Origin of the sequence: Flavobacterium luteolum (assembly GCF_027111275.1) — a bacterium.
GTDB lineage: Bacteria > Bacteroidota > Bacteroidia > Flavobacteriales > Flavobacteriaceae > Flavobacterium > Flavobacterium luteolum.
The window spans coordinates 3,387,843-3,445,513 of the sequence record NZ_CP114286.1; the positions used below are offsets into that span (position 1 = coordinate 3,387,843).

The 57,671-nt window shown below is 39.5% G+C and carries 50 protein-coding genes (2 of these 50 cut by a window edge); 25 read left to right on the forward strand and 25 right to left on the reverse strand.

All coding sequences use genetic code 11. The features are described from left to right. Positions 1 to 317, reverse strand: the 5' end (the start) of a protein-coding gene (gene mgrA / locus OZP10_RS14435; protein ID WP_281631491.1) for an L-glyceraldehyde 3-phosphate reductase. 679 nt of this gene lie to the left of the window's left edge; the window shows 317 of its 996 coding nt (coding positions 1-317); the start codon lies at positions 315 to 317; its stop codon lies beyond the left edge, outside the window. Between the two features lie 19 nt (positions 318 to 336). Continuing rightward, positions 337 to 777 (reverse strand): GlcG/HbpS family heme-binding protein, encoded by a 441-nt coding sequence (locus tag OZP10_RS14440; protein ID WP_281631492.1) that lies wholly within the window; start codon positions 775 to 777, stop codon positions 337 to 339. Between the two features lie 154 nt (positions 778 to 931). On the opposite strand from OZP10_RS14440, the gene OZP10_RS14445 reads away from it, so the two are divergent. From OZP10_RS14445 to OZP10_RS14460, 4 genes are all read left to right on the forward strand, one after another. After that, complete coding sequence (locus tag OZP10_RS14445; RefSeq protein ID WP_281631493.1) at positions 932 to 1,555, forward strand: Crp/Fnr family transcriptional regulator; 624 nt, start codon at positions 932 to 934, stop codon at positions 1,553 to 1,555. 39 nt (positions 1,556 to 1,594) lie between these two features. Then, positions 1,595 to 2,077 carry a VOC family protein gene (locus OZP10_RS14450; protein ID WP_281631494.1) on the forward strand — a complete coding sequence of 161 codons (483 nt, stop codon included), beginning with the start codon at positions 1,595 to 1,597 and terminating at the stop codon, positions 2,075 to 2,077. A gap of 113 nt (positions 2,078 to 2,190) precedes the next feature. After that, positions 2,191 to 2,601, forward strand: a complete 411-nt coding sequence (locus OZP10_RS14455) for a helix-turn-helix domain-containing protein (protein WP_281631495.1) — start codon at positions 2,191 to 2,193, stop codon at positions 2,599 to 2,601. 18 nt (positions 2,602 to 2,619) lie between these two features. Next, positions 2,620 to 3,795 (forward strand): glycoside hydrolase family 88 protein, encoded by a 1,176-nt coding sequence (locus OZP10_RS14460; protein ID WP_281631496.1) that lies wholly within the window; start codon positions 2,620 to 2,622, stop codon positions 3,793 to 3,795. A gap of 373 nt (positions 3,796 to 4,168) precedes the next feature. On the opposite strand, the gene OZP10_RS14465 is transcribed toward OZP10_RS14460, so the two are convergent. The 5 genes from OZP10_RS14465 to OZP10_RS14485 form a co-directional block, all read right to left on the reverse strand. After that, positions 4,169 to 7,579, reverse strand: coding sequence for a PIN domain-containing protein (locus OZP10_RS14465; protein WP_281631497.1), 3,411 nt, complete (start codon positions 7,577 to 7,579; stop codon positions 4,169 to 4,171). After that, entirely contained in the window at positions 7,569 to 7,952 is a 384-nt protein-coding gene (locus OZP10_RS14470; protein ID WP_281631498.1) for a hypothetical protein, read from the reverse strand. Before OZP10_RS14470 ends, OZP10_RS14465 begins: the two co-directional genes overlap by 11 nt. 651 nt (positions 7,953 to 8,603) lie before the next feature. Beyond that, positions 8,604 to 9,179, reverse strand: coding sequence for a hypothetical protein (locus tag OZP10_RS14475; protein ID WP_281631499.1), 576 nt, complete (start codon positions 9,177 to 9,179; stop codon positions 8,604 to 8,606). A gap of 5 nt (positions 9,180 to 9,184) precedes the next feature. Beyond that, on the reverse strand, positions 9,185 to 11,902 hold the full coding sequence (locus OZP10_RS14480) for a hypothetical protein (protein ID WP_281631500.1): 2,718 nt from the start codon (positions 11,900 to 11,902) through the stop codon (positions 9,185 to 9,187). A 272-nt stretch (positions 11,903 to 12,174) separates the two neighbouring features. Beyond that, a complete protein-coding gene (locus OZP10_RS14485) occupies positions 12,175 to 15,147 on the reverse strand; it encodes a KAP family P-loop NTPase fold protein (protein ID WP_281631501.1) in 2,973 nt (990 codons plus the stop codon). Between the two features lie 233 nt (positions 15,148 to 15,380). On the opposite strand from OZP10_RS14485, the gene OZP10_RS14490 reads away from it, so the two are divergent. Continuing rightward, entirely contained in the window at positions 15,381 to 16,436 is a 1,056-nt protein-coding gene (locus tag OZP10_RS14490) for a DNA/RNA non-specific endonuclease (RefSeq protein WP_281631502.1), read from the forward strand. 118 nt (positions 16,437 to 16,554) lie between these two features. On the opposite strand, the gene OZP10_RS14495 is transcribed toward OZP10_RS14490, so the two are convergent. The 5 genes from OZP10_RS14495 to OZP10_RS14515 all read right to left on the reverse strand — a co-directional run bounded on the left by OZP10_RS14495 (position 16,555) and on the right by OZP10_RS14515 (position 19,807). After that, positions 16,555 to 17,028 carry a JAB domain-containing protein gene (locus tag OZP10_RS14495; protein WP_281631503.1) on the reverse strand — a complete coding sequence of 158 codons (474 nt, stop codon included), beginning with the start codon at positions 17,026 to 17,028 and terminating at the stop codon, positions 16,555 to 16,557. Between the two features lie 252 nt (positions 17,029 to 17,280). Further along, positions 17,281 to 18,585, reverse strand: coding sequence for a PcfJ domain-containing protein (locus OZP10_RS14500; protein ID WP_281631504.1), 1,305 nt, complete (start codon positions 18,583 to 18,585; stop codon positions 17,281 to 17,283). Then, positions 18,582 to 18,989 (reverse strand): Cas9 inhibitor AcrIIA9 family protein, encoded by a 408-nt coding sequence (locus OZP10_RS14505; protein ID WP_281631505.1) that lies wholly within the window; start codon positions 18,987 to 18,989, stop codon positions 18,582 to 18,584. Before OZP10_RS14505 ends, OZP10_RS14500 begins: the two co-directional genes overlap by 4 nt. Before the next feature lie 25 nt (positions 18,990 to 19,014). After that, positions 19,015 to 19,377, reverse strand: a complete 363-nt coding sequence (locus OZP10_RS14510) for a DUF7222 domain-containing protein (RefSeq protein ID WP_281631506.1) — start codon at positions 19,375 to 19,377, stop codon at positions 19,015 to 19,017. A 40-nt stretch (positions 19,378 to 19,417) separates the two neighbouring features. Beyond that, positions 19,418 to 19,807 (reverse strand): single-stranded DNA-binding protein, encoded by a 390-nt coding sequence (locus OZP10_RS14515; RefSeq protein ID WP_281631507.1) that lies wholly within the window; start codon positions 19,805 to 19,807, stop codon positions 19,418 to 19,420. A 381-nt stretch (positions 19,808 to 20,188) separates the two neighbouring features. On the opposite strand from OZP10_RS14515, the gene OZP10_RS14520 reads away from it, so the two are divergent. The 4 genes from OZP10_RS14520 (at position 20,189) to OZP10_RS14535 (ending at position 22,166) form a co-directional block, all read left to right on the forward strand. After that, positions 20,189 to 20,437 (forward strand): hypothetical protein, encoded by a 249-nt coding sequence (locus tag OZP10_RS14520; RefSeq protein WP_281631508.1) that lies wholly within the window; start codon positions 20,189 to 20,191, stop codon positions 20,435 to 20,437. A gap of 184 nt (positions 20,438 to 20,621) precedes the next feature. After that, the gene (locus OZP10_RS14525; protein ID WP_281631509.1) at positions 20,622 to 21,086 is read left to right on the forward strand and encodes a hypothetical protein; all 465 of its coding nucleotides are present in this window, start codon (positions 20,622 to 20,624) and stop codon (positions 21,084 to 21,086) included. A 70-nt stretch (positions 21,087 to 21,156) separates the two neighbouring features. Further along, positions 21,157 to 21,549, forward strand: a complete 393-nt coding sequence (locus tag OZP10_RS14530) for a hypothetical protein (RefSeq protein ID WP_281631510.1) — start codon at positions 21,157 to 21,159, stop codon at positions 21,547 to 21,549. A 182-nt stretch (positions 21,550 to 21,731) separates the two neighbouring features. After that, a complete protein-coding gene (locus tag OZP10_RS14535) occupies positions 21,732 to 22,166 on the forward strand; it encodes a DUF1810 domain-containing protein (protein ID WP_281631511.1) in 435 nt (144 codons plus the stop codon). An 84-nt stretch (positions 22,167 to 22,250) separates the two neighbouring features. Here OZP10_RS14535 and OZP10_RS14540 read toward each other — a convergent pair whose 3' ends face one another. The 9 genes from OZP10_RS14540 to OZP10_RS14575 form a co-directional block, all read right to left on the reverse strand. Further along, on the reverse strand, positions 22,251 to 22,697 hold the full coding sequence (locus OZP10_RS14540; protein WP_281631512.1) for a hypothetical protein: 447 nt from the start codon (positions 22,695 to 22,697) through the stop codon (positions 22,251 to 22,253). A gap of 10 nt (positions 22,698 to 22,707) precedes the next feature. Next, positions 22,708 to 23,331 (reverse strand): SOS response-associated peptidase, encoded by a 624-nt coding sequence (locus OZP10_RS14545; RefSeq protein WP_281631513.1) that lies wholly within the window; start codon positions 23,329 to 23,331, stop codon positions 22,708 to 22,710. 290 nt (positions 23,332 to 23,621) lie between these two features. Further along, positions 23,622 to 26,675 (reverse strand): DNA polymerase III subunit alpha, encoded by a 3,054-nt coding sequence (locus tag OZP10_RS14550; RefSeq protein ID WP_281631514.1) that lies wholly within the window; start codon positions 26,673 to 26,675, stop codon positions 23,622 to 23,624. A gap of 3 nt (positions 26,676 to 26,678) precedes the next feature. After that, positions 26,679 to 27,860: a DNA polymerase IV gene (gene dinB / locus OZP10_RS14555; protein ID WP_281634765.1), complete on the reverse strand. Its 1,182-nt coding sequence runs from the start codon at positions 27,858 to 27,860 to the stop codon at positions 26,679 to 26,681. 150 nt (positions 27,861 to 28,010) lie between these two features. Then, positions 28,011 to 28,310, reverse strand: a complete 300-nt coding sequence (locus tag OZP10_RS14560) for a hypothetical protein (protein ID WP_281631515.1) — start codon at positions 28,308 to 28,310, stop codon at positions 28,011 to 28,013. Beyond that, positions 28,261 to 28,497 (reverse strand): DUF6965 family protein, encoded by a 237-nt coding sequence (locus OZP10_RS22690; protein ID WP_432419401.1) that lies wholly within the window; start codon positions 28,495 to 28,497, stop codon positions 28,261 to 28,263. Before OZP10_RS22690 ends, OZP10_RS14560 begins: the two co-directional genes overlap by 50 nt. Positions 28,498 to 28,718: 221 nt before the next feature. After that, positions 28,719 to 30,698, reverse strand: a complete 1,980-nt coding sequence (mobC, locus tag OZP10_RS14565) for a conjugal transfer protein MobC (protein WP_281631516.1) — start codon at positions 30,696 to 30,698, stop codon at positions 28,719 to 28,721. Between the two features lie 22 nt (positions 30,699 to 30,720). Continuing rightward, positions 30,721 to 32,004, reverse strand: a complete 1,284-nt coding sequence (locus OZP10_RS14570) for a relaxase/mobilization nuclease domain-containing protein (protein WP_281631517.1) — start codon at positions 32,002 to 32,004, stop codon at positions 30,721 to 30,723. Beyond that, complete coding sequence (locus OZP10_RS14575; protein ID WP_281631518.1) at positions 31,992 to 32,381, reverse strand: plasmid mobilization protein; 390 nt, start codon at positions 32,379 to 32,381, stop codon at positions 31,992 to 31,994. Before OZP10_RS14575 ends, OZP10_RS14570 begins: the two co-directional genes overlap by 13 nt. A 361-nt stretch (positions 32,382 to 32,742) precedes the next feature. Here OZP10_RS14575 and OZP10_RS14580 point away from each other — a divergent pair, with 361 nt between their 5' ends. From OZP10_RS14580 to OZP10_RS14590, 3 genes are all read left to right on the forward strand, one after another. Further along, positions 32,743 to 33,033 carry a hypothetical protein gene (locus tag OZP10_RS14580; RefSeq protein ID WP_281631519.1) on the forward strand — a complete coding sequence of 97 codons (291 nt, stop codon included), beginning with the start codon at positions 32,743 to 32,745 and terminating at the stop codon, positions 33,031 to 33,033. A gap of 217 nt (positions 33,034 to 33,250) precedes the next feature. Beyond that, positions 33,251 to 34,786, forward strand: a complete 1,536-nt coding sequence (locus tag OZP10_RS14585) for a MauE/DoxX family redox-associated membrane protein (protein WP_281631520.1) — start codon at positions 33,251 to 33,253, stop codon at positions 34,784 to 34,786. A 58-nt stretch (positions 34,787 to 34,844) separates the two neighbouring features. After that, positions 34,845 to 35,150 (forward strand): hypothetical protein, encoded by a 306-nt coding sequence (locus OZP10_RS14590; protein WP_281631521.1) that lies wholly within the window; start codon positions 34,845 to 34,847, stop codon positions 35,148 to 35,150. 66 nt (positions 35,151 to 35,216) lie between these two features. Here OZP10_RS14590 and OZP10_RS14595 read toward each other — a convergent pair whose 3' ends face one another. From OZP10_RS14595 to OZP10_RS14605, 3 genes are read right to left on the reverse strand one after another with little or no spacing between them, the layout of a single operon-like run. Beyond that, entirely contained in the window at positions 35,217 to 37,883 is a 2,667-nt protein-coding gene (locus tag OZP10_RS14595; RefSeq protein WP_281631522.1) for a S9 family peptidase, read from the reverse strand. A gap of 10 nt (positions 37,884 to 37,893) precedes the next feature. Continuing rightward, complete coding sequence (locus OZP10_RS14600) at positions 37,894 to 39,276, reverse strand: RagB/SusD family nutrient uptake outer membrane protein (protein ID WP_281631523.1); 1,383 nt, start codon at positions 39,274 to 39,276, stop codon at positions 37,894 to 37,896. A gap of 10 nt (positions 39,277 to 39,286) precedes the next feature. Beyond that, positions 39,287 to 42,310 carry a SusC/RagA family TonB-linked outer membrane protein gene (locus tag OZP10_RS14605; RefSeq protein WP_281631524.1) on the reverse strand — a complete coding sequence of 1,008 codons (3,024 nt, stop codon included), beginning with the start codon at positions 42,308 to 42,310 and terminating at the stop codon, positions 39,287 to 39,289. 518 nt (positions 42,311 to 42,828) lie between these two features. Here OZP10_RS14605 and OZP10_RS14610 point away from each other — a divergent pair. From OZP10_RS14610 to OZP10_RS14635, 6 genes are all read left to right on the forward strand, one after another. Beyond that, positions 42,829 to 43,080: a helix-turn-helix domain-containing protein gene (locus tag OZP10_RS14610; RefSeq protein WP_281631525.1), complete on the forward strand. Its 252-nt coding sequence runs from the start codon at positions 42,829 to 42,831 to the stop codon at positions 43,078 to 43,080. Positions 43,081 to 43,382: 302 nt separating this feature from the next. Then, positions 43,383 to 44,195, forward strand: coding sequence for a hypothetical protein (locus tag OZP10_RS14615; RefSeq protein WP_281631526.1), 813 nt, complete (start codon positions 43,383 to 43,385; stop codon positions 44,193 to 44,195). A gap of 188 nt (positions 44,196 to 44,383) precedes the next feature. Then, positions 44,384 to 45,724 carry a hypothetical protein gene (locus OZP10_RS14620; RefSeq protein WP_281631527.1) on the forward strand — a complete coding sequence of 447 codons (1,341 nt, stop codon included), beginning with the start codon at positions 44,384 to 44,386 and terminating at the stop codon, positions 45,722 to 45,724. Between the two features lie 65 nt (positions 45,725 to 45,789). Next, complete coding sequence (locus OZP10_RS14625; RefSeq protein WP_281631528.1) at positions 45,790 to 47,526, forward strand: DUF262 domain-containing protein; 1,737 nt, start codon at positions 45,790 to 45,792, stop codon at positions 47,524 to 47,526. A gap of 85 nt (positions 47,527 to 47,611) precedes the next feature. Beyond that, positions 47,612 to 48,595 (forward strand): hypothetical protein, encoded by a 984-nt coding sequence (locus OZP10_RS14630; protein ID WP_281631529.1) that lies wholly within the window; start codon positions 47,612 to 47,614, stop codon positions 48,593 to 48,595. Between the two features lie 110 nt (positions 48,596 to 48,705). Beyond that, positions 48,706 to 50,433 carry a hypothetical protein gene (locus OZP10_RS14635; RefSeq protein WP_281631530.1) on the forward strand — a complete coding sequence of 576 codons (1,728 nt, stop codon included), beginning with the start codon at positions 48,706 to 48,708 and terminating at the stop codon, positions 50,431 to 50,433. Between the two features lie 299 nt (positions 50,434 to 50,732). Here the strand turns inward: OZP10_RS14635 and OZP10_RS14640 are convergent, their stop codons facing one another. Beyond that, positions 50,733 to 52,295: an AraC family transcriptional regulator gene (locus OZP10_RS14640; protein ID WP_281631531.1), complete on the reverse strand. Its 1,563-nt coding sequence runs from the start codon at positions 52,293 to 52,295 to the stop codon at positions 50,733 to 50,735. A gap of 446 nt (positions 52,296 to 52,741) precedes the next feature. Here OZP10_RS14640 and OZP10_RS14645 point away from each other — a divergent pair, with 446 nt between their 5' ends. From OZP10_RS14645 to OZP10_RS14675, 7 genes are all read left to right on the forward strand, one after another. After that, positions 52,742 to 53,347 (forward strand): hypothetical protein, encoded by a 606-nt coding sequence (locus OZP10_RS14645; protein ID WP_281631532.1) that lies wholly within the window; start codon positions 52,742 to 52,744, stop codon positions 53,345 to 53,347. 342 nt (positions 53,348 to 53,689) lie between these two features. Beyond that, a complete protein-coding gene (locus OZP10_RS14650) occupies positions 53,690 to 54,568 on the forward strand; it encodes a helix-turn-helix domain-containing protein (RefSeq protein WP_281631533.1) in 879 nt (292 codons plus the stop codon). A 45-nt stretch (positions 54,569 to 54,613) separates the two neighbouring features. Beyond that, positions 54,614 to 55,825 carry a hypothetical protein gene (locus OZP10_RS14655; RefSeq protein WP_281631534.1) on the forward strand — a complete coding sequence of 404 codons (1,212 nt, stop codon included), beginning with the start codon at positions 54,614 to 54,616 and terminating at the stop codon, positions 55,823 to 55,825. Positions 55,826 to 55,983: 158 nt separating this feature from the next. Next, a complete protein-coding gene (locus OZP10_RS14660) occupies positions 55,984 to 56,502 on the forward strand; it encodes a hypothetical protein (protein WP_281631535.1) in 519 nt (172 codons plus the stop codon). A gap of 197 nt (positions 56,503 to 56,699) precedes the next feature. After that, complete coding sequence (locus tag OZP10_RS14665; protein WP_281634766.1) at positions 56,700 to 56,969, forward strand: DUF4134 domain-containing protein; 270 nt, start codon at positions 56,700 to 56,702, stop codon at positions 56,967 to 56,969. Next, entirely contained in the window at positions 56,969 to 57,277 is a 309-nt protein-coding gene (locus tag OZP10_RS14670) for a DUF4133 domain-containing protein (protein WP_349293734.1), read from the forward strand. Before OZP10_RS14665 ends, OZP10_RS14670 begins: the two co-directional genes overlap by 1 nt. A 34-nt stretch (positions 57,278 to 57,311) precedes the next feature. Next, positions 57,312 to 57,671, forward strand: partial view of a DNA cytosine methyltransferase gene (locus OZP10_RS14675; RefSeq protein WP_281631536.1) — the 5' portion only. Its footprint extends 291 nt past the window's final position; the window shows 360 of its 651 coding nt (coding positions 1-360); the start codon lies at positions 57,312 to 57,314; the stop codon falls past the right edge of the window.

A 57,671-nucleotide genomic window follows, 5' to 3' on the forward strand; every position in this document is an offset into this window, starting at 1 on the left:
GGACCATCCCACATCGGCCATCCAGCTTTGCTTGAAATAATAAGTTCATCCCTAAAGGGTTTGAAATCCTCCCTGAATAGCTTGCCAAAGGTACTTTCGGCTGAACCTGGAGGGGGACCATAATTATTTGCAAGATCAAAATGGCAAATGCCGTTATCAAAAGCTGTATGTAAAATGTTTCGGGCATTCTCGATGCTGTCAATAGCACCGAAGTTATGCCACAGTCCTAAAGAAAGAGCAGGAAGTACTAGTCCGCTTTTCCCGCAACGGCGATATTCCATTTTCTGGTATCGGCTGGAATCTGGTTGGTAATTCATGTTTTTGGTTATAATTGGTTTAAATGTTTTTAAATGCGAGTGATACAATCTCAAGGTCGCTTTCCCCCGTAAATCCGCTGAAACCTACGGAAAGCTTTGTGCCGTCTGAAAGCGTTATGGGCTGTCCGCCTTTCCATCCTATAAGATCCGGCGCTTCAATTCCATTTGCATTTTCCTCTACTATATTGTTGAAAACCATTTTTTCATAATCGCCCGTTTTGACTCCAGTCAGCCAGACCTGGCTTGCTTTTGTCCACGCTACCTTAAAGGAGTTTCTCATACGGCTCTTATCCTTTCCAAACATGCGTCCATAAACGACACCTGTGTTGTCAATAATGCATACCGCCACATTACCATTTGCGATTTTTTTGTCTTCAGGAATCTCCAAATAATCGGAAATTCGGTTTTCAATCCCTAATAGCCCTAAAAAAATTTTCAGTTTAAGAAGATCATTTTCCATTGTTTTTTTTAGTTTTTAAATGTTAGCTTGCAAATATTGATCTTTTTAATTTCTAAATTCTTAAACTAGATCAAGAAATGAGAACGTTTAAATGTTATATCTTTACAGTTGCACTTTTTCTAAATTATTCACTATGTAAAAAACTTATTATCAAATGTTTGAGCAAATTCGACAGTATCTTACAAGAGCTACCAACCTTACGGAAGATGAAATTAAAATTTTTGAGAATAGTCTCGAGCTGAGAAGAATTCCAAAGAAAACCCTGCTTTTGAGCGCAGGTGAAGTGTGCAATTTCGAGGCATATATCAATAAGGGATGTATCCGCGAATATTTTATAAACAGTGCGGGAGCCGAGCTGACTCTGCAGTTCGCTACCGAGGACTGGTGGGTGAGCGATATTACAAGTTTTGAAGATCAGACGCCAAGCGACATGTATATCGAAACTCTGGAAGATTGCGAACTGCTGGTATTGACAAGACAGTCAAAGGAAAAGCTGATCAATGATGTTCCGAAGCTTGAAAGGATGTTCCGTCTGATGATCCAGCGGCATTTGACAGCGATGCAGAAGCGCCTGTTTAGAATGGTTTCTTCGGCGGCTATGGATCAGTATGTTGAATTCCTGAACCGATATCCTACAATCTCCAAGCGTGTGCCGCAGCAGTATATAGCATCCTACTTGGGAATCACCCCCGAATTTTTAAGCAGATTGCGCGCAAAGCAGATTAAATGCGGAAATATCAGCCCGATGCTGTTTCTTTCCTTATTGGCTGGAGTTTAAGAGCAAAAATTAATAATTCCATATTTTTTACTAAAAATCATGAATAGAAGAATCGTTGAATTAATTGCCACCATAGTTCTTATCCAAATTTCCGTACAAGCGCAAAGCGAAAAAATCCAGGAAACGGCAAATCAGCAAGAAACAGCTGTGTTTAATGTCCAGAGACTGCAATGGAGCGCCGTTGAGCTTGATGAGAATCAATATAAAGCCATGTATAATCAGGCAAAAAACGTCTTTCATCTCAAAATTTATGTCGATGAGCCTAATTTTTCGGTTTTTGGTTTTCCAAACGGCAGCCTGTATGAATTGTATGGGCCCGGATCACCTCAAAGGCCATGGAAGAATGGTGTTGATGGATTTGCTGTGGGATTTGCCGTGAATGATATACAGGCAGCAGTGAAGGAGCTGAAAAAAGCAGGAAATGAAATTTTAGGAGATATACAATCGGCCGGACCGGACTATAAATATCTATTTTACCGTGCTCCTGACGGGAGGGTCTATGCGGTATCGCAGAGCAAATGATCGGACATATCGAAATAATAAAATTCTGCTTATTCCAGTTTGCATGGAATTTGTAATTGTTTGCAATTATTTAGGCACAAATGAACTTCGTGCCCGAAATCCCTTTTGTATACATGAAAGATAAAACTTTAAAACCAAAAGCTGATATAGAAATTACGCACGGTTTCAAGTCCGCCTGCCGGATTACCGGTATTTTTTTGATACTTCTTGAAGGGCAGTTTCCCTTAAAGAGCCGCACTGAGACGCTGCGGTTCAGATCGGCGCAGGATTTTGCAAGATGTCTGAATGTCCATCCAAATTCCTTGAACCGTGCTGTGAAGCAGGCCTCGGGGCTGACCACTACTGCGCATATTGGGCAGAGGATCGTTTCCGAGGCAAAAAAAATGCTGCTGGAGACCGTATGGAGCATTTCTGAAATTTCAAGTGTGCTCGGCTTTGAGCATCCTGCACACTTCAGTTCCTTTTTTAAAAAAGCTTCCGGAAAGAATCCTAAATCGTTCCGCGAAGAGCATTTTAATTATTAACTACAAATACTAAACCAAATGACCCAAAAAATCAAAATCACTATAATGGCTCTGTTAATCGCAACAGGGGCCAGTGCGCAAGACAAGAATTTACTGGATATCCGAAAACAGCTTGATTACTGCGCCGTACAGGCCTCAAAGACACTGCAGGTCATCCCAGAGGACGGTACTTCGCCAAGGACTGTTCCCAATGGGAGCAAAGAGTGGAAATTTGTAGATTACAAGGATTGGACCAGCGGATTCTGGCCGGGTGAATTATGGCTGCTTTATGAAGCTTCCAAAGATAAAAAATGGGAAAAAGAAGCTGACAAATTCACACGCTATCTGACTCCATTATCGATAAGCACAACGGCGGACCATGATTTGGGCTTTCAGGTTTTCAACAGTTTTGGAAACGGCTACCGTCTGACAAAGAATCCCCAATATAAAGAGATCATTCTAAAAACTGCTGATGTCCTTGCAGGGCTTTTTAATCCCAAAGTCGGAACAATCCAGTCATGGCCGCACAATAAAATGGGCGGACACAACACAATTATCGATAACATGATGAATCTGGAGCTGCTTTTCTGGGCTTCCAAGAATGGCGGAGATAAGAAGTTATATGACATTGCCGTTCAGCATGCTAAGACAACAATGGCCAATCATTTCAGGCCAGATTATTCTGCCTATCATGTATTGATCTACGATTATGATTCGGGGAAAAAGATAAAAGGGCAGACGGCTCAGGGATACAGCGACCAGAGCATGTGGGCAAGGGGGCAGGCTTGGGCCATTTACGGTTTTACTATGACCTACAGGGAGACAAAGGACCCAAAGTTTTTGGATTTTGCACATAAAGTGACACGCGTTTATCTCGATAGGCTAAAAACGGAAGATCTGGTGCCATACTGGGATTTTGATGCTCCGGATATTCCCAATGCACCGCGAGATGCCGCAGCGGCGGCAATTGTTTCTTCCGCCCTTTTGGAATTGAGCACGTTTACAAAGGATAAGGCCTTAAAAAAAGATTATCTGGCAAAATCATCAAAAATGCTTGCTTCGCTTTCCAGCCAATATCAGAGCCGTGATCAAAACTCTGCATTTCTGCTTCATGCCACGGGACATAAGCCGGCAGGCAGCGAGGTAGACTGCTCGATCAACTATGCGGATTATTACTACCTGGAGGCACTCTTAAGGCTTCAAAAACTGAAGTAGTCCTTGGCCGATAGGCTTTTTACAAGCGCTGGTATTGCGGGTCCAAAAAGCTTTTTTTAATGGATTTTTAATTGACAGGTGTTCAGCGGATTTGAATGTTCATTTAAAATGAACGATTAAATATAATGAACATTACAGAATGAAGACCGGAAATTATTGCCAATACACTTATGCCTTTTTTGATCGATTAGGTGGAAATCGACTTCAGTTCCATTTCCGAAAAGGGAGGCTTTAAGCGCTTTGCCATATCATTGCGAGCTTTTGGCGCCTAGATAGCAGGCGGCACTCATAAAGCTGCTCGCATTCCGCCATAAAAGCGGACAGGCATATTTTGATGAAATGCACTGCTGCTTTTTATGGCAGAAAAGGAGATTTATTGCTTTGGCGGCGGTTGTTGGAAAAAGCTCGCAAATACGGCAAATACGTTCGTCTGCAAAGCACCCAGCAGCTTAAAGTCTGCATTGAGCTGTCTTGACAGGTCAATTACTACTTCTTTGGGCATACCGTACAGGACCCTGCTGAAAACTGTACCGGCATATCGGTTTTTCTTGTCAATTGGGATAGAGGGGATAGTATAAATTTCCTTCAGGAACTTGCTTACGGTAACCACTATTTTAGGATTGTCATGCGTGGTGTAGGTCAGGTTGTCAAGACAGAGGTTATATTGATTCTCACCACCTCCCAAGTAGCGGAAAAATTCTTCCTTTAAAGTGTCCAGAGTTATATTGATGCCGATATAGTTCGATTGCAAAAGAAATTTGTAGAATTCGGTTCCGCACTTCTCAGGGTAGAACTGCAACAGGTATTTTTCAGGATTAACGATGGCACCTGCATATTTTTCGACTCTGGCATGCATAAACAAGGTCGTGTCGCTGCTTATAACCCTGTGGTTCTCACGCTGGGCCAAGTATATATAATCGGTCAGCACTTTCATCACTCCTGTAAACCTATCGTCATTGCTAAGCTTTGGAAGAGTGTTAAGCTTTTCGGCAACATGATCTACGGTGCAGTTTTTCTCTATCCACTCCAAAAGGGAGGCCAGGAACAAGATCTTTTTCTGGCTGAAATCTTCGGGAGTTTCAAATTTTCGCACCAACTCCGGTGTGATCTGCAGCGTCATTGATGATGCAGGCGAGTTCTTGAGTTCATAAATCTCCTTTTCTAACTTATCCTTGAGATAAAATGAAACCGCAAAATTATGCTTGAAGGCAAAACCCTGCTTTTTTTCCAGAGCGAAAAAAAGCATAAGGGAACTGAAGTCAAGTACGTAGATTATTTTATTGTCGTTTATATCCAAAGGCCTTGCAAGAGCAGAGGGCACCGTCGTAAATTTTCCTCCCTTGTTTGCTGTCAGGTGCATATAAGCATCAATATAGTTGCTTCTGAAGACTGCCCGTGTCACTTCAGTAAAGCCAGTCCGGTAGTTGTAATAATCGTCTAGAGCTTTTTCTTTTATTTCTGCATTTTTAGTTCCTTCTTCCCCAAATTCAGATTTTAGGAAATCAAGCAATTCCTTAGGATCTGTAGGAACCTCTATGGATTCAAAACCCAGTTCATTCAACGGATTTGCCGCTTCATCCTGGATATCGCGAAACAGTTTCATTCCGTCATTTAGGATTTCCAGAATCTTGATATTGTGGAGCTTATTGGAAACGCCGCTAGGCGCCGTAAATTCTTCTCCCGGTTTTCTGCCTATGAACATACCCTGCGTGCCGAAGTCCCTTTCGATCTTCTGGTGCATTTTTTTTTCGCCGATCAAGTATGTAACCCAGCTCCCGATTTCAACCTTGTCATATGAGATCAGAAATTGGTCTTGTCTTATAAAGACGTGGCTGCCAATATAGTTTCGTCTGGCAATGGTATTTTGGGGATTCGATGCAAGATTGTATAAGATCTTGAAGCCTTTTTCAGGATCGGCCTCGGTTCTAAGCAATATCACTGCCAGGGTTACGCCAAAATTTTCATTTTCTATTTCCCATGTTATTTTCTCTGCAATTTCTTTTATTCTATTGATATTGCCGGATCTTTCAAGTCGGGCAACATATTCTAATATGTAATCTTCGTTATTAGGAAAACATTCATAGAGGTACCCGTCAATAGCCTCAAGTTCCTGGAGGTCGTTGATTTCAGCATATAAATTATGCTCGCAGTTGAGAAGCTGCTGATCGGGAGCTTTTGCGGTAATCCTCCAAAATTTCAGAAGCTCCAATAGTTCCATGTAATGGCCGGTTTCCTGGTCGTTCCTATCGTGCAGCTGATCGTAAAGCAGTATGATGTAAAATCGCAGATGGGGGTTTATAGCAGTTTTGTCAACAAAGGAATTCAGGAATTCTATTGCTTCTTTTCTTTTGCCCAGCGCGTTGAGGTTTTCGGCGATAAGGCTTTTCCACTGGCTGTCAAAATTTGGAAAGTCCTTAACCTGAATTAATTCTTCATAAATTTTTTCCGGCTCTTTTATTTCCAGATATCGGGTCGAAAACGTAATCGACAATAGTGCTTTCAGCTCATCATTCTTAAAATCCTTTGCCTTTATTTTTTCCAGCTGCGCCTGCAATAGATCGTCACTTTCAATATTGAGCAGAATATTTGCAAAAGAGCTTAAGATATTAAGTCCCGCTTTTTCCTCTATGATGTCGACAGTGTCGAGATAACTGCCGAATACGTCAATTATCTCGGAACTTCGCCCCGTTAGCTTATAAAGTGCGCTCTTGAAAATATAGAATTCGCTGTTGAGGTCATTTCCTGCCGCCTCATAGTCATCCAGGCATTTAAGGGCTGCGTGGTATTCCTTATTATGGTTCAGCACCTGGCAATAACAGAAGGCGTAGGTCCATAATTTTTCATCGATTTTTGGAAAAACCTTTTTCAGCAATTCAAGATTTTCCTTGTCATTTGTCAGAAGGTAGCGGAAATAGCCAAGGAAGAACTGCTCATGAAGAATAGAATCTTTTATCTCCGTATCCTGCAGTTTGTCCACATATTTCTGCAGCAATGCTGCGCTGTCCATAATCAGAGGATTGTCAGGAGCACTAAATTTTTCTCCGCTGATATATCTTATTGGCTGTTGGCTGAAGACTTTTGTAACTGCAAGATCTGCAGCAAGCCGCCATGCTTCCACTGCACTGAAGGTCAGTTCTTTATATTTTGAAAAATCGAGGTTAAGCGTCAAACCGTACTGCTGAAGCTCTGCAAGACTATAGAGTTTGGCGGTCTGGACAACATGCTGGACAAGAGCAAGCTGAAAATTATATTCTTCGCGGACAACTTTGGGAATAGTGGGAAGAAATGCAGCAAAATCTTCAGCGGTTGTTGCCTTTACATACCACGCTGCGGTATTAAACTCCTCTTCAGTGAGAATATCATCAGCGAGTGCAACAGCTTTTTCCTTCAGATCAATATTGAGATACTCTACGCATGCCCTGTCACGCAGAACAGCATCATTATTGTTCAAAGAATAGGCCGCTACAAAATCCATTGCAACATTTTCGTTTGAAAATTCGCTGAGTTCCCTTTTGCAGGCCCCTTTTAGATAGCTTATTTTGCTTAAAATCTTATCTTTTTCAGGTTCGTTATGCTCCTTGACCCGGTTTTCGAGTTTTTCCAGAAGGCCTAATGCAGTTCTTATTTTGAACTGATTGGTCAAGTCCTCTATATTTCTTAGCTGTTCCCTGAACTCGGAAAGGAGGTGGGACAGGCCTAGGAATATATTTGAAACGTACTTGTCGCCAATGTGAGCTTCTCCTTCAGAAATTATGGTCCCCTTATTTACGTTTTTATCCCCCATAATTATCCCCAATCTGAACATTGCCGCCGCTGTTGATCGTACCGGTGTTCACATTTTTGCTGTTTGAAATATTTGACGTCACATTCAGGACCTTATTGTAAATTTCCTGCAGGTATTTCTCCGCCTCAGGATTGTCTTCAAGATCCCTTTCAATTGCTGCCTTGACGGCATTCAGCCTTGCAGGGCTGTCGGGTTTCTCCTGAAGTTCTATAAGTTCATTATTGGCTTTGCCACCCTTTTTGAAAAGGCCGGTGAGCCAGCTGAAAGCATTTTTTGACAGCTCTTCCACAGAAGTGTCAAAAAACTTCTCAAGACCTTTTTCGGCCAGCTGTTTTGCTAATAATGTTACTGCTGCTGCGGTTAATGGCTCCATAATTTATTAAGTTTTAAATTTAGTGGTTGATTAAAAAAATGAAATATCTTATGACCAGGATCTCTTGACTGGCCACCTAATAATTGTCATTTTTCAAATTTAAAAAATTCCGATTATATTCTTAATACCTGTGGGAGAGATTGTTTAATTATGCTGAAAAAATGAAATGAGCAGTGATGCAAAATGAAATTTACATTTTTACTTTCTTTTTTAAGGTAGGAATCAGCTTTTTTTGGTCGCTGAGGACATTAATGAAGCGATCCTGGAGGAAGCCATCATCAAAAAATGCAGTTCGTTAGTTCTTAAAATTGTGATTTACAGCAGGAATGCCGGTTATAGACCGCGCAAAATTAATATTGCATTTGCAGGGAAATTAAAAAAATGTTTGGGAAAACGCAATGGAGCAGGAGCTTTTGGCGCTATACTGGAATTCTGAATTTTCAATATTTGGTTTTTACATGTATTTGGCAATCTAATAAATATAAAAAACAGGCGAGACAGCTGTTTTTATATAATTTTTTAAAATGAGAAAATGAATTGACTGAACAGTTGATTTTGATTTTATCAAATAATCCGTAGTAGGTCGAAAATCATGGATTGGTGCCTACCTTATTTTTTTCTTTTATTTTTCTACAATAAGCAAATCAATCATTATTTAGCCACTTTGACGTACGTGTACATAGACAGGTTGATCGGTCTGGTTTCCGTCGAGATTCTTGGCGCGCCATATCCTTTATCAACAGTTCCTGCGTCCATATTATCAGTATGTGTCCAGTGTCCCCCTTTGTATCCATTTATGCCTTGTGGTTCATTTATGCTCTGGAAAGACAAAGGAGTATGGCCGTGGCCCTGAAACGAGTCATACTGCAATGTTCCTACTAGTCTTGCTGCATCGGGATCAGAGCCGACCCCCAGATAATTGCTGCATCGGATAAATTTGCCTTTTGCATCCGGAAGCCTTTTTCCCTCGGGCAAAATATTCAAATCAAACCCTTCACCCAGTATCTTATATAGTTCGGTGTTTTGGTCCAGTTCCCTTCCATCCAATAATACCCAAACTCCTTTCTGAGTCTTATTGAATAATTCCGGTTTTAGAAGGGACTGTTTTATCGTGCCGATATCCTCATAGTCTTCAACAAACAATGGGTTTGTATTTATCTTCAAAATTGTGAATGACAGCAGTGCCAAAGCAATTATTGGCAGAGAAATTAGATTTATTTTTTTCATATTGGTTATTTTAAAAGTTTAAGATTTATAAAATTATTTTCGTTCATTTTCTCAACGATATCGTATTTTACTACCTTATTCACGACTTGGGCCATATTTTCATACAGCAGTTCCAAGTAGCTTGGATACATAATTCGGTTTTCATAAACATATTCAAACGGCGGCAGCGGAAGGATGATTGGCTTGGTGGAGAGGTCAATGCCTGGAATGTTTGTCGGCTTGATAAATAGTGCAATGCTGTTTGCTCCTTGACTATCAGTTCTTCCCAGTTCATAACGGCCATTTGCAAAATCCCTGTTAAAGTCCTTTAATAGGGCATCATATTCATCATTTTTGCAATCACAGCTCAATAATTTATTCAGCTTTTCTGCATGCAAATTTTGCTGATGGATGTAGCCGTAAAGTATGCTGTTTGAAAGATTTGCTTTTACGTAGTAGTTTTCAGAAGATATAATTTCATATATTTTCTTCTTTTCAAAAACATTGAATGAAGGCTCTTCAATATGTTTTCTGACATAGCTTATAATGGGAATGCCTGCAATAATATTGGTTTGCAGGATTGCAGTGCGGTTTTCCTTTAAGATGTTCTCGAATTGTATTTTTAAGCTTTTATTTTTGTTGGCATAATTGATGTCTTTTAGTACACTTTCGGCAGGAATGCTGTAATTATTGGAAATTGAGGAAGATGAAAAATAAAAATAGGGCTCAAACAATGAAGTGAAATTTGTAAGTGTTATTAAGGCTTGCGGATAAATTAGCTTTTTAATATCCCATTTTATTTCAGGAAAAATATCTTTCGAGTAATTGGCTGGGGCATTTTCTTTCAACTTCAGCATTTCGCTAAAGTCATAGATGTAAGTGATTGAATTCTCAAATTTTTTAAGATTTCCATCACCGTAGATATTGCTTGCCATCTCCAGCATTGGCGTATATATCTTATATTCCCAATAGCTCTCTTTATCATAATTATTAAAATGCAGGAAAGGTTTGGAATCTATTGATTTGTTTTCAGTATTGTTGTATGTAATGTCTACAGTATTTTTTAGCTTCTGGTTGCCATTATACAATTGTTTTAAAGTACTGATCTTAGTAGCCTTTTGCAAGTCTGTCCAAAGAAAACCATATCCAGTTATATTTTCCTGTTTCAGCCCTTCAGTTGTCTGTGCATATATCAATCCTGTCATATTATTTACATCAGTTTGTATCTTATCCAGTTTTTCTTCAATTATGTCAAACCTTTTTTGATTCTCCTGGTGCAGATCGATTGTAAGGTTTCTAAATTCAGTCAGATTTTTGCTGAGAGCATCCAGCTTATCATTTATCTGGTCAAGCTTTTTATTGACGATCGCAAATTGCTGCATAATTGCATCAAATTCAGGATTTGGTTTTGGTCCTCCGCCAAATAAAGCGAATGCTCCGTTTACTGCCTGAAGCCCCGCTACAGGATTTCCTGTATAATAAGCCATAGCGCCTCCAGCAATCACTTCGCCTACAGCAAGTATCTTTGAAGCTTCCTTATAGTCTTTGTCCGATAGTCCTAAATTACTTGCCAGAGTCAGAACTTCTCTTCCGGTGGCTAATTGATATTTGATATCTTCAATTGTCTGTATGTTTTCCAATCTCTGCTTCTCTTTTTGGTAGGAAGAATTGGATTGATCATTTTTATACCTCAGATCCAATAGCTTCATTTTGCCGGAAGTATTGACATTGTCGTAGAGGACATCTGCAATGACATCTATTTTAAAGGTGTTCTCGCTTATCAGCTGCTTATTTTCGAAAGCCAGCTGGTTAAGCTTTTGGATATCACTTTCTATTTTGCCTATTTTGCCGGTGATTTTTTCAATCTCTGCTTTGTTGCTTTCAATCTTTTCCCCATTTTCTTTTATCTCCTTCCTCATTGCATCAATATCTGATTGCTGCTGTTGAAATTTTTGAGTGACGCCTTCGCTGTACTTTTGCAGCGCAACTGCATTTTCTTTGACTTTTTCCAGGACAAGCCTGTCGAATTCAATAGTTTTGCTTTCCAGATCTTTAAGCTTGCTGCCTATATCGGATTCTAAATTTTTCCATTGCGCCTGATTTTCATTTTTTAGGGAGTTGAATCTGTCCTCATATTCCTTCCTGTTGTTTTTTATGAACCCTAGTATGACTTCATCCACTTTTGGGGCAATTATCTGATAGTCTTCCATCTTCAGGCTATTTTTAAAAACCTGGATTTCGTTTTTAAAATCATCAAGACTGGCATCGAAAGTCAGACCGTTGTCAGTTTGAAGCGTTTTTTTAGTATTTGCTTCAAAAGAATCAAGAATTGCATTGTTGAATTTTTTAGCAAAATTTTCTTCTTTATTGCTTTTAAAATTGTCCAAATCTTGATATATCCATTCCTTTAGAGGGCTGGTGATTATCGGAGCCGCAGGAACCAGATTAATAAACTCTACGGCACTTTCCGTACCGATTTTGATGCTATTTGCCTGTGATTGCAGCCGTGATTTGCTTTTTTCGTACTTGAGCCGCAGCACTTGATATTCTCTGCCAGCCTGCTCTCGGTAAAAATCCTTATCTGGCGCCTTGAACTTGATGGAAGTTCCGGTAAGATACTTTTTATTGTCCCAAGGCATTTCATCGACGCTTTGCGCTGTAATGCCGTTTGACAAGCAAAGGAAGAAAACAAGCTTTGCCAAAAAGTATCTTGTGATGTGATAACTTTTAGTTTGTCTAATCATGTTAATCAGTTATTTATATTTGTCTATGGGTTACAACTATTCCAACTTAATTAGACATGCCACTTCATATTTTGTATAAATCTAATCCATATTAGATCTGTGCCGGCAGATGCATTTTGTCCGACACTAAGATATAAATATTTTACTACAATTATTTAAACAGAGCCTTAATTTTTGAAATTCCATTTATTGCTGCGGCCGTAGAAAAAAAATATTAATTAATTGATTTTTACATGTATATAAATATATGCAGATTGCCTGATCCTGCTCAACTATTTTTGATATCCGGCGTATTTTATTTTAGGCTCTGAAGGAATAATTGAAACAAATTCCAAAGCAAGATCCTCGCCCAGTTCAATTATACTTGATTTTTGAATGTATGGTTCATTGAATTTAGGCTGTGAATCATTGACAAGTCCAAGAACTTTGTCTATAAATTGTGACAAATTTTTGGTGGTCTTTTCCGTGTTTATGGTCAGAAGCAGATAAAAAGAACCCTCGAATTCGAAACTCCTTGTCTGAAAATAATAGTCCAGGTCCAAGTTTGAGATCAATGTGAGGGAGAGTGCCCTGTTGTCTGTCTTCAGGACCGCCTGCAGCGGCCTGTGCTCATCGACCAAAGCATCACGTCCCGGAATTGATTTCCAGTAATTGATTTTGTTCTTGATTAGCGTGGAGTGGACAAAATCATATTCCAGATATAAGTTCAGTCCGGTGATCTGCAGGAGTCTGAAAAGTTCCAAGTATTCCTGAATCTGCGTCGAGGCTGAATCTCTGTGCCCTCCAATGAATTCCATTACGGCGGACATAGCTCCAAAAATATGTACAGCAGTCGGAGAAATATTAAAAGCGGTGTTGGAATAGCTGGATAAATCGGTCATTTGCGCGCACAGGAGCTCAATAGGATTATCGCTCCAGAAATCCATAAAAACCCTGTTGATTTCTGCCGGGTCAATATCCTTGATGCTGTCGTAGGTGTAATAGGTCTGATAATTGTTGACATCCCACAGACCATCCTTGAATGAATTTAGATATTCTTTGTAAAGTTCAGCAGTTTTAGACGAGATATAATCATCTTGCAGGTGCCACTTATGATTAAATTGGTGCAGTTCCCAAATATTGCTCAGCAGCATGAGCCTGGTTTGAGGCAAAAAAAGATCGCTGCTGAAAATGTTCTGGTTTATCCAAGGAGAATAATCACCATCTGCGGCTATATCCCAATTTTGATGAAGGAGCTGAAGAAACTTGTCGATCAGTCTGAATGTTTCAAGATCGAACTGATTGTAGGTACTATACTTCTCATACACAATAACAGTATAGATCACGATACGCTTTAATTTTGAAGGATCTTTGGTTGTAAGGAATGAAAGGCGGTCCAGCAGCTGCTGGATCTTCTTCTCTTTGTTGATTTTTTCAAGTTCAGGTTTCAGAGCTGCCTGGCTACAGGTGTACAGATTGTCGAATTCGGACTGCTTCAGGTACTTTTCAAATATGCGCTGTTCCATAAGCATCTGAAAATTGGCCACATATTTAATGGAACTCTGCGCCTCGATCTCATTTTCTTTTCCAAACAGATGGGCGAGGGTTTTCATCAGTATTCTGCGCTCTACTGCATTGAGCGATTTATTTGTCTGGTTATCCGCTCCATCTGAAGTAATCTTTTCGAATATTTCATATTTGGAAAGGTGCTTGATGCTGTTTATTTGTTCGCTGTCCATGTAATCTAAAAAAAGATCATTTTCCTGCTGTTCTTCCTGGTTTATTTCCTTTAGAAAGTAGGTCTGGTTATCTTGGTTTATCTGCACATAAGCACCCAAGTTGAGATTGAGCTGGCTTATCATATCAGGAAATCTGAGCTTGAAGAATGTAAAATTGATAAAGTCCTTCAAATTGAGATAATTGAAATCCTCCTTAAAAACCGTCAGGTCAAATTTGATCTGGTTTACGGCGCGTTTGGCATCCCTGAAGTTGCGGATGTAATCCGTGAAGAGCAGATTCGGATCATTCATCACTGTGGCGATCATTTCTTTGAAATCTGCCGGCGAGGGGCTGAAAGGCCTGCCAAGCTCCTTGATGAAAAATTTTTTGAGGATATTGGAGTCAATAAGGGGAAGATATATTTCAAGCTGGAAGAATTTATCGACAAACTTTGTATCGAGTATATTGCGGTCTTCGGTGAGGCGTCTGACCACATAGTCCTTATCCATGGCAACGACAAAAAAGGTATTGTGGAAATTGGCTGTATTTCGGATCAGTTTCAGAGTCTGTAGAATCTCCGACTGGTTCAGCCTGTCCAGATCATCTATAAAAACGACAATTTTTTTATCGATGTCCTCCAGCATTGAGTTGATATTGTTATAGAGCTCGTTGGCCGAATATTTTGAGAAGTTTGTAATCTGGTCTTCCAGAAAACTGCTGATGGTCTTGTTTTCGTAGATGTCGGTCAGCTTTCCCGCGTAGTCAGTGATCTGGTTGGAGAGTTTGCCGCTGTAGGCAGACAGCTCATTGCTCAGCGAGGTGAAAAATTCATTTATTATGTCATTTTCGCTGTGGTTCAGATACGGAAGGAAATGGATGACGATGAGGTCATTTTTTTTAAATGGCCCGCTATTCTCCAAAGATCTTTTGGTCATTTCGATAACGCTTGATTTTCCATTGCCCCATGGTCCGATTAGGCCAATCGAAATCGACCTTTTGTGCTGCTCCAGCAAAAGCATCCTGCTGAGCTTCTCTGCAGTCACATGATATTCGAGCTCGTCGCTGCCCTGATCCGATATGGGATTATCGCCCAACAGCAGGTTTTTATCTTCAGTAATCTTTTTGCATGAGAAAAGAAATCTGGCTGCATTAAATAAAAAAAACGAGATTACTCCCGCAAGCACCAGATCCAGGTATTTTACGCTGTAACCATGAAAGGCATTGTAGCCGTGAAGATTCCAGCCTGTCCCACCTAGGCCAAACCTGTAATAGGCAGCCAGAAACAGAACTGTTCCAGCAAAGAAATATTCGCTTTTGGACGGCCTGTATTCCAGTATCAGCATCTTGTAGAGCAAGTTTATCCAAACGGCAGCAAAGAGAAGCGCGATGAACAGCTGCAGGTGCCAGGTATTGTATGAAGGATCAGTCATGAGATACCTCTCGATAAGTCCGTTTATTCTGTTTTGGAAGTAGATGAAGAAAAAAAGAGCCAGACCGATAAGCAGCATGCTTGAATTTTTGACCAGGATGGATTTATTGTTAGGCATTTAGAAAGGATTGTTTTAAGTTTCTAAAAAACGAGAGGAATTATCCTCATAAAAGATGCAATATAATTTGAATAAATTATATTTTCAATTTTTACGTGGCTTAATTTTCATGCCATTTGGATCGAAACCCCTTCTTGCATCAAAACAGGTAATTATACTGCTAGCCATCAGTTTCAGAATCCATATTTTAGTAAGTCATTAAAAGCTAATGTTTTATACTTAATTATTGAGATATGGAAGAATTGCAAGGTTACGACAGCGGTTTTCTGCAGGTGCCGCTCAAATTGCCAAAGATAAATTATGATGTCTGCGTGCCGCGGAAGGACGGACAGGGATTCGAGATCAGATACACCCATTTCAGCTCCTTCCAGCACAGGATCCGCCGTCTTCCGCTAATGACGGCCTGCAATATCAGGGGAGCCGAGTTCAATGCAGAACCTCGGGAGGGAAACGAACCATGGCATTACTCCAAGCAGATCGAAAACAGCTATCAGCTGAATAATGATTTTTATGGCAATGACGACAGAACTTTTGACCGAGGGCACGTGGTACGCAGGGTTGATCCCGCCTGGGGGCCAAATGCAGCAAACGCAGATTATGAGACCTTCAACTGGGCCAATGTGGTGCCGCAGCATTCAAAACTCAACCGCGAAAACGGCATCTGGTTCCAGCTAGAGCAGCATATCATGGAGAACGGAGTGAAGAACAAAGCGTCGGATATTTCGGTTTTTGCCGGACCCGTTTTGAGGACCGACGACCTGCTGTTCAATAAGGCATACGAAAACGGAATGATCCAGATTCCTCTGGTTTTTTGGAAAGTAATTGTTTGGAGGAAAAGCGACGGCAGCCTGAACGCTGTAGCATTCATGATGAGCCAGTGGGAATTTGTAAAGAGCAAACTGATAAATGCTGCCGTTGTCGAGAAGGGCATGAAACTGATTCAGCAGGAGCTTCCAGATGACTATTTCCAGAACCTGACATTCAGCGACAACAAAACCTACCAGGTGCCGGTATCGGATGTGGAGAAGGCAACAGGGATACAGTTCAACTGGAGAAATGTAAATTTTCCATTTACATCAACGACGGGCTTTACCGAACTCAAGGCACGCAGGCTGAGAAAAGTGCATGCCTTCAAAGATATTCTTGCCAAATCGGAATCAGGGAACATAGGCCTTAAAAACAATATCGAAACGATGCGCGAGATCAGTGCAGCCGAACTGAATGACCTGAAAAAGACAAAAGAAAACTATCTTGTCAAGGAATTTGAAATCACCAATATGATCCTCTAGACCCCATACCTTCGGGACTGTGGAAATATAACGATCCAAAAGCCGGCAGACCAAATAAAACGAGCCCGCTATCTGTAAGGACAGCGGGCTTTTGTAATCAGGGAACAGCGCAATGCCTTTAATGCATCTCGCCGTTATCTGCAAATGAATAGTAGGATTCAGAAGCCATAATCAGGTGATCCATCACCTGGATATCCAGCACTCTTCCGGCCTGGATAATTTTGGCGGTGATCTTCCTGTCGGCCTCGGAAGGGGCTGTCCTTCCCGAAGGATGGTTGTGGAAAAGGATGATCCCTACTGCGGCGGCCTTCAAAGCTGCAGCGAAAATCACCCGGATGTCCACAACGGTTCCGCAGATTCCTCCGGAAGACATTTCGTAGATGCCAAGAACCTGATTGGACTGGTTCAAAAGCATGATTTTGAACTGCTCGGTGAATGCGATCCTGCCTTTATCCCAATGCTGCAGTGCCAGACTGTAGGCAGATTTTGATGAGGTTACAGCCGGCCTTTCGGATGCTTTTACTTTTGATCGGTATACAAGTTCGATTTCTGATACGATTGCCCATTTTGCGGTGTGTGCTGAAGTTTTCATAATTCAAGAATTTTTAGATTAATTGCAGCACCCATGGCGGGCAGAGCAAAGCGAGCGCAAAAAGCAACGCAATAAAGCGGGGCAGGGAGCATTTATGGGGGAATTTTTTGCGGGCGAACCGCCGGCTGTGCCCGAAATTTGTGATGGAATTCAATCCAAGCCAGAACAATAGACAGTCTTGTCTGAGCTTTTTTAACCTTGAAGTGTCTGCCCGCGCATAAAAAAACCGGCGCTAGGCCGGCTTTGCTTTCTTCAGCTGATTCTGCTTTTTTTCATCCGCTCTTTTATCTGATTCATGTTTCTTTCCATCAGATCCAATATCCGTCTGTGGTATTTGGAAGCGCTGTTCCTAAATCCCCTGCATTGGATGATTTCCATGTTCCTGAGGGAAAGCTCAATGGTTTCCACCGACTGGCTGTCCACTTTTGCAGACAGAATAAGCGAGTTTTTTTTCTTGTAATACCCATTGGCAAACACGCAGTGGCGCAGGCTGTCGCCCTCATGCATAAAATCCTGCACATTTTCAATGACCGAAACGCTGAGATTTTTTTCCGAGAAGCTCAGTCCGAAAAAATCCTTTTTTTCCTCGGCGTAGATGTTCTGCGCCTCGGCTATTTCCGAGCGCATCCGAACAAGATATTTTTTTCGCTGAATTGCCGTTTTTCTATCCACTAGCCTGTCGTGCGCTTCGCTGAGGTTATCAGGACAGACAAAAAGCGGATTCCCGATGTCTTTTTTGAACCATCGCAAAAGCTCGATATAGTCTTCCCAAATCCTGTAGTCGGATATGGTATAGCTGTTTTTGAGGCATGTTTTTACAGCCTGCCAGTTCTGCCTGATATGCTGTCCGTTCGAAAGCAGATAATAGGAGAGCATGGAATGCTGTGAGGCTTTCAGAAGCGTTTCAGCCAACGAATCGCGCAACAGGGCTGTGAAGAGAATCTGCGGTGCTATGCCGTGGAACGAAGTCTTGAATCCGTTTCTTTTTAGCGGACTGACGACCTTGAGTTTTGGGTAGACCCTGTAAGGGGCGATTCGGTATTTTGGGGACTGCTGAAAATCCTTTGGCCTGATTTCAAGGGGGGAATAGTATTTCCATTGGTCGTATGCCTGCGAGAATACGTTACAGCTCATAGAGAGGCTGCGCACATCGCCTGTCGGGGAAATCCAATGCTGCATGACTTCCTTATGAAAATAAGTTGGCAGGAAATTCTTCTTCATCTGCTTGTGCGAACAGACGATGCGCACCACCTGATAAGACCCCGCCGTATCAAGAACGGCCGAGTATTCAATTTCCCTGAAATTGGTTTTGTTATAAGGCTGTATTTTAAGTTTCCCCCTGCAAGTGGAGCATTTGGTGTAGTTCTGGCATTCGGGTTTGGAAATGTCAGGCTTCCAAGAATGGCAGCAGTCAAGGCAATGGAATCTTCCTCGAGAGAGCACGCCCCATTTGAGGAAAACGGTCTTTTCCGCCCAAGCCGTGGCTTGGGATGAAATCGGCGCAAGCGATGCGCTTAAGGCGCAGATTTCTTTTTCGATGATGGTTTTAGGGGTCATAGGTCAAAAAGTGTTAAGGCTGTCTGAGCAGGTTTTGGAGTTCCTTTTGCAGGAAGCACTTCCGCAGGAGCGGTGGAAGCATTTTTCTCCACAACGTTTTGAGCAACAGGAACAGGAGCGGAGAACAAATCAGCCTTTTGGGGCTGATCTGTCATCACTCTGCATCTGATTTCGGGAACTTCACCAATGGTATCATCGTTGTAGTATCTGACCGCCATGTCAAAAATCTCGCTGTCGTCAAAAGCGCACTCGCCTGTTTTTTTGACTTCGGCGATGATATATTTCAGGCAATTGTCCAAGTTTTTTGAGGCTTTTTCAAGCATTGGCGCAAAAGCGGAATCGCTCAGCGATTTTTCTTTTAGAAAATCGCCTATTCTTGTTTTGAATTTTTCTGAACCGTTCATAATTGAGAATTTTTAGGGTAATCAGTTATCGTTCGAAAACGGTTCGGTAGATGTCAAAGCAATATTCCTCAAAGCAGAGCCAGCACATGAAAGTGTAGTGGGGCAGGCGGTGGCGGTTCTTAACCGCTTCGCCAAGCGAGTCTTCGATTTCTTCGCGGATATTTTCCAAATCGTCAAGATGGGCGATATAGAACCTTTTGCAGTCGGCGTGATAGATGAATTCGGAAACCATCCCGCTGATGCAGCCCATTCTCTGCAAGTCCTCCAAAAAGGATTTAAGTTTTTCTTTTTTGGTTCCGTCGTAGGAATCCAAGTCCGACAGTATCATTTTATTGAATACCGCGCTTACGGGATATTCGGCGTATATTGATTTTGTAAAGGCATACATGACATTTTTCTTTAGGCTTATACATTTAGGAACTCCGACCTTAGAACGGCAGGTCGTCAGGGTCTTTTTCAGAATTCTGCGAATCGGCGCTTTTCTGCTTTATCGCTTTCTGCTCATTTGCGGCAAAGGCAATAATCTTGATATTGCTTGTGTGAAAGGTCAGGCTTCCATGTGCCTGCGAATCGTTTCCGATATAGACATTGAGTCCGATGCGCCCGAAAAGCTCCACAGCCGTCCCTTTTTTAAGATAGTCCGCAACTCCCGTCGAGAGCCAGTACGAACAGTCGATGTAGGTCACAATTCTGACAGGCTCGGAGCTGTTTTTAGGCTTGTAGCTGTCGTTTACGGCGATTGAGAAATTCACCACCTGTCTTTCTGCGCTGACTTTTGCCACTACGGCATCTTTTGTAAGTCTTCCAATGATTTCCATGATTAAAAAATTTAAGTGAGTACTGTTTTGAACTTTCTTTCCCCCTTTCCCAAAAATTATTTTCAAAAGAAAAAACGGAAAAAAAGAAAGCAAGGAGCCAGTGGACCGCTGGAGGACGCGGAGTTCTATAAGTCCCGAAGGGTGGGGAGGCGAAGCGGAGCCATTATGCGCATGCAGCGGCCGGGGGACACTATCTTGGCTGTCTTTTTATGCCGTTTCGAATGAAAATGGTTCCAGCTTAAATATAAAAAGCCGCATTATGCAGCGGAGCAAAAAGGCAGCATAAAAAAAACTGCAGCCCTTGCGGTTTTGAAGTTTTCTTTTGTTTTAATTTTTATATTTGATGTGAAAAGAGATCTGAAAACATTTAAATCAAATGCGATGGAAAAGGCTATAAGACTAAGGGTGCGAAAGGACTTGGACGGGAGGCAGCAGTTTAATATAATCAAGCTCAAAGGGAGCCTTATATCGAAAGGATATACCGAAATTATACACATTTTGGACCAAGACGATGAATTTCATATCAATTCTTTCGAAACTTCAAAAGAAAGCAGCAGGGAAGTGCGGGAGTTTATAACTACATTCATAAGTGAGGAAAACCTAAATGATGCCGTCACAATTTTCAGCTAGCCTGCCTAAAGCAAATCATGCAAATAAAAATAGCGGCATTCCATACCATTATTGCGCATTGGCAGCATAATGGAGAAAGCGGAATTTCCATTGAAATTGCAGGCATTATGCATTCATTTAATAATATTAAAAATTTACCTATTTTTATATTAAAGTTTTCATTCAACATTTAATATTTTAGGAAATGAATATTGATTATCAGGACGATAATTTTTTTAATGTGGATTATGTATATAGAATCCAAACCTTTGAAAAGTATCTGGAGAATACAATATCTTCGGAAGAGCATTATGCGAATTACAAGGCCGGACTGATGCCTGATGTCTTCTATGAACATAACATACCTGCCGTTCTAGGCCTGTTCAGAAAGGAATTCCGTGACTTAAAATCAGGAACAGAAAGGTATGAGCAGGACAATAACAATGATTTTCCCATGCTTAAGGCTTTTATCAATACCGAAAGGGAATTGCGAAAAGTATTGGACAACAGCCAGCTTGAGGATTATGCCTCGAAGCTGGAATGGGCATTTGACCATCAGAAGACCGATGGAAGGGCAGGAGCAGTCAGCCGATTTTTTTTGGCGACGCCGACACTGGACAGCTATCTGTTTCAGGTTGAAAAAATATTCGGAAAAGGGATTCTGGACTGATTTTTAAAATCCAAAGGATCATTTCTGGGCAAATATTTGAAGGGATGGAAATTTCAATAATAATCTGGTTATGGAGCTACATTTTGAAGATTTTGCACTCACCATCAAGGCCAAAGATATGGATGTACCCTATAATCTGATGGACGAAGCTCTGTTTCTAGCAGTCCGTCCCCATCTTATCGACTTATTATCCGGTAATAAAACGGAAATTATATGCTTTGGAGCAGCTCCCGACAATGGAGCAGACGCACAGGATGAACTTTTGGGAAACGGCGTTTTCTTTCGGATTATCGGCTATGAGAAGAATTTAGGGGTCGATCTGCAAAGCAGTCCCGAAGAAATTCTGAATGCTTTCCATTATCTGGTTTATAATTTCACGCCGAGATGGACTACGATCTTTGTGGAAGAGGGAGAAACCAAAAAGGAGGCCACAATTGAGCTGATGTACCAGGAAGTATTCTAGGAGAACCTTATATGAGCCCTTAGATTTGCTGCGATTAGATAGCTAAAATACACTATGGATCCTAAATTGTATTAGCCCAATCGAATGTCAGGCATTGGAAAAGCAGAGAAGTTGAACCTACAATTATCTTTTGCGCAAAATAGAGGATGCAATCATTGTCAAACTAAAACAGGAGACTGGCTATGAATCTGGAAGATGGCTTAGAAAGATATATATCGGCACAAAAAGACCTTTACCATCAGGCCTTGGACGAAATCAAGGACGGAAAGAAGCTAAGCCATTGGATGTGGTTTGTTTTTCCGCAGATCAGGGGCCTTGGATTTACCGACTACAACGTGTATTACGGAATAAAAGACCTGTATGAGGCCGAACAATACCTCTGTGACCCAGTACTGGGAAAACGTCTGGTGGAAATCACCAACGCAGCCTTTTCCCTAGAAGGAAACACGGCCTTGGAAATTTTCGGCAGACCTGACTCGAGAAAACTCAAGTCCTGCATGACGCTGTTCAGCCAACTCCAGAATACAGATCCCATATTCCAGAAAGTATTGGACAAATATTATGACGGACTGCATGATGAGAAGACAATCTCAATTCTGGCGTCACAAAAAAAATAGTAACTAGAACATTTCATAAAAATAGAATCCAACAATTTACTGCTCTATTTTGAAAGCCCTGCCTAAAAATGGCAGCCTGGCATTTTATAAATCCACAAAACTAAGTTTTACGATTTTTAGATAAGCATCGGTCACTTTGCTGAGTTCCGGCATAAGCTCCTGCATTTTTGCTTTTACGATTGCATCGCGCTGCTGCTGCTCTGCCGCATATTTCTCTGCCCTTTCTTCAGGGGGCTGCCCAATTTCGGTATGGCCGGGATCAATTGGAATGAAATCGTCATCTGAAATTTTTGAATCTTCATTATCTTCCTGCTTCCATCTTTGATATTTTGCCTCCTCGTAGGCATTGTAGAGGTATTCATATAGGATTCCTTGACATCGGTTTAAATGTTCCCAGGGCATGGGATCTTCCTCAACGAACTCATGGGGATAAGTATAGAGCGTAATTTCCATTCGGGAATACAGGTCAACTTTATAGTAATCAACAAATTCCTGATCGGCAACTCCTTTGAAATAATCAATTTCTTCCATAACAAATTTTTTATACTTTAAACGCAACAATGTTTCCTTCATATGGAAAGGCAAAATCCTCAATTTTGACAGACTGGTCAAGCCATGCAGATTCATCCTGCCTTTTAAGCATTATCGGCATGCGCATTTTATGGTTGTGTACAAACCGCATCAGTTCATTGGCTTTGGTAGTGACCATGGTATAAGTGTTCATAACTTCATCAGATACCGGATCCGTCCATGTGGAATACAGTCCAGCAAAAGTGAAGATCTCGTCGTCCTGCGAATTGATCTGGTATTTGTCTTTGCTTTTTCCTTTTTCATCATTCCAATGCCATTCATAATAGGCCGATGCTATTATCAGGCATCTGTTGTGTGTTATATTTTTAAAGGAAGCTTTCTCATCAATGGATTCAATCCTTGCATTGAGGGTGTTTTTTCTAAAATCCGCATCCTTTGCCCATGTCGGCATCAATCCCCAAGTATAGTCTGTGGTAATCAGGCGGGGGGATGAATCAAGTATTATGGGGATATTGGGATGCGCAAATCCATTAATGAAATCTGACTGAAGATAGGTTTCCTCATTGTCGACTTCTGCATTAAACCGCCGTTTTACATTTTCAATTGCAGCGGACTGCTGGGTATAGTAACACATAAATAACTGCATTAAGTTAAAAAAATACCTTATTCTGTTAGTCTTAAATCCTTAAAGGGCTGCCTGCTGAATTTTGGTGTCCTAGATTTGGCATCAAAACAGCATAATGACCCGCTACCAATTTGATATAAAACATATTGAAAACCTTATTTTTATAAATGAGCAAAGGAAAAAAAGACTGCGGCAAAAAAACAGCAGAAAACTGTTTTGGATCATAATTCTTTTTGTGTCCCTATTTCTTGCATTCTATCAAATTTAGTCCGTAATTAGCATTTTACATAAAAAAGCATTCAAAATTTCATTCTGTGTCGCGGCAGGTTTATTTCATGCTCCTGCGGATAAGGCTTGCGGTGCGTGCTGCTCACATCCTGCTTTATGTTATGCTGCGTCGTAAATCTTTTATCAGAGTCTGAATATCTCGGATCGGGGATGAAAGGCATTTTCGCCATTCTGGAAATGGTGATCGTCGGGAAATGGTAATCAATTTCCACGGTTCCCAGAAGCAGATAGCATCCTCCTCCCTGAAATGGATTGTTTGCCAGGCTGTCAGGAAAATGCGCTGTATCAAAATATGCCCCTTCATGGTCAATCCATGTACCGAAATACATATTGCCCTTTTTGGTAGGCACCTGTTTGGTCGAGATCAGGTAGGCCAGCATGCGCACCTGCCTTTTATGGTATTTCAGAAGATCGCGCACCATCACATCCCCGCGGTGCCTGGTCTGGAGCAGATCAAAAACCGAGCACGATATGGGGAAGTTCAGCAGCTCGATTTCATCAAAAGCATCCTCAAATACCGAACGCTCCAGAACAGGCAGCCTGAATTCCTTGGCAGGCTCGCGGATCAGCATCAGCCCGCGGTTTTCAGGCTTGAAATTATTCATCAGCAGGCTTACCTGGACAAGCAGCTCATTTTTGGCTTTTCCCGTAAATCGGAAAGCGCCTATGAAAACGAGAACCTTTACATTCTCAATGCCCATGGGAACCCTGTTAATGAAGTCTTCGAGCGATTTATAAATGCCGTTTCTCCCACGTTCAAAAGCAATGAACTGCGAGAGTTTGGAATCCAGGCCCTGCAGGTGCATAAATCCCAGATAAATATCCAAGCCGTAGAGAGCAGTTTCATATTCGCTTTTGTTCACGCAAGGGGCATGAATTTTGGCTCCGGCCATTCTGGCTTCGTGCACGTAGATTTCAGTGCGGTAGAATCCTCCCTGATTATTGATTACGGCAACCATGAATTCAATAGGGTAGTGCACCTTCAGGTAAAGGCTCTGGTAGCTTTCCACAGCGTAAGATGCAGAGTGTGCCTTGCAGAAGGAATAGCCTGCAAAGGATTCGATCTGGCGGTAGATTTCACGGCTGAGTTCTTCGGGGTGCCCTTTGGCGGCGGCAGAAATAAAAAAGTCGTCCTTGACTTTTTGCAGTGTGGCTTTTGAGCGTCCTTTTCCCGACATAGCGCGTCTTAGGATGTCGCCGTCTGCGGCGGAAAGGCCTCCGTAATGCAGGGCAATTTTGATCACGTCTTCCTGATATACCATAATACCGTAGGTTTCTCCGAGCTGCTGCTCGAAAACCGGATGGAAATACTCAAATTTTGACGGGTTGTTGTGCCGGAAAATATATTCCTTCATCATTCCTGATTGCGCCACTCCGGGACGGATAATGGAAGAGGCAGCCACAAGTGTTTTATAATTGTCACATTTCAATCGGCGCAGCAGTCCACGCATGGCAGGGCTTTCAATATAAAAGCATCCTATTGTTCTCCCTTCCGCAAGATACACGTTTGCGGAATGTTCGTTTTTTGACAGCCTTGTATCGCGGATATTGATCCGCAGACCCTTGTTTTTCTCAATCAGTTTTACAGTATCATCAATATGTCCGATGCCTCTCTGGCTTAGTATGTCAAATTTATCAAAACCGATGTCTTCAGCAGTATGCATATCAAAAAGGACTATTGGGAATCCTTTTGGAGGCATTTCCAATGGCGTGTAGTTGGTCAGCGGCTCTTCAGAAATCAGAATCCCGCAGGAATGCATGCTGCGCATATTGGGATATTTCTCAAGCATCATGCCATATTCCTGAACCAATTTGACTATTGAGTTGGTCTGCTGGAGCTTCATGGGATTTTTTGCCAGCATATCCAGCTCGTCTTTCGGCAGTCCGAATACCTTGCCGACCTCGCGGAAAATCGAGCGGTATTTGAATTCCACATTAGTGCCGCAGAAAGCCACATTCTCGTAACCGTAGCGGTCAAAGATGTATTTCAAGATAACATCCCTTTCCTTCCACGACCAGTCGATATCGAAATCGGGCGGGCTCTTGCGGTTTTCATTCAGGAACCGCTCGAAATACAGGTCAAGCTCCAAAGGACAGATGTCCGTTATTCCCAGACAGTAGGCAATTATGCTGTTGGCGCCCGAGCCCCTGCCTATATGAAGGAAGCCCCGGCTGTTGCTGTAGCGTATGATATCCCATGTGATAAGGAAGTAGCCGCTGAATTCCAGGTCGTTGATGACTTTCAGTTCCTTCTCCACACGTGCTTTTGCCTGGTCATTATGGCGTCCGTAACGCCATGCAAGACCTTCCTCGGCAAGAGTGGTAAGAAGGGCTATGTCTCCTTTTTTATTTTTGGTGTAGTGCTTTTTGTTTTTCGGGCTTTCAAAATCATATTTAAAATTGCAGCGTTCAATAATGTCCTCAGTATTACGGATGATCTGGGGATAGTCTTTATATAAATTGACAAGTTCAGCCTGGGGGATCATCATGTCAGTTTTCCTGCAGCAGTCATCTTGCCCGAGTTTGGACAAAAGCTCATTGAGGTCAACGGCGCGCAGAATTCTGTGAAGATTGTATTCCCTTTTGGTTCGGAATACCACCGGCTGGAGGACAACCATTTTGGAAATCTTTTTTTTAAGTCCAGGCATGAAAAGCCTGCCGAGCTGGTCAGGCTGAATGCCGATAAATTCATTTTCGCTGAGATCCGCAGGTGCATTTTCCAGAGTGTATATAAAATAAGCCGCTTCAATAGCGGGAGCCTTTTCAGGCAGGGGAGCGCCGCTGAAATTATGATCGGTCAGAAAGCGGTTCATCTGCGCGAGTCCTGCAGCATTTTTGGCCAGGCCGATGTAGCGGAATTTATGCTCCGAACGAAACTCGATTCCGACCAGCGGTTTTATGCCTAAGCCTTCGCATCCTTTTATAAAATCATAAATGCCGGTTACGGTGTTGATATCAGTCAGCGCTGCTGCCGTGGCTCCGCTTGCCGATGCCTGCTTTATCAGATCATCCAGCGGAATAGTGCCGTAGCGAAGGGAATGAAAAGAGTGGCAGTTGAGAAACATGATTTATTTTTTACGTTTTAAAATTTCGTCTTTATTATTGGGTTTAAAAGAGGCGCCGGCGCATCTCATCACGGCATCAAATCCGTAACGGCTCTTCATTCTGTCCATTGCCTGATATAGGGCAAGCATTTCTTCGGTGTCATTGAAAAGGTCAATCTGATAGGTTCCCCTGACCAGACCGCTGAAACGGATTCCGACAAGCCGCAGCCTCATTCTGCGCTGATAGAGTTTGGCAAAGAGGTCCGTCACAGTCTGGGTAAGAATATGATCGGCAGAGGTGTACTGTACCCTGGACTGTTTGGTTTCTGTATCAAAATTGGCATACCTTATCTTGACAGTCACAGTTGATGCGAGCCACTGCTCTGCACGCAGCTGGTAGGCCAGCTTTTCCACCATGCCCTGCAGGATCCTATTTAATTTCAATACATCAATAGTGTCCTGTGAAAAGGTATGTTCGGTTGAAATTGATTTTCTTTCCGTATAAGGCTCAACGGGAGTGTTGTCGATCCCATTGGCTTTTTTCCAAAGTTCGGTGCCGTTTTTGCCAATCATCTGCTGCAATGATTCGGCCGGCATTTCAGAAAGCGTCCGGATGGTGCGGATTCCGATGCGCGAGAGCAGCTGGAATGTTTTCTCGCCCACCATCGGAATTTTTCGGATGGAGAGCGGGTTTAAAAATGACTGCACAAGATGTTCGGGTATTTCGAGATTCTGTTTCTGTTTTCCTTCACCGGTTCCGATTTTAGAAACGGTCTTATTGATGGAAAGCGCAAAGGTGAGGGGCAGGCCCGTTTCCTTTGTGATGCGGCTGGCGAGCTCGTCTGTCCATTTATAGCTGCCGTAGAATTTATCCATTCCCGTAATATCAAGATAAAATTCATCTATGCTCGCTTTTTCGACTACCGGAGCTTTCTCCTGAATAATTTCGGTGATGTCATGGGAAAGCCGCGAGTATAATTCCATATCGCCTTTCATAATCTTGGCCTGGGGGCAGAGCTTCATTGCCATGTGTATCGGCATGGCTGAACGCACGCCAAATCGACGCGCTTCATAGGAGCAGGAAGCCACTACGCCTCTATCGCCTCCGCCTATTATCAAGGGAATCCCGTTGAGCTCAGAGTTGGTAAGCCTTTCGCAGGAAACAAAAAAAGTATTCATGTCAATATGTACAATTGCCCGGCTCATAATCATTTCTTTTATACGGGTCAAAATTAGTACAGATAGTAACATTTTTTAAAAATAAAATGTTCTAAATAATAACAAAAATAAAAATAGCTTATTTTATTGGTGCTTCCAAAATATCCAAAAATTGATGTTTTTAGGTTTATTCAGAATTTACGGCGGATTGAATCCTGGGATCAAATGACAGGAAAAATAATTTTCAAAAGCGCTGCAGAAGGTCTTGAATAAGAATTTAGTTAAGGCAGGGGATAATGAAAATAAAAGAATTATTTCCAGTGCAATACTATGTGCATTTGAACCGCCTGTTAGAGGCGGCATCAAAGGAATATAACCCTGCAAGTAAGTAAAATTAATTAGGCTGGAATTGTAATTACGTGCCAGTAGCAGCAATAATACAGCGCGTTTATTCGGATTGATTTTCGCTTTTGGTTTCCTGATGGCTTCGTTTGACAAGCATATAAAAATCCTTTAGATGCCACCATGCCGGGCACATATCAAGACTTCCCTTAAAATTCCCAATAGTCGAATAGCAGCTTTTGAGAAAAACCTGCGAATCGGTGATCTTTGCCCATGGTTTCCAATCCACTTCCTTGGGAGGAGGAGAGGCCTCAAAATAGCGTTTTATTTCATCGGGAGTCATACGGCAAAATTAAGCAAAAAGTCCAAGTGCGGCAAGCCTGGGGATGATTTTGAAGCTTAAAATCCGAGGACGTTTTACCCCATAATCGTTACCAGCCTAAAGGCCATCGATTTATATTTTAAATGAAATCAATAAAAAAATAAACTTCCAGTTTTATCTTGTGAAGGTTTTCTGGAAGGATGCAGTTCCACTGCCGAAAATGGAGAAAACTACCAACTTTTTTACTTTTTTTTCAAAATCAGGTGCAGGCGGCTGTGGTCTTCAGAAATTGCATTGATTTCAGATTCTGCAAGTTCCTGAATATCATTTTTAACCTGCCCATACATTCTCTCCACCATGGTACTGTTCAAAGTCCGGACAGCTGGAAAATCCTTGTAGTTTTCTGTTTCTTTTTGCAGTGATTTATGGTCGTTCAGGATTTCTGAGTGGAATGTTTTCAGTTCAATCCGGCAATCGGGATTGTCGGCGGTCATACCTACAAATTCACCTGAACTGAGACAGGAAATCTTTGAGGCAGGAACTGCTGATTCAAGCTGGCGAGAGCGGCTGATTGAGGTATCTGAGCTGTTGATGGAAAGGCTTTCACGGTCCTGCATAATTCTGCCAAAGCGTTCTGAAAGCTGCTTGGCAGTGTCGCCGGAAACCTGTCCGGAAATAATATTTCCCGTGATGTTCATTATCACATCAGCAAGTTCGCGCCCATAATCTTTCTTAAGCTGGCTCAGGTCCTGTATACCAAGACTGGTGGCCACTTTATTGCTGCGGGCAGTGGCGATCAGACTGTCGATATTGTTGAGGTAGACGGTTGGAAATTCGTCAAAAATCAGACTGCTTTTGAGTTTGTCCTTCTGGTTGACCTGCTTAATGAGGCGGTTGATATAAAGCGAGAGCACAGCTCCGTATGTCTGTATTTTTTGCGGGTTGTTTCCCATACAGATTATTTTCGGCTTCAACGGATTATTGATGTCGAGATTAAAATCATTGCCCGACAATACATAGTAGAGCTGAGGGGACGAAAGCCTTGACATGGCAATTTTAGCCGATGCAATCTGCCCCTCCAATTGCTCATTTGCTTCGTTGAGGTAGGCGCTGACAAATGGATTGATCAAAACTTCAATTTCTTTTTCACATCGCAGCAGGGTAAAGAGGTTATGGTATTCGAGCTGCATGAGCTCAATTACATGAGGCAGGGTGCAGTATTCTCCATTATTGTATTTTTTCAGGTACCATATAACGGCAGTCAAAAAATTGATGGGCGATTCTACAAAAAAGTCTCCCTGTTTTTTGATCCATTCGCGATTAAGCCCCAAAAGGATAGTGCGCGCCGATTCAGCTGCATCAGTAATGTCTGTCATGGATGAAGGTTCCAGCGGGTTGCATCTGTGGGAGCGGTTGAGGTCGTCAAAATTGATGACAAAAAACTGTGGCTCTACGCGATAGATATGCCTGTATTTCAGATACGCATTATAGGTTATTTTAGTGAGGTCATCAAATTTGAAATCATAGACAAACATTGTAAAACCTTTCGAGATATGCTGGGTTATGATGTGGCGTATTACAAAATAGGATTTGCCTGATCCGGGAGATCCGCATACCAGCAGCCCGCGAAACGGGTTTATAATGTTGATCCAGCTTTTTCGGACTTTGTCCTTGAGTCGATACTGCGCCGGGAGATTGATGGAATACTCATTCTGTAAAAGTCTTTCCTCCTGCGGAAATGTCTCATTTTCCTTATTGAAAATGTCCTTGCCCGATAAGGACCTGCTGATGATTCTGGTAAGAAGCGTTCCGCCGGTGATTATCAGCAGAAAGCCCAGTGATGCAATAAGGATATAAAATGCGAATGCATAATCAAATTCAAGCCATAAAATGAACCCGCTGCCAAAATAAAACAGCAGTCCAGAAAACACAAAATATAATGCTGTTTTAGTTTTCAGTTTTTCATTTTTTCGTCCCCGTGCTCCTAAAAGTGAAATGAAAACAAATAGGAGCGCCAGGAGCTTGGATTTTTGAAAATGACTGAAGAGTCCTGCCTTAAAAATATTCTCCAGAATCCTATCGCTGAATTTAGATCTGAAATCCAATTGCTCAAAAAAGCTGTAGCCGTAATAATAAAAATGCAGAGCCAGCAGCAGTATGCTGATCAGCCTTGTCATGTCTAAAATTTTTCGCAGTGCCTGTTCATTTTCTCCTGTCTGCATAACTGTTGTTTTTTAAGTGTTGTCAATTATTTGAAAGGCCTTTTCTTTTCCTTTTTTTCTTTTTCCTTTTAAAATCTGTCCCAGGATTGCTGCCTGGAAACTCCCTTTCAAAAAGTTTGGTGATCAGTTCTTCCAACAAAGGGATCGATTGTTTTTTCAAGGCCAGAGAGTCCTGCAGTTCCATTATTGCCGTTATAGGTTTGGGAAGCTTGGCCCGGTCGGAAAAAATAGCATTATAGGCTTCTGTTTCTTCCTTTCTGCAGCACTGCACTATAGCTGCAGCCGAGAATTCTTTTCCAAGCTCACTGCCGTTGCAGACCTGTCTCGAGACATGGTCCACATAGGTAAGTCCATACAAAGTTCCATTTTGCGCAAATCTTTTAACCATTGCAATTCCCTGCTGCTCCAAAGCTTGAGATAGTTCATTTATAGAGGGCTTATCAGAGCGCAGCACAGTACGGACAGCATTCTTTATCCTGATTCCCGGTCTGGGATTTTCAAGGATGTTTTCCTGGAATTTTTTCTCCAGAAATCCAAGCGTCGGACGGTTGTGGAAATCACTTGCTTTGATAGGAACGCCGATCGGCATCCCATCAGCATCAAGTATGCGGTAGACAAGCCCTCCGTTTTTTAAAATGCGGGAATTCTCAGAGCCATTGTCGGCCTTTACATTATAGAGATTAAGAACAGCATTCAGCTGCGGCAGGCTCTTGTACTGATAGGTGTTGATTACAAAATCCAACACTTGCGAAATAGCTTTTTTAGACTGGATTTTTCCATATTTTACAGCCTGTGCACCAATAGGCAGCAGATTCTCGGCAATCTGTTTTTCCCTGCCTTGCGCTTTGATGAGAATAAAATCCTGTTCTATCTTTTTTCGGACCGCTTCGGACTGGTTGCGTCCGATATTCTGCATGTCGATCCTTTTGCCGTCAGGTCCTACTTTAATCGATATTATGTGAATATGCGGATGTGCGGCATCATGATGCTGATAGACAAGATAAGGCTGGCCTTCGAAACCGATTCCAGCCATATATTCAGATGCGATTCTCATTAATTTTTCAGCGGTCAGATCTTTTTCTGAAGGATGGAAATTCAGGGAAATATGCACGCTTCCCCGCTTTACATTTTCATTTAGCTCCAATTGCCGAAGCAGCAGATTTATCTTTAAGGCACTGCTGAGCTGGTCATGATCTGCAGGATAATTTCCCTGGCCGATGCATAGGGCATCACCCGTGGAAACCTTGTTCTCATTGTAATGGAAAATGCGGCGCATAGATCGTCCTGTTTTTATTACTGCAACCATTTTTCAGCCATTTTAAATACACAGATTTTTATTTTTTCAATAGATTCGAAAAGCATTTTTTTATCTTCCTCATATGACAATATCCAGTTTTTGAAATCAGGGACATGCTGCAGGGAGTGCAGTTTTCTGACGGCCTGATTGTAGTTGCTGCCCACAGCATTTAGATCATTGCGGAGGCGGTTTATCTCAGCAATAAAATCATCAATGGACTGGTTCCGGTATTTTAAGACAACGGGTTTTTCAAGAAGATTTTTTCTTGCAAAATCACTCAGCTTTGGACAGATTGATTTTTCAAATCTGCTTCTTAGAAGATTCATCTCTGACGGGGTCAGCCGCAGATGAATCCATTTGGTTCGGTTCGTATCTTCCTTTTTCATTTTATCTCCTTTTTCATTAACTGATCGAATTTCTATCTGGAGAATTCTCTGCCGGCGAGTTTCGAGCCAAATGGCAGCCAGATATCGGTTGTGATACAACCGGACATCTGGCCGATTGCAGGAACGAGGCAATCCTTGAGCTTATTTTAAGATTTCACGACCTGAAATAGGGCAAAAAAAGGACTTTTGAAGATCTATGCGCCTTTGCAGATTTCCCATTTTTCGCAACCCGTTTTTTTCCTCATACGAATTTACGCAAGGGCATCGGATCCAGAGCATCATGCGTAAATTTTACTTATGATGATCTGCCGGCGCATCCTTAACTTTATCCTTTGATTTATTAATTTAAAACATTGAAATTATGATTACAAAAAATGATGTTGCCAAGGTTTTTGACACTGTTTTGAGCAGTCCTGGCATGAGCGAGCCGGTGAGGATTGATTTGAAAATTTCAAGAAAAAACGTGCTGCTGTTAAGCTGCATGATTGAACATGGGCTGCTGCTGGAAAAAGACTCTGGAAGCCTGCTGGGGAATATTTCCGAAGAAGGGCTTTCTGATCTGAAAAACATAGCGCAGGACTTTCTGGAGAAGGCAGGCCTGGTCGAGCTGAACCAGAAACTTTCCGCAATCGGGGAGTCAATCAAAGCCTAAAATCAGAGTCTAGTATCAAACAAAAACTCCTTTTTATATGCCTGCAGATCTGCAGGCATATTTTCATTATGGCCACTGGCATAAAATTGCCTGATTTTCAAAACTTTTAGCTTGATTTTCATAGTATCTGTCAGAAATATCCCAACTACTTTTGTATAAGATTTTTATGCCTATCCAAATAAAATCCAGGTTATTTTTTAATTGAAAAATTAAGATCATGAATTCGAAAGCCAATGCAAAAAGTGTTATTGTACAGATAATTTGTCTTCTATATGTTTTGCTGTTTGTGTATGCTGCAGCGAGCAAATTATTTGACTTTGAAAATTTTCAGGTACAGGTAGGACAGTCACCGCTCTTAAGTGCATTTGCCGGATGGATATCCTGGACAGTGCCGCTTTCTGAGCTAATAATTGCTTTGATGCTGCTGATTCCAAAATTCAGAAATCCAGCACTGCTTGCTTCGTTAAGCCTTATGTCCATGTTTACGGTTTATATTTATATAGTACTTCATTACAGTTCCTTTGTACCGTGTTCATGTGGCGGGATATTGGAGAAAATGAGCTGGAATGCGCATCTGATATTTAACATTGCATTTGTATTATTGGCGATTTTAGCCATACTGCTTCAAAGGGCATATTTTGAGGACAGGCTATGGCCCCGCAAGTGCTCCATCCAGATCAAGATTTTGGGCTGCCTGCTACTTAGCGCAGCAACTATCATAGTACTATTTTTATGGTCAGACGGTATAATGCGTTATGAGAATCCATTTATCAGACGCTATCCAAATCATGCCGCGACTCCTCTTGATCAGAAGGACCTTAAATTCAATTCCTACTATTTTGCCGGCTTTGCCAAGGGGCGCTTATACCTTGGAAATGTTACAGCACCGCTTGAGCTTTTATCATTTGATGCAGAACTCAACAATCCGCGAAATGAAAAGATCATTTTTGATCCTAAAGATATTCCATTCACCAGAGTCAAGATAAATGTTGATGGTCCGTATTTTTTCCTTAAGGATGGCAGCGTACCAATAATATTCAGAGGAAGCACTTCGGATTGGAAAATCCGCACTGAATTCAGAGGGCTGCCATACTTTGACCTGGCCGAACCATTTGACGGCAATACGGTCGTTTTCCGATCCAATAATGCAAAGAATCAGGACAATATCATTGGTTTGTACCAAAAGGAAAACGTACAAAAGATTACATACAGGAATTCTTTTTTGCAAAAACAGATTGATGGTATTTTCGATACCGACGGAAAGCTGCTATATGACGTACAAACGGATAAAATTGTGTATGTCTATTTTTATAGGAACGAATTTATCGTTGCCGATAAAAAAGGGAATATTAACTACAGAGGGCACACCATTGACACCATAAGCAAAGCGAAAATAAAAGTTTCAAACCTGGAAAACGGAACAGTCAGAAAAATGTCAGCACCGCCTTTGATTGTAAATTCAAACGCTGCAGTCTTCCGAAATCTGCTTTTTATACATTCAAAAATAAAGGGCAGATATGAAAGCGGCAAATTATGGGACCAGGGTTTCATTATAGACGTTTATGACATAAACAGGAATGCCTATCTTATGAGTTTTCCGATTTACGGCATAGGCAAGGAGAAGCTAAAATCCTTTGTGGTGACTTCTTCTTATCTATACGCCATCATTGGCAGGGACATAGTGATATATGACCTGAAATCAACGCTTAAAAGAGAAATGAAACTTGCTGCTCCGGCTGTGGATCAGCAATGAAGATATACCGGCCAGTATCAGGAAAAAAGATCGAAAACCTGTAGAAAAAAGTAGGTCAATGTTTAATTTAATATTTATTATTATGAAAACGGAATTTTTAAAAAATGTTATTCCTTTTGCAGTTGTAACATTGGGCATTTCAGGAGCTTTTGTAACCACATCAATGCAGAAAGCCCCTAAGGACTTAATTCCTGAAGATGGTTATGCGCTGAATCCTCAGGGTGGGTGCAGCGACAGCAAGACAAGCTGTGATACCCAGGAAACTGACTACGTTTGCCGTATTGGCGGTTTGAGCGGGCCGCAGGCATTTGGAAAGGATGAGGATGATAGATGTGTTGTAAAACTTTGGAAACCTGATAACTAAATAACCAATTTTAAAATGCCGTTTGGATTCCAAACGGCATTATTGATTTATGAAGATCGGCGTGTGCTAAATTGTACCTTTGGCAATCCACTCCGCATTTTTTTCATCTTTGAGATAGTAGCTGTACCACTGCAGAATGCGGGTGCAGAGATCCTTCTGGTTTATAGGATCCAAAAGCGTATGCCCTTCTTTCGGATACTGCAAAAAAATACATTTTTTGCCCAATCTTCGCAGTGCCAAATAGTACTCCATGCTCTGAAAAGGGTCTACCTGAGTGTCTTCTTTTCCGCACCACATCAGTAGAGGAACCTGAAGATTCTCAATAGATTCCAAGGGAGAATTTCGGTCAAAATCAGGCCTTTCAGAGAATGGTGTTTTTGTCCCCAAGCGCCAGCCTCCGCTGCCAAATCTCCACATTTCAGGTTTTCTTGTGTTTGCTCCAAGGGTAAGGAATCTTCTGGTTAGATCCACAATAGCGCCACTGCCTATGGCTGTAGCAAACATGTCGGTATGATTGATGATGAAAACAGTTTCATATCCGCCGAAAGAATGGCCCATTATTCCAATTTTTTTAGGATCGATAATATCCATATCGATTATTTTATTTGTTCCCGAAAGCACGCAATCCAATGTTGATGGACCAACACTTCCTTTTTCATGAATGATATCCGGGCTGAAAACGAAATATCCTTCGCAGGCAAAGAGAGTTGGATTATATCCCGATTCAACAGAAAAAGTAGGATTGCTGTACCGATGAAGGTCGAAGGACTGTATTTCATAGATGTGCACAATCATCGGGTATTTCTTTGCAGGATCATAATTGGCAGGATAATATAAAATGCCCTTTAAATCCTGCTTTTTGGAATTCTGAAAACGAACAAGTTCACTTTTTCCCCAATTGTATTTGCTGGCATGCGGATTACTCTTGAAGATGGTTTTCAATTGTGCTGATTTTTCTTTAAATATGAGCTGAGGAGGCAGATCAAATCTCTGCTCAATACAGAAAATATTCTGTTTTTTGTTTCCAAAGCTTATATCGTCAATAAGGGAATCACCATATATGATCGGCTTTACCCCTTTATCTTTTCTCCAGCTGAAACAGCCTGTTTTTCCGTCATCTCCGACTGCGCGCAAAAACAGCTCATCGTTTAGATCGAACCTTCCATTCAAAGGGTAATCGTAAACGCTGTTTTTAGAACTGGAACTATTATAGGATCTGAGCTGAAGGCGGAACCTGATTTTTGATTCCCGTCCTTTGGTGAGCCTTCTCGATGCGCTTCCATCAACCCTAACTGCCCAGAGGTCAAACTGGTCATATAGCAGTATTTCATTCTCATCGGTCGTCCACCCGGGATTTCCATAAGCATAATCCGCGGCGAGCAGATTGACTTTTCCATAAAAAGACACTCCAATCTTTGAGGTGATGTTTGTATGAGTTTTGCGTACCAGATCATAAATCCACCAATTCATGTCCCTGAAATATGAAATGTACCGGCCAGTTGGCGAACTATACATCCCCTGCAGGTTGGACTGCTGTTTTATCAGGAATGCGGATTTTTCGTTAGTCTGAAGATTCAGGATATAATAATCTCTTGGCCCGGCAGATTCCTCAAATTGGGGCTCGTACTGTTTAGGGTTGGACAAGACTGCATATTGATGATCGCGGGTAAGCATTACATGAGGCAGTTCCGGACTTGTAATCTGCGTGAAATTTCCCAGATCTGTCTGCCAAAAGCATCTTTTTTTGCCTGTCTCAAATTTGCCATATGACTGTTCCTGGGTGTAGACCCATTTGTCGTTTGCATTCCAAATTTCAACATTGGACCCTTCATTGTCTGGCTCGGTTTTTTTATTCCCTCTTATGGTAAAAAAAACTTTCTCCAGATTGTCGGAAATGATGATTGGATTCAGCGCTTCATCCGAAATCGAAAAATCTGCAGGGAAGGAGGATTGCTTGCCGGGGTCAAATTCAATCAATTTGCCATCAGCCAGGGTATAAAGAAATATGGAGCTGATTTTTCCATTTTTTGATTTGCCATAAAAGGCTACTGCCTTGGCATCCTTTTGCCATGAGAAACTTTCATATTTTAAATCGCTCGAATTTGAAAGCCATTTTGATGTGCTTATTTTCGCAGCATCGGCCAAGAATACAGAATTTTTGCCATTGGAGTGGACGGCGTAGATGATTTTGCTGCCGTCTGGACTGAGTGAAAAATGTCCTATGTCGTGAACTTCAAGAAGGGTCCTGCCCAGCGGTATTTTGATTTCCAATCTGTATGCATTGTTTTCTTCCCTGATGCTTATCAGCAATAGATTGGCCTGGTCTGAATAAATGTAGTTGTCCGCTCCGAAAATGCTTTCTTTTTTTCCAGTTTGAGGATCAATGATTTCCAGTTCTTTATCCCTGCGGACGATGAAAAAATTATCTTTTGTGAAAAGCGAATTTGCTCCTGAAGAAAATGAGAATGTCTTAAGATTTCTTGCATTTCGAAGAAACAAGGTGTCTTTTCCGTTAGGGTACTCCATTTTATAACTCACCCATTTTTCATCAGGTGATACCTTATCAATAAGAAGCTGGCCCCACAGTGAATAATCTGACGGGCGGAGGTTCTTTTTTTGCACTACCTGTCCCGATACGGGACAGGCTACTAATGGCAAAATAAATAATAAAACTAGAGACAATGCCCTAAAAAAAACAATCTTAAAAAGGTATATTTTATTTTTATCGAACATGATGCATGATTTAATATCCTGGATTCTGAGGTTTTAGATTTGGATTTGTGCTTAACTCATTTTGCGGAATCGGAAATAAACGATCTGTGGCAGTCCATCCAGGCTTTATTCCCGTCAGGGACTGATCCAGAGCGTTGAACCTCTTGAGGTCAAAGAATCGCATTCCCTGCTCGGTAAAAAACTCCCATTTTCTTTCTAGCAGGACAGCATTTAGAATCTCTTGTTTTGATTCGGCGACAGTTTTTGCCAGACCGGCTCGATTTCTGACTTTATTCAGATCTTCCTTGGCTCCAATAAGGTCGCCCTGCTGTGCCCTGGCTTCCGAGCGGTTCAGATATTGTTCAGAGAGTCGAAAAACGATTGAATACTCCTTTGAAGCCGGGGTCACGATCTGTTCCTTGTATTTGAATGCATGATACCATGTCTGGGTTCCTTTTGTGATTGATTTGATCCATTGTGTTTTTCTGAGATCCCCTGCGGAGAATGAACTTACCAGCCCTGCACTTAATGAAATTGAGCTTGGCGGTCCAGCAGTAAAGATAAATGTTGCGGCCTCCTTGGTATTCTGGCCTGCGGCCGACGACTGCAGCTGCCAGATAGTCTCTTTGGAGCCGATAAGAAAAACTTTACCTAGATCGCCCTGCAGGGAATAAAGGTCTGTCTGGTTCAGCACCGCCGAGGCTTCATTTGCAGCTTCTGCAAAATCACTGTTAAAAAGATACACGCGAGAGAGCAGTGCCCTGCAGGCAAGCTTATTTGGGCGAACGCGTTCGGTGCTGCTGTACGAGTCCGGCAACAGCAAAGCAGACTTGTTTAAATCTGCAATTATATTTTCAAAGACAACGTTTATCGCAGTTTTGCCAACGGTGCTGTTTTGATTATAATCTGTAGTTTTTATATAGGGTATATCCCCATACAGTCCAGTCAGATAAAAATGCAGCAATGCCCTTAAAAATAAAGCCTCTCCTATAAGCTCGTTCTTTGTTTCTGCAGATAGGTTTTTGCTGTTTTCAACGCCTTCAATAATTGAATTTGCCGAATATATCTGATTGTAGGTGGTATTCCAGTAACCAGAAACAATGGATGATGTGGGAAGCAATGCATTATTGTAAAATGGAATGCTGGTATTTGTGGGATTTCCATACGCGGTCAGTTCATCAGTGTAATTTCCCAATGTATTGGAAATCCCGCTGCTGCTTCCTGTAAGTATGCCCGTATCGCGCATTGAGGCGTAGATATTCATCAAGGCGGCGGTTGCCGTTTCATTATTTTCAAAGACGGCGGTATTTGTCAATTGAGATTTCGGAAGATCCACCTCGACAAATGAATCACATGCGTAAAGTGAAAGCGAGATGACCAGTGCTAAATATTTTTGTTTTTTCAGATGTATCATTTTCTTTGAATTAAAAGGTTAATTGCACTCCAGCGCTTACAACTTTCAGAGGAGGAAGAAAGCCATAGGTTGAAAACTCCGGATCGCCGTCTTTGAATTTTGTAAAAGTCAGCAGGTTCTGCCCCTGCAGCATTATTTTGCAGCTGGTTTGGCTAAGCCTTAATGGAACCTGATAGGTAAGCGAAATGTTTTTTAATCGTATGTATGAAGCATCAGCGATCATGGCATCACTTTCTGAATAATAGAAATCCGCGTTAACAGCTGCGCTGTTATATCCAGTTGTATTGATTTGATGAGGCGATTGGTCGCCAATCTGTTTCCAGGAGTCGATATTTCTAGCGCTTTGGTTAGACATTGTACCGGCGGGTCCCATTGGAAGAAGCCTGTTTTTCTGTTTGACCAGCTGAAATAGAAAGTCAAGACTCCAGTCCTTATATGACAGCTGATTCTGCATTCCGCCAAAATACTGAGGGTTCATATCAACCTTCAGCTGCCTGTCATCCGGAAAGGAAATTTTTCCATCATTATTTAGATCCTCAAATTCGTAAACGCCTGTATGAGCGTTGATGCCTTTGAGCCTGTAAACAAGGGCGATGTTCAGTGGTTCCCCTATCCTGTATTTCTGGCTGTAGGTCGAACCTTCAAGTCCCGGAAAGCTGACAAGCCTGTTTTGTGAGAAAGTGAGATTAAAATTGGTTGTCCATTTGAAATTTCCACTGCTGAAGTTTGCCGTTCGAAGGGTCAGTTCCAGACCTTTATTTTCTACTGTGGCGTCCAGGTTTGCCTGAATGGAGGTAAAGCCGGTCGTTCCTGCGAGCGGTATGCCGACAAGCTGATTTGACGACCTGTTGAGATACCAGGACGCTGAGGCAAAAATGCGGTCATCCAAAAATCCAAGTTCGGCTGCCAATTCCAGTTTTTTGTTTATCTCCCATTTAAAATCAGGATTAAATAATCTTGACGGGCGAAGTCCTGAAATGCCGTTGTAGATTGAACCAGAAGTGGTATATGTGTTGAAAAACTGGTAGTCGCCGATCTGATCATTTCCAGTGGTTCCATAACTTGCCCTGATCTTTCCAAAGCTGAGCCAGGCCGCTTTCTTCATGAAATTTTCATTTGTGAGAAGCCAGGCCAGTCCAACCGCGCCAAAATTACTGAACTGATTGCCTGGGCCGAATCGGCTCGATCCGTCCCTTCGCGCGGTAAGGTTTACGATATAGCGCTGCTGCCAATTGTAGTTCAGCCTGCCAAAAAATGCCTGATAACGGTATTGCGTCTCATCGTTGCCCAGCACCTTAACGGTTTTGGCCGCCGCCAGATTATAGATGAGGTCATTAGAACTGAATCCGCTTGCGGACTGGTACAGCGTATTGTTGTCCTGGTTCTGAAACGTAGCTCCAAACAGAACTGCCAGCTTACCATTACCCCGTTCTTTTTCCCAGCTGGCCTGCGGTTCAATTATCCACGAGGATCGGCCTGTATTGTTCAGGAACATAGATGAGGTCATACTGCTAACATTATAAATCGGGTCATATACAGTGGAAGGGGCGGTACGTGTTTCGGTGGTGCTCAAGTCGGTGTATCCAAAACTGCTTTTTATGACAAGATCAGGGGCCAGCCTATAAGAAAGCATGCTATTGGCTACAAGGTCTTTCGTATTGGATTCATATTTTGCATTCAGGCTGGCAAGGGGATTGGTCCATGTCTGGTTTTCCCAATTCAGGGTACCGTCCGAATTGTAGAGTCTAGGGGCGTTGGGTGCCAAGGTCTGCGCACTGTAGGTAAGTTCGAAAGCGGGCTGGGTATTGTCCTGAGCATTGTAAATTGCTGAAAAGACAAGCTGAAACCTGCTGTCTTCTGATCGATGGTTGATATTGATCTGCGCCCCTCCTTTCTTATATCCGAAATCTCCAGGGTAGACAGCTGATTCCTTATGGTAATTCCCGTTCAACAGAAATTGGGTCTGATCAGAGCCTCCTGATACCGTTGCCTGGATATCGCTCATTTGGGAAGTGCCTCCCAATAATTCCTTCTGCCAGTCGGTATAGCGATTCTGGTCCCAGGTTCCGTTAATGTCATAATCAGCGGCTCCATAGCTGGCCAGCCCATCATTGGTAAAGGCTTGTCTTCTCATGGCAAGATATTGTTCCGTATTCATAAGCTTCATGAATTTTGTAACTTTTCCTGCGCTGGTGGAGCTTGTGACTGTAAATTTTGTCCTGCCGGCCCTGCCTTTTTTAGTAGTGATCAGAACCACGCCATTTGCCCCCCGCGAACCATAGATGGAAGTCGCATCAGCATCCTTCAGGACTTCTATATTCTCAATGTTATCCGGATTGATGCTGTTCAAAGGGCTGGTTGCTGCCGGATATATCGTCGCGGTCTGCGTATAGCCGATCGGATCCGAAGCATAGGGAACGCCATCAATTATATATAAGGGAGCATTGGCTGTATTTCGGATGCTGTTCTGCCCGCGTATTTTGATATCAAATCCGCCTCCCGGCACGCCTGTTGTCTGGGTGATGCTGACTCCTGCCATTCTTCCCTGCATTGCGGCAAGCACATTTGTCACAGGCTGGGTTTCAATATCCTTGGATGTAATACGGGAAATATTTCCTGTTCGTTCACTTTCCTTGACAGAATAATATCCTGCATTTACCTTAACTTCCTGCAGAGTTGTGGTTTCGGAAATCAAAGTGATATCGATTTTGGATCTCCCTTGGACTGGAACCATGGAAGTCTTGAAGCCTATAAAAGATACAATAAGCGTGTCCTGCGCACCGGCAGAAAGGGAATATTGTCCGCTGTAGTCTGAGATGGCACTTCCAGTCGTTCTGCCCTTTACTGCGATTGTGACACCGGGCAGTGGAGCGGAACCGTCTGTGACTGTTCCCTGGATTTTGTTCTGCTGGTAAAATGCGATGGTATGCCGGTTAGAGTTTTTGGCATAAGCAGATGAAAAAGCTGATATAATGCCCATAAAAATTAGGCAATAAAGAACCTTTCCATCCTTTAAAAATGAAAAATTATTCATAATATTGGGATTGGTTAGTTAAATATGATTTGATTAGCTAAGGTCCTCTGCTCTAGTTTGGTCGCTGCGGTAGAGGGCCATTTTTTATGCATTAAGTAAACGGCATAATGAAATAAGTTAAGTTTTTAGGACACGGGCAGTACGGATTTAAGTTCTACTTTTGATTTAAGACGAAACTTTAAATAAAAAAAGAATTTAAAACGCTATGAATTCAGGAAAAGTTTATGACATAAAAAAGGGCATGGAACTCAGCTTATTGTTTCAAAGGTACTTGGCATACCCACCCACAGATAAGTGAGCCCACGCCCGTAAGCGTGAGCAATTTACTTATCATCCTGTGGGTTTAAACTGCCAAGTTTTTTGAAACAGGATTCAAAGCGAAATGCTTCAAATATTTTATATGAAGAATCGCAAAATTACACTTCTATTTAAAAGAATTAAAACAAATATATAAAAAAAAAGAATATAGTACCCTGTAGGGTATCAAAAATTTTGTTTTTTCCTATGAATTTTAACATATGAATGAAATTGACTTCAAGAAGGAAAGAATAAAATTTGGGAAACATGTTTTGAAACTAAGACGAAAAATTAAAAGCGTCGAGTATCAAAACCGATCCATTTCGCAGCAAGAGCTTGCGGATAATAATGACTATATAACAAAAAAGACTCTTGGACAAATCGAGCGAGGTGAAGTTAATTTTCAATTTGAAACATTAGTAGCTTTAGCTAGTGCACTGCAAGTTTCATTAAAAGATCTTTTAGATTACTAAATTTAAATCACCAACATTTATAACTCAAACCATTATCATAGAGGGATGCCTTATTAGCATCTTTTTTTATGTTCAATAGGAAGAGTAAAACAGGTATTTATACGGTAATCTTTGATTCTTTAAATAATTACTTTGCACATTATTAATATTGAGTTTATGGAAAACCGTAAAATAGAACAACAGTGGTTTTGTATGTTTGGTAGGTTAAATAGAAGAAAGGGAAACCCAATTTGACATTCGTTTAAGCCATAATGTTAATCCATAAATAATTAACTAAAATTACCAACCAATAAAGTAAAAAAATGCTGATTGAAAAAGATTTTGATATAAGGGAAATCTTAATCAAAACAACATATCAAATTGTTGTTTGTGACGAGAATAGTTTTAAAAGTGTTCCTGTAGCTTATGGTTCAGGTTTTTTTTTAAACTATAAAGAGAATCTATTTTTTATAACTGCTGATCATAATATACACTATGAAGATCATCAAAATAAAAAAAGATTAGGGACTGATAATTTTCTAGGTATTTTCAACAATATTAGTAATAAGCAAGAATTAAATACAATCATTACTCCGATTGGAGGATTCTATTTTATGGAAAGTATTGATTTATCGAAAGAAGATTTAGACTATGAATTAATTGATGTTGCTATTAGTTTGGTAGATAGAACTAAATTTGAAGCACCATTTTTAACTGACGAAGATTTAAAAGATGATAATCAGAATATTATAGTTTCTCCAAACGAGCAGAAATTTGAATTTTTGGAAGAGCATATAATCGAACCATCCGAAGATGACACTTATTACGTCTATGGAAAAATAAGGCCCGAAATCAAAGGACTATTTTTTTTGCATAGAAAAGCCATATTTATGTCTAATCTAAAATATATTCAAGATATAGGAAACTATCTACTTTTGAATACTGAAGATCAAATTAACGATTATGAAGATTGGGCAGGATTAAGCGGTTCGCCTGTAATCAATCAAAATGGCAAATGTATTGGGGTTTTGTGTTCTGTCATTGAAAATTCAAAATCCCTTTTTGTAAAACCTTTTAGTAAAATTCTTCCTTTATTAGACACAATTTCAATTCAAGAAAAATTATTAAAAAAATAAAATATTGTACTATCAAAAATAGCCTAAAACTACATATGATTACATCTAATTGATATTTTGATTTCAATGCTAAATATTAAAATGAAAATGTATTTTGTTTTTTATGTTTAAAATAGAAAACCTTGTTTTAAAGAACTTATAATACATTAAAGTAATTATCTTAAATTCTTAATATGATTTAATTTTTCATGGAGCAACACAATTTTGCATCTTATAAATCAGGTACATTCTCTACTGATATTACAAACTTTACTATTACTGAAAATCTTTTTGCTAAAAAAGATATGCCCGCATTCGTTCACGAATATTGTCACTATATCCAAGACATTACTAATATATCATCAATCTTTGGTTTTTCCCTATGGATGAGAGATCTGGTTAATATGACACAAATCTTTTCTAATGGTGAAGGAAAAACAATCTCCATACCATTAGATAGAGACCAGTATGGTGAAACTATAAATAAATTTCGAAAATATTACAATCTCTATTGTGGAGACTCAAATGATGTATTTGAACTAGATTATTCACAAATAAGCTTTAAAGAAAGACATCAAAAAACAAAGGAAATTGAATTAGATGGAAAGATTCAGCATTTAATTACAAATACTCTAGAACTAGAGAATCACGGCAACAAATTATATTTTGGATTAATTGTTCTGCAAGAAATACATGCCTATTATGCACAACAACTTGCTGAAGGAAATTTACCTGGGGTTGATCTATCAATCTATTCAAAAGATTTGCCATCATACCCTTATAAATTTGGAGATTTTTTATTCCGAGAATTTAATATAAGCATTGACCTACGAAGTAAATTTCTTTTAATTGATTTATGTCTTGATACAATTCAATCAACCTCGATTTTTTTGGATGTTTTAGAACAATTAAAAGGGAAATCCGTTACAGCTTACGGAGAAAATAGAATGAATTTTGTTGAAATTGTAGATGAAGCTGTGGCAAAGTGTTCGTACAGTACTTCAGTAGCTTTGACACAAATCATTCCTGATTTAAAGATGTGGTCGCAGGGACAAGGAAGAGAACATTTGTCAGAAGCCTTAAAGTGGTATATAGAAAAGATCGAATTAGTTTATGAAATAAAAAAAAATAACGCACCATCTTTTTTTTCATTGCCTTTCACAACGGATTGGAAAGATTTTGCATTGCTTTTCGAAAGTTTCCCATCCCCAGTATATATCAAAGATGGTATATTAATGCGCACATACTCTAATAATTCAGATGACGTGGATAAAGAATTTAATAAGGAGTTTGATGCTGCTTCGACAATTTGGTCACACAGAATATTGTATGATTTTCTATGTTCGGAAAATCTTAAACAAATAGATCAACGAGGAAAGTGTCCTATGTATGAAAATTGTCATTTCAGACCTCAAATTGGAGACGATTACACTTGCAAAAGGTCTCCATGGGAAATCATCAAAAACGAAAAGGAAATAGTCTGTTACTACGGAATGGCTGCCCACTCATACGGTCTTTGGCAAAATAACCTTGATATTAAAACCGACTAATTCACTCAAAACAGATCATTTTCTGATTATAGATAGTGATTTCAAACAGATAAATAAAATTTAAAATGGCAGGATTCCAAGCACCAATCACAATACATCAAGCAATTGATAGAATAAACAGAAACGAATTTTTACTTCCAGCTTTTCAACGCGAATTTGTATGGAAGCCAGCTCAAATTGAACAGCTTTTTGATTCTTTAATGCAAGGATATCCAATAAGTTCAATGCTTTTTTGGAAAGTAAAGGAAAGTACAAAAGCAGATTTCAGATTTTACCAGTTCTTAAAAAAATATATAGAATATCATGAAATTCATAACGATACAATCGCCACTAATGGCGTTAATGATTTTCATGCTATACTGGACGGTCAACAACGTTTGACTGCTTTGTACATTGGATTGTGTGGCAGTTACGCATACAAAGAATACAGAAGGGCTTATGCTTATAGTGAATGGAGTTATCCAACAAGACATTTGTATTTAAATATTTCCTCCGAATATACCGAAGAGGAAAGCGATAGAAAATATAAATTCCTTTTCCTAGATAAAGCATTGACACAAGAAAAAGACATATATATTGACCACTTTCAAGAAAAGTGGTTTAAAGTAGGAACTGTATTGAAACTGTATAAAAATGATGGTCTTGATGATTTTGCAGATGACCATGTGCTCTCAAAAGAGTCAAAAAAAATAGTTAAACAGTTGGAGAGGGTAATTCACACCGGTTTAAATATAAACTATTATGAAGAGGATGAGCAGAATCCAGATAAAGCTGTAAATATTTTTGTTAGAATAAATTCAGGCGGAACATCATTAAGCTTTTCAGATATTTTAATGTCTATCGCAATTGCAAGTTGGAAACAAAAAGATGCAAGAACCGAAATCAATGATTTAGTCGATGCCATTAGAGCAAAAGGATTCAATATAGATAAAGATTATATTTTAAAATCTTTTCTGTATTTGTACCACAAAGATGTTCGCTTCAAGATTACCAGTTTTAACAACGATTTTATAGGTAATATTGAATCGAATTGGGAAAACATTCGTAATTCTATTTTGAGTTTGTATGACTTATTAAAAACATTTGGATTAACAGATTATACACTTACAACAAATAATGCCACACTCCCAATTCTTTATTACATATATCACAAAAATATTTTTACCGATTTTTCAACCAAAATAGCCTACAAGGAAGATCGAGAAATAATTAAAAAATGGCTGCTCACAATTTTAGTGCGAAGGACTTTCGGAGGTCAAACCGATACTGTCTTGTCACAATCAAGAAGAGCCTTTACTATAGATGTGGAAAAAACAAAACTTGAAATTATCCATAATTTTCCGTCAGTGGAAATAAATAAGGATATTAAAAAACTTACTGAGATTGGAGAAGACTACATTGAGGAATTATTATTAACACAAAAAGATTCCCAATATAGTTTTCCAATATTAGCACTATTGTATCCTGATATGGATTATAAAAATAATAATTTTCATCAAGATCACTTGCACCCAGCTGCCACCTATAACAATATTTCTGATTCTGAAAAAGAAATTTATGGATGGAAAGTTTACAATTCGATAATCAACCTACAGATGCTCGATGCAAATGAAAATATGTCAAAAAAAATTATGAATTTAAAAGATTGGGTCGAAAAAGAAACTTTAAATTCTGATTTGAAAAGATTCATGGATAGTCATCTAATACCGCAGAACATAAATTTAGAATTGTCAAATTTTAGTGAATATGTTACAAACAGAAAGATTTTATTAATAAATAAGCTGAAAGAAATTTTAAACTAAATTTTTTCACTTATAAAAGCTATAAACAGTAAAATGGCATTGTTTTAATAAATATTTTTAATCAAATAGTAAATCTTAATTTTTTATGGAACCCCTTATATATTATCCGTCATTTGAACCTCCTACTGAATCGTGGCTAAAATTTTCGTTATTATACTTTGAAAATTTTCGACCTATTATTCCAAAGAACAGAGCAGGAAATATTAGTAAAAGCTATAAGGATATTATAGATAAGACCGATTTGATCGATCCTTATAATCCTGAATATAATGTTGGATATCGCGCTTCTTTAAAAGCAATTGCAGAAGTTAATAAAATATTTGGCGATACGCATCAAAGAAGTGTATTGTTTGATAGTGCAAATCTAATTAGAAAGTGGCAAAATCCTGAAAATTGGAATTTTAATGTTTATGAGGAAAAATTTTCAAGTGGTTGGGCAGAGTATTGCATATATAACAAAATTGGTAGACGGACTGATACGGGAATTTTGCTTCCGGAAGAATTGGCTTTTCTCTTTATGACATATCTCGCTAAAGAAATTGCATTTGAGGAATCGGCAGCGATTATAACAGATAATAATAAATACGATAATTTCACCAACTATAGTCGCTCTACTACACCAAGAATAAATCATACGACGAAATTTGCGAAGGGCATTTTTAATCTTCTCATACCTCAAAATTTAGCGCAAATACCTGTTGATAAACTAATCAAATTTAGAAATGACAATCGAGAGTATCTAAAAGAGTTTAATCGTGAACTTCAAAACATTCAAGAAAAAATTAGTGTTGGATATAGTGAACAAGATTTTATAGATTCATATAACAATATATACTCTGAGTTCAGCAGACAAGTTCTCCTTACCGGAATTGGATTGGCTTCCATTCCATTCGCATCATATATGCTTATTCAAAATCCGTCAGCAACAACACCAGAATATATAAAGGAAATATTAGGGGCTTTAGGAATCATTATTGGCGGAGGATATACATTAAATAGTGGCTTAAGGGATAATAGAAGCGAGAGATATTGTAAAAAATATATGACTAATCTGGAAAGGATAAGATAGTCTAAACTTAATTTTAATTTTCAAGTCATTTATATTTTTAGAACAGTTTTTGTTACTAGTGCTTCTTCAAAATGCTTTCTTTGATCTGATAAACTAAATGATAAACAATAATGGCAAAATTTTCAATTACAAAGGAGTTAAAAACAATTGGTGAAATAAATACTATTGCGGAAAAAATACTAAAAAAAATTCCAGAGGATCTTTTATTTACTAAATCAAAGGAAGAATTGTGCGCATTTATTCTAAATGAATTTGATTTCCCTGGGAAACCGCTTAAAAAGAGTGATATCACGAAAATTGAAAAAGGTTGTACATCAATTTTATTATTGATGGGAGTTGATGATGATTTTGAAAAAAAACTATTATTTGGTAAAGAAGAAAATTATGATAGCCAAATAGATAGATTTCTTTATTATTTCTTGAATTTTATAGAATTGCCAGGAATTATAAAAGGACAACTGGAAGCAAAAGTAAAATTCGATTTAGATTCAATTAATGATTACATAAACGAATATGAAAAGATTGAATTTATTCAAAAAGGAGAAACGCCAAGAAATCATAATCAGAGAACACAAAATGATTTTTACAAACGCTGTTTGGAAGAAAGAGTTAAAATTGAGTCTCATCTAGAATTTGGATTAAAAAGTAGAGCGTTAAGTAAATCAAGAAGGGATAATCTGTTGGGAATGTCACAAATGATGTTTGAGGATTATGAGGATAGACCATATAAACTGCCTTTACCGAAGTCTAATGAATATTTTGATTTTGATAAAATTGATAAAGTGGGCCATAGATTAGGAGAAATACCCATTCGAATTGGTCGAGGATTAAAGGAACTGTATATAAACGATAAGAAAGAATTTTACAAAGAACTAGAAAAAGAAATATCGGACGAGAAAGTTTTAAAGGCAATAATCAATGGCATTGAATATTTGCCATTCATTCCAGAACAAAGGAAACGAACATTCTTAGAACTTGTTGACCTATATGATTCTAAAAAATGGTACGGTTTCTATTCGTTAGCTCTTACCCAGATTGAAGGTCTATTTACCGAAATGTGCAGAATGTGTGATCCCAGTTTCAATAGCCCTTATGCCGCTCTTCCTGATAAAGTGAATGTAGTAAGATCGTATCATCCTTATTCTGAAAGCAGTTTCGATTATTTTCAATATTATCTACCTAATTTAAGAAACCGATTTTTGCATTACGGACTTGATTCAACTGAAGAGATTGAAATTTTATGCAAAGAACTTTTATGGGACCTGACAGAAACAGTTTCGATTTATGTAGAATTAAATATTGAAGCCTTATGGATGTTACGTCTTATTAGGAGGAGAAACGAAATAGATTTTTTGAGTGTCTCAGGTTTATGCTATTATTTTGATCTGATTGGAAGTCTGAGGCAAAAAAAACAGATCATTTATTTTGAATCCGAAATTAAAGAACTTAACGAAAGATTTTTACCAGATTTAATTTTTAATGTTGTTTCTAACTTAGAGGAAAGAATTAATTCACTGATTGAACTTATTTATGAAACCATAAAAGTTCAATCTAATTTGAAGGGTTTTAAAATTGATTTGAATACAATTTCATTTCAAGAAATTGCAGATAATGAAGAAAAAATAAAAATAGGGGCAAAGGATATATTCAAATGGCAATTTGAGTCAGAAGTTCTTGAATTATTGCATATATTAAAATTTCTGCAATCATATAAACAAATTCTAGATTTGGAATTTATAGCAATTGAGGCAAAAATGCAAATTGACAATATAGATAAAGAATACAGTGCCATATTGAAAAAAATAAAATTAATTAATTTAAAAGTAAATTTAAATTAGAAATATAATTTTGATTGATAAAAATCAAATTTGTATCTCATTGGGATTTAATTTAAGAAGAAGCTTATTTTTTTGATAGATCAAAAAAAAAATTAAAGGCTTATCAATTTCTAATGGCAATTTTCTTGTAGCGACTAAAGTTGTAACTCTTATTCAGTTAATTCTTAAGATTCTGTTTTAAATGTTTCGATGTTAGAATTGATTTTTGCATTATGATCTTTCATTATGCAAATTCTTTAAATTCATTGAGCAAAAACAAAATATGCTAACATCGTCTTTGAGTTTAATAGAAACTTATTCTAGGCATTTCCTTTTTTTAACTGCCTAATAAAATAACTCACCGAAATGCCTGTCCGGGATTGAAATGCATTAGTGAACCGAGGAGTTGTGCTGAAACCTGCTTCTTCGCCCAGTGAGCTGATTGTGTAATTCAGATAAGTGGAATTATTCTTGAGAAGATCTATAATATAGTCGATCTTCAGGTCATTGATATAATCGACAAAACCTTTGCCTTTATGATGATAAATAACCTTAGACAGATATTTACTATTTGAGTTGAAAGCTACAGTCAGTGTGGCAAGGGTCAAATTTTTGTCCAGATATTTTTTTTCCTTTTCGAATTTTTCCAGCTGCTTCAAAATAGTTTCTACTGTCTGCGGGGAAATATCCAACAAATCTGATTTTTGTACTGCCGTCCTAGGGTTAGACTTGCCATCAATTTTATGCAGCAACTCATCAAATTTTAGCCTGTTTCGTTTTTTATCCGTGAAATGCTTGTAAGTAAAATATATGATCACCAGAAACAATACCAGAATAATTCCAATAAACATGATGTCATATTGCTTTTCCTTGTCCAGCTGCTTAAGGATTTTTGCCCTGTCAGCAATAATTTCTTTAGTATCATAATCCTTGTGGACTTTTCCAATCAGGTATTTACTGGTTTTGGTCAATAATGAATCTGCCTTTAGAAGCTGATCTATATAATAAAGCTGCAGATTCAAGTCATGCTTTTTCTTATAATATTTAATCAGCAATTCAAAAACTTCCTTTAAATCCGGTCTTATATACCCTTTTTCAATAAACGTCTGATTTACCTTCTGAAAGTAAGGAATGGCGGAGGATTGTAAATTAAGTTTCCAGTAGCTCTTTCCAATATAAAAGTTGGCTATGGATTCATTTGCAAATTCTGTTTCTTTATTCAAGTGCGGAACTACTTCCTGCAATGATTTGATAGCTGTATTATAATTGCTTTTGAAATAATTGTTGATCCCTTCCGAATGCTCAAAAAAGATTTTCATTTCAGGAATTTTTAGCCTGTCACTCTCCTTTATTCCCAATAAATTAATTTGGGAACATTTATCATAATCGCCCATCCTGTTGTAGCATAACCCCAAAGAGTGCAGAGAATTCAAATAAGGCCTCGGTTCTTCCTTTGCAAAATAGCCGATACATTCATTCAAAAGCGAGACAGCTTCATCATAAAATTCAAGATAATACTTAATCTGCGCGATATTGTATTTAACCTTGTGAACTAAATACTTATCATCCGATTTGGAAATAAATCCATTTGCTTTTATGTAGTAATTGTAGGCATCATTATATTTCTTTTGACTGTAATAAACTATTCCTTTGGATAAATATGCTGAGCCTATCAATGCGTCATTATGCGATTTTTCAGCAAATATTATCATGCTGTCAGCATAGAGCAGCCGCAGTTCGGAAGGTGACTGATGCAGGATGTTTTGATAGCCATTGACAATTTCGTTCCAATTGTTTTCCTTTTTTGCCTTAAACAAGTATGTATATAAATAAGGCGCGGCTTTAGCACTATCGCTTTTATTATCAAAGATTTTTTCGTCCAAATATTCAAAGCTTTTGGATGTAAGAGAATCCGGAATTTGGCGAAAATTATTCTGCGCTGATAGGATGTTTGATAAAAATAAAAACAGGACTAAAAATTGTTTATTATTCATAAAGGCAAAGAATATTTCGAACTCGTACTTATTAAAAGCATAATTCTGATTAGATAATCAAATGAAAATTCCAAGGAATAAAAAAAGCATTCAAAAGTAAGTAAACATTTCTAATAAAACCTTTAATTGTAGGAAAAATACTTTGTCGATTTCATGGAAATCAACACTTTATTTCATGGATTTCAGCAAACAAGTCTTTTTTTTATTGTGCTGGCAATTATAGATTTGCTTCGAATTCAATAGCAAAATATTCAGCATCGTGCTGAATTCAGGTTCTGCTAACCCGGGTGAAATGAGCTGAGAAGAAATTCTCTTTCACTTAACCATTTTAATTTATGAAAAATTTATTTTTTGCCAGTTTAACAATTTTGTTTTGTTCTTGTTCAACAGATGATTTTAATATTAGTGATGCAAATGCCAGCCACAATGATGTGATTCTTAGCCTATCTGAAAAGCAAACGAATTTTCACCTCGAGTCAACAGACGATGCCACCAGAAAAATTATGGTCGGAAATCGGATACTAATTGCCAGCAATCAGATTGCGCAGCAGATTTTGCCGATAATAGTAGAAGGAAAGCGTAGAGCCGTAACAGAGAAGATCGCTTTCCAATCCTTATCCAATGATACAATTTCAATGGAAACATCCGCTGTAGCCGCATTATTTGCAATTATTGAAGAAAGCATACTCAATCTTGCTCTGCAGGCAGATGTCAAAAACTACATTATTAATCTCAGTGCCTTACAAGGCGAAGAGTATGCGATCGTCGACGATTATATCATGCAATATGAATTAAGCGTGAGAAACGACGAGATCGTAAACAGTCTTCAGAAAAGCACAATATTGGCCATTTCGTCAATTTCTGAGGCCGTGCTTTTCAGCGAGAAAAAACGCAAAGACCGAGACTGGGAGACATCAACTGCCAGCAAGCATAGCAAGTAATTTGAGGCTTACCTAAATCGATATGGCGGTGCTTTAATATTAAACCACCGCCATGGTTTTAACATCTTATAAAACCTTTAAAGTCATGAAAAGACGGGCATTATTTTATATAATACTATTTATTTTTAATCTGATCACTCTTTACTATATAATAAACCTGTTCAGTTATGATGAATTGGTCAAATATGATTCAGAGGATGGCAGATTGACAGAATGTCCAAGGAAACTTGCTTACCAGCTTCTTCTATGTGCATTTGCTAATCTGTATTTTCAATTTTTTATATGGATGAAGTATTTTTTTAACCGAAATTTTAGAATCTCATCCGCTTCAAATGACAGCCTATGATTGCAGAAATCTTAAATACAGAAGTAAAGCGTACTGCAAATGAAGGATTAATTGTAGACTATATTAAGAGCTACAAAGTATCGAATGAAATTTCAGTTCCTTTTCGGATCTCTAATTTTTCTGTGCTTTTAATAAAAAAAGGAAACCTCAGAATACAGTTTTCATCAACAAATAATGTAATACGAAGAAAGGATTTATTAGTAATACCGGTCAACACAATCTGCACTTATGTCCTGGCAACTCATAATATCCAACTTTATGTGATCAGGACCTCATTTGATTTTGTGCTGGATAACTGCTATAATAGGGAACTTGCCGACGCCTTCAGCATTCTAATGCTAAAAACAGAGTGTAATATCAGGCTTGACGAAAAAGATTTTACGGTGTTATCGATGATCTACAAGCTGATGCATGTTTTGCAAAGGGAAACTGAAAGCTCTGAGTTATATAAAGATTTCAGGAGGATTGGCTTTGCTTTATTTATTTATGAACTTAAGCATATCCATTTCAAATACCTGCCAAATGCAAATTTGGATTTGGGACGGAAGGAAAGCCTCATAATTCAGTTTTTAACAGTGCTTGCAATTCACTTTAAAAAACAACATCACGTCCAGTTTTATGCAGGATCGCTTTACGTAACTCCCGGCCATCTAAATAAAATGGTAAAAACGATAACTGGCAGATCCGCTAAAAATTTTATAATTGAGGCCCTAATTAATGAATCTAAAAATCTACTCAAGGATACACAAGATTCAATTGCACAGATTGCTGACGAATTAGAATTCAGCAGCGCTGCTAATTTTAGTGTTTTTTTTAAAAGACATACGGGACTTCTTCCTTCCGAATTTCGCTCCAGCACAAATCACTCAATTTAAAATCTCTTATTGAAGCGCCAAAAGCTGTTTAATTAAAACAATGTTATGATGAGTAAGATGAGTAAGATGTATCCTTTGGAATGGCTCGATTCATTGATCATTAACACATTTAATGCACAGCCGGATTCTATCAGTTCAATTTCCGAACATGATACTGAAATCTTATGCGAAAATGTCATAGCCGAGGCGCATAAAATCAAGACTCAGATTAAGTTGGATGTGTTCGAAATGAGAAGCAAGCGAGAGATTCGCCTGGTGGTAAGAAAATATCATTCTTCTTTTGTCTTCCTGCTGGACTGTACAATGGAAAGCCGGAAAAATGAGAATTTTAGCCATTCCAATTTTGTCAGAATTTTCGATTTATTGGTTTCTACTTTAGATGATCTGCTGTCCTTTGTGGAAATTAGATTTGCCAATTATATGAGCCTCGACCAAAGAATACCTGTTACATATCTGAATATGTGGAAAATGGAGTTTGAGACCGCCCTGGAATCCATGCTTAAAAAAAAAAGATTTGAAGACAAGCAAAACAATGAATTCGAAAGGATCCTCGGAATGCTTCTGCTGCATATGCAGGGATCGAATATGGCAAAGTGCACTTACAGGCATGTACTATATCAGAGGGAGCTGTTAAAAGAACTTGAGGGTTTTACTTTTGACGCAACTGAAGTAGGCAGTTTCTCCGCACTTGATCTAATGCTTATCAGACTTAATTTTAACTGTAAAGAATATACAGATTATCTGATCGGGAAAATTACCAGCTACGTGCAAAGTTATGAGAGTCTGTCTGAGAAATTTGAGAAGGTTCTGTTTTGCTACACAAAACTGGCTCAAATTAATTCCAACATAAAAATCACTTTTATTCCCGCGCGGGAAAATCTAATTACGTTTCTAGAAATTTGGTTTGCAAATGAACTAAGGTATCTTGAAAAAAAAATAGATCTATTAATTCGGGAGCAAAATAATTTCACAGACATATCAAATATATGGCGTGCAGATGAAAGTTCAAAACTTGAGTGCGTATTATCCGCCGATCAAATCGGCCTAATCCTGCGGGCCACTGATGAGTCAAGAATAGTAAAGGCAAAGTCAATGAGCTATTTCTTTAAAAGCATTGTGCCATATCTTTCTACGCCTGCCAAAAAAGACCTATCCTATCAATCGGTAAGAAGCAAATCTTATAATGCGGAAGAGCGTGACAAGGAAATAGCAATCCATAGTCTTGAGAAAATAATCCGAAAAATAAAAACATACTAGATAATCCGTCTGGTCATTTTTCTTCTTTTTTTCAAAAATCCTAGTAAAATAGGCCATTAACAAGGGGTACAAAAAGGTACAGAAAAGTTGTACTTGTAGAAAATTATATGTCTTCGTTCCTTTGACCTGTAAAATAAATCGTATCAGGTCTGAATGGTATGATTTGCATAGATGAGATGAATGTTGGACGATTAATGATGATGGCTATGGTTACAAATATTTCTTGGAACAGCTATTTTGCTGCCATAATTGTGCTTTTATGTATATGGTACCTTATTCTAATACTGAAATTCTACAGCACGCATTTGAAGAAAATAATCTCTGGTGAAAAAGCAATCACTATTCCTCTTTTAAATAAAGCCAATAAAAGCTTGCTTTTTGATAAAAGCCCTCAAAAATCAAATGCATCTGCTATCTCGGAATCCTATGATACTTTAGAAGATGCTCAAGAACTCACCTTACGGATAGTTCGTGGAATAGCAGAAATTCTTGAGAGGAATCTATCGAGAGAGGAATGCAAGAACTATCTGAAAATGATTCTTGAAGAATATCCCTATGTAAAGATTTCTTCCCTGCGCGATAATATTACCAAAATAATAGTCTCTGAATGCGAAAAGCACCTGCCGTTCATTTTAAGCTATGCCGAGGCCGATGATCTGTGGGAAGAGACAATCTGATATATGAAGCGGAAGAATAATCCCCGTTCTCCTTGGTGCGGTATGGCTTGATGTGACAGGAAAAATGAAGTTGCAACGGCGATATTCTTCTGCTTTTTTAATGATTTAAACTTTAAAAATGATGTGCGATGAAAAAATGCAATTGGAAAATCAAGTTGTTTAAAAAGGAGAAAGCAATTCAAATATTAATTTTTGGGATGCTGGCCTTAACCCAGACAAATATGCACGCTCAGGATGGAGTAGCAGGAATTAATGAGGCAAACCAGAAAGTGCGGAGCTACTTTGATGCTGGCACAGAACTTATGTACGCAGTAGGAGCCATCCTCGGGCTTATTGGAGCAGTAAAAGTATATCAAAAATGGAATGCCGGTGATCCTGATACCGGAAAAGTAGCGGCAGCTTGGTTTGGAAGCTGTGTTTTTCTGGTTGTTGTGGCTACTGTCATAAAATCTTTTTTCGGAGTCTGATGAACAGCGTCTATCACATTAACAAAGGCATCAATCAAAGCATTGAGTTCAAAGGTTTAAAGGCCCAGTATATTTGGTACTTAGGTGGTGGAGTTGTAGTACTCATGATTGTTTTTGCAGTGATGTATATTATTGGAGTGCCTCCTCTTATTTGTGTTGGTTTGATAATTGGCGCGGGTTCGTTTCTGATTTTTAAAATATACAGAATGAGCAATACATACGGGGAGTACGGAATGATGAAGGCTTTGGCATCGAGGCAGGTTCCAAAAAGTTTAAAAGTGCGGAGCCGGTCAGTTTTTATTAGGTGATAGTTATAAAACGTTAGATTTATGGAGGTTGATTATGAAAGTCTTAAACTTATATGCTGGCATTGGCGGAAACCGAAAGGATTGGGTTGATGTGTCGGTTACTGCAGTGGAGCTTGATCCTGTGCTGGCCGATGTTTACTCTCGAAGATTTCCAGACGATATTATGGTGGTAGGGGATGCTCACAAATATCTTTTGGACCATCATAAGGAATTTGATTTTATCTGGTCATCGCCACCATGTCAGTCTCATTCCTCTTTCAGGCATAACATCTGCGTCAGATTCAGAGGTACACCTGAGATATTTCCCGATATGAGATTGTATCAGGAGATTCTTTTTCTGCAGCACAACGCCCAATGCCTGTGGACTGTTGAAAATGTAAAGCCCTATTACGCG

Bases quoted from the DNA above. Each gene is read 5' to 3' on its own strand.
- OZP10_RS14440 (WP_281631492.1), bottom strand. From the start codon at position 777: ATGGAAAATGATCTTCTTAAACTGAAAATTTTTTTAGGGCTATTAGGG.
- OZP10_RS14445 (WP_281631493.1), top strand. From the start codon at position 932: ATGTTTGAGCAAATTCGACAGTATCTTACAAGAGCTACCAACCTTACG.
- OZP10_RS14450 (WP_281631494.1), top strand. From the start codon at position 1,595: ATGAATAGAAGAATCGTTGAATTAATTGCCACCATAGTTCTTATCCAA.
- OZP10_RS14455 (WP_281631495.1), top strand. From the start codon at position 2,191: ATGAAAGATAAAACTTTAAAACCAAAAGCTGATATAGAAATTACGCAC.
- OZP10_RS14460 (WP_281631496.1), top strand. From the start codon at position 2,620: ATGACCCAAAAAATCAAAATCACTATAATGGCTCTGTTAATCGCAACA.
- OZP10_RS14465 (WP_281631497.1), bottom strand. From the start codon at position 7,579: ATGGGGGATAAAAACGTAAATAAGGGGACCATAATTTCTGAAGGAGAA.
- OZP10_RS14470 (WP_281631498.1), bottom strand. From the start codon at position 7,952: ATGGAGCCATTAACCGCAGCAGCAGTAACATTATTAGCAAAACAGCTG.
- OZP10_RS14475 (WP_281631499.1), bottom strand. From the start codon at position 9,179: ATGAAAAAAATAAATCTAATTTCTCTGCCAATAATTGCTTTGGCACTG.
- OZP10_RS14480 (WP_281631500.1), bottom strand. From the start codon at position 11,902: ATGATTAGACAAACTAAAAGTTATCACATCACAAGATACTTTTTGGCA.
- OZP10_RS14485 (WP_281631501.1), bottom strand. From the start codon at position 15,147: ATGCCTAACAATAAATCCATCCTGGTCAAAAATTCAAGCATGCTGCTT.
- OZP10_RS14490 (WP_281631502.1), top strand. From the start codon at position 15,381: ATGGAAGAATTGCAAGGTTACGACAGCGGTTTTCTGCAGGTGCCGCTC.
- OZP10_RS14495 (WP_281631503.1), bottom strand. From the start codon at position 17,028: ATGAAAACTTCAGCACACACCGCAAAATGGGCAATCGTATCAGAAATC.
- OZP10_RS14500 (WP_281631504.1), bottom strand. From the start codon at position 18,585: ATGACCCCTAAAACCATCATCGAAAAAGAAATCTGCGCCTTAAGCGCA.
- OZP10_RS14505 (WP_281631505.1), bottom strand. From the start codon at position 18,989: ATGAACGGTTCAGAAAAATTCAAAACAAGAATAGGCGATTTTCTAAAA.
- OZP10_RS14510 (WP_281631506.1), bottom strand. From the start codon at position 19,377: ATGTATGCCTTTACAAAATCAATATACGCCGAATATCCCGTAAGCGCG.
- OZP10_RS14515 (WP_281631507.1), bottom strand. From the start codon at position 19,807: ATGGAAATCATTGGAAGACTTACAAAAGATGCCGTAGTGGCAAAAGTC.
- OZP10_RS14520 (WP_281631508.1), top strand. From the start codon at position 20,189: ATGGAAAAGGCTATAAGACTAAGGGTGCGAAAGGACTTGGACGGGAGG.
- OZP10_RS14525 (WP_281631509.1), top strand. From the start codon at position 20,622: ATGAATATTGATTATCAGGACGATAATTTTTTTAATGTGGATTATGTA.
- OZP10_RS14530 (WP_281631510.1), top strand. From the start codon at position 21,157: ATGGAGCTACATTTTGAAGATTTTGCACTCACCATCAAGGCCAAAGAT.
- OZP10_RS14535 (WP_281631511.1), top strand. From the start codon at position 21,732: ATGAATCTGGAAGATGGCTTAGAAAGATATATATCGGCACAAAAAGAC.
- OZP10_RS14540 (WP_281631512.1), bottom strand. From the start codon at position 22,697: ATGGAAGAAATTGATTATTTCAAAGGAGTTGCCGATCAGGAATTTGTT.
- OZP10_RS14545 (WP_281631513.1), bottom strand. From the start codon at position 23,331: ATGTGTTACTATACCCAGCAGTCCGCTGCAATTGAAAATGTAAAACGG.
- OZP10_RS14550 (WP_281631514.1), bottom strand. From the start codon at position 26,675: ATGTTTCTCAACTGCCACTCTTTTCATTCCCTTCGCTACGGCACTATT.
- dinB (WP_281634765.1), bottom strand. From the start codon at position 27,860: ATGAGCCGGGCAATTGTACATATTGACATGAATACTTTTTTTGTTTCC.
- OZP10_RS22690 (WP_432419401.1), bottom strand. From the start codon at position 28,497: ATGACTCCCGATGAAATAAAACGCTATTTTGAGGCCTCTCCTCCTCCC.
- mobC (WP_281631516.1), bottom strand. From the start codon at position 30,698: ATGCAGACAGGAGAAAATGAACAGGCACTGCGAAAAATTTTAGACATG.
- OZP10_RS14570 (WP_281631517.1), bottom strand. From the start codon at position 32,004: ATGGTTGCAGTAATAAAAACAGGACGATCTATGCGCCGCATTTTCCAT.
- OZP10_RS14575 (WP_281631518.1), bottom strand. From the start codon at position 32,381: ATGAAAAAGGAAGATACGAACCGAACCAAATGGATTCATCTGCGGCTG.
- OZP10_RS14580 (WP_281631519.1), top strand. From the start codon at position 32,743: ATGATTACAAAAAATGATGTTGCCAAGGTTTTTGACACTGTTTTGAGC.
- OZP10_RS14585 (WP_281631520.1), top strand. From the start codon at position 33,251: ATGAATTCGAAAGCCAATGCAAAAAGTGTTATTGTACAGATAATTTGT.
- OZP10_RS14590 (WP_281631521.1), top strand. From the start codon at position 34,845: ATGTTTAATTTAATATTTATTATTATGAAAACGGAATTTTTAAAAAAT.
- OZP10_RS14595 (WP_281631522.1), bottom strand. From the start codon at position 37,883: ATGTTCGATAAAAATAAAATATACCTTTTTAAGATTGTTTTTTTTAGG.
- OZP10_RS14600 (WP_281631523.1), bottom strand. From the start codon at position 39,276: ATGATACATCTGAAAAAACAAAAATATTTAGCACTGGTCATCTCGCTT.
- OZP10_RS14605 (WP_281631524.1), bottom strand. From the start codon at position 42,310: ATGAATAATTTTTCATTTTTAAAGGATGGAAAGGTTCTTTATTGCCTA.
- OZP10_RS14610 (WP_281631525.1), top strand. From the start codon at position 42,829: ATGAATGAAATTGACTTCAAGAAGGAAAGAATAAAATTTGGGAAACAT.
- OZP10_RS14615 (WP_281631526.1), top strand. From the start codon at position 43,383: ATGCTGATTGAAAAAGATTTTGATATAAGGGAAATCTTAATCAAAACA.
- OZP10_RS14620 (WP_281631527.1), top strand. From the start codon at position 44,384: ATGGAGCAACACAATTTTGCATCTTATAAATCAGGTACATTCTCTACT.
- OZP10_RS14625 (WP_281631528.1), top strand. From the start codon at position 45,790: ATGGCAGGATTCCAAGCACCAATCACAATACATCAAGCAATTGATAGA.
- OZP10_RS14630 (WP_281631529.1), top strand. From the start codon at position 47,612: ATGGAACCCCTTATATATTATCCGTCATTTGAACCTCCTACTGAATCG.
- OZP10_RS14635 (WP_281631530.1), top strand. From the start codon at position 48,706: ATGGCAAAATTTTCAATTACAAAGGAGTTAAAAACAATTGGTGAAATA.
- OZP10_RS14645 (WP_281631532.1), top strand. From the start codon at position 52,742: ATGAAAAATTTATTTTTTGCCAGTTTAACAATTTTGTTTTGTTCTTGT.
- OZP10_RS14650 (WP_281631533.1), top strand. From the start codon at position 53,690: ATGATTGCAGAAATCTTAAATACAGAAGTAAAGCGTACTGCAAATGAA.
- OZP10_RS14655 (WP_281631534.1), top strand. From the start codon at position 54,614: ATGATGAGTAAGATGAGTAAGATGTATCCTTTGGAATGGCTCGATTCA.
- OZP10_RS14660 (WP_281631535.1), top strand. From the start codon at position 55,984: ATGATTTGCATAGATGAGATGAATGTTGGACGATTAATGATGATGGCT.
- OZP10_RS14665 (WP_281634766.1), top strand. From the start codon at position 56,700: ATGCTGGCCTTAACCCAGACAAATATGCACGCTCAGGATGGAGTAGCA.
- OZP10_RS14670 (WP_349293734.1), top strand. From the start codon at position 56,969: ATGAACAGCGTCTATCACATTAACAAAGGCATCAATCAAAGCATTGAG.